The sequence below is a fragment of the Serratia sp. CY52157 genome (assembly GCF_052168495.1).
GTDB classification, from domain to species: domain Bacteria; phylum Pseudomonadota; class Gammaproteobacteria; order Enterobacterales; family Enterobacteriaceae; genus Serratia; species Serratia ureilytica.
The window spans coordinates 56,719-114,389 of record NZ_JBJNMO010000009.1; the positions used below are offsets into that span (position 1 = coordinate 56,719).

Here is a 57,671-nt window from a genome sequence, read left to right on the forward strand (position 1 = left end):
CTGATCCGCAACCTGCAGTTTATGCCGCGGGTGCTGTTGCTCGATGAGATCACCAGCGCGTTGGACGAGGAAAATAAGCGCAACGTCAACGAAATCGTGCATCAGCTGGTGGCGGAACACCGGCTGGCGGTGCTGTGGGTGACGCACGATACCGAAGAGATAGCGCATGCGGACGAGGTGATCACCCTGCTCGCGCACGGCGCCGAGCCACAGGAGCAACAGCATGAATCAGCATAATATCACCAACGAATCCTTGGGCTTGTCGATGGTGCTGGTGGTGGTCGCCATCCTGATCAGCCACCGGGAAAAGCTGGCGCTGGAAAAGGACATCATCTGGAGCATCTGCCGCGCGGTGGTGCAGCTGATCATCGTCGGCTACGTGCTGAAGTATATTTTCGACCTGGATAACGCCGTTCTCACCGTGTTGATGGTGCTGTTCATCTGCTTTAACGCGGCCTACAACGCCAAGAAACGCAGCAAGTACGTCGAACACGCGTTCGTGACGTCGTTTATCGCCATCACCACAGGCGCGGTGCTGACGCTGGCGGTACTGGTGTTGACCGGCTCCATCGAATTTACGCCGATGCAGGTGATCCCCATCTCCGGGATGATCGCCGGCAACGCCATGGTGGCGGTGGGGCTGTGCTATACCAACCTCGGCCAGCGTTTCAAAAGCGAGCAGCAGAAGATTCAGGAGATGCTCAGCCTGGGGGCGACGCCCAAGTTCGCGTCGGCGGCGCTGATCCGCGACAGCATCCGCGCTTCGCTGATCCCGACCGTCGACTCGGCGAAAACCGTTGGGCTGGTCAGCCTGCCGGGCATGATGTCCGGGCTGATCTTCGCCGGCATCGATCCGGTGAAAGCGATCAAATATCAGATTATGGTGACCTTCATGCTGCTTTCCACCGCCAGCCTGTCGACCATCATCGCCTGCTATCTGGCCTACCGTAAGTTTTACAACGAGCGCCATCAGCTGGTGGTCGGCAACCTGAAGTAACGCCATGAAAAACGGCCTCCGCGGAGGCCGTTTTGTTTACCCTTGCAGCAGGGCGATGCTCTGGCGGATTTCCCGTTCGATATCCGCCTCGCTCCAGCGGTCCAGCTGTGAAGAGAACGGTTCGAAGGCATAGACGCCGGTGTAGCCCAGGCGTTCCAGGTTCTGCACCTGGCGGCGGCTCTCCAGCCGATCGCCCTCGCTCAGCATGATGCGCTCTTCGTCGCTCAGCGCGCTTTTATCCCGCCCGTCCTCCACGCCGGACAGATGCACCAGGCCGATCTGCGCCACCTGGATCTGCGCGTCGAAGTCGGCCTGCGCCACATCGCTCAGATAGTGGTGGAACGTATCGAGCACGATGCGGTACGGCGCGCCCGAGTCGCGGATAAGCGCCTGGGTCAGCAGCGACGATCGCAGCGAGCTGATGCCGAAGCCCAGCGGTTCGACGTATCCCTGTACGCCATAGCGGGCAAACAGCGGCGCCAGCAGCCGCAACGCCGCGAGGGTGTCGTCCCGTTTTTGCTGCTCGCTGCGCGTGTCGTCGGCGCTGCAGTGCGGGCACAGCACCAACGCCCGGCTGCGGATGGCCTGCGCCTGCGCCAGCATCGCTTCGGCGCGCTGCTGCAGCGCCGCCGGGTCATCCATCAGATTGAACCTGCCGAGGGCGTTGATCGTGACGATCTCGATGCCGTATTGCGCGGCGAGCGCGTTGAGCTGCGCGTCGCTCAGATCGTCGGTCACCTTGCCGCTGGGCATGTCGTTGCGCAGCTCAACTTTGCTGAGCCCGCAGCGTTTCACCAGGCGGAAAAAACGGTCCAGATCGAGATTCGGCGCGATCTTGCGGTTAATGCAGAAGCGGTCCAGCGCAATGTTCATGGGCATGACTCCAGCGGTCAGGGTTGAGAGATCAGGATTTGCCGTTTTCCAGCGGCAGCGGCTTGCCTTCGGGCTGGGATTGGCGGTGGCGTTTGGCCAACACCACCTGCTCCATTTTTTCCAGCGAGACGCCTTTGGTTTCCGGGATATAGCGGCCGATAAACCAGTAGCTGAACAGGCAGCAGGCGGCGAAGATCCACATCGGGAAGGCGCCGTGGAAATGCGAGAACAGGTAAGGGTGATCGTTGATCATCGGGAACGACTGCGACACCGCGAAGTTGGCGACCCACATGCAGCCGACGGCGATGCTCATCCCCTGTGCGCGCATGCGGTTCGGGAAGATCTCCGACACCAGCACCCAGGCGCCGACGCCCCAGGAGAGCGCATAAAACACCATGAAGAACAGCATGCCGAACAGCGCGAAATAGCCGGTGGCCTGGGTGTAGAGCGCGTACGAGGTGAGCAGCAGGCCCGCGATGGTGCCCAGCGTGCCGTAACGCATCAACGGAATGCGGCCCATGCGATCCATCAGCATGGCGCCGATGACCGAACCGACCAGCTGCAGCACGCCGATCCAGATGGTCTGGAACAGCGCTTCCTGCGCGTTTTCGGTGACGGTTTTCAGCACCACCGGCGCGTAGTACATCATCACGTTAACGCCGGTGACCTGTTGCAGCATGGCGATCATACAGCCGACGAACAGGATGAAACGCACCCGCACATCGCCGTAGTTCAGCTTCCGGTGCTGCTGCTGTTGATCCTGCTGCAGCGAGTCTTTGATTTCTTTCAGCAGATTCTGCGCGTGGGCGGCGTTGGAGACCTTGGTCAACATCGCCAGCGCCTGATCGTCGCGGCCCATCATCACGTTCCAGCGCGGCGATTCAGGAATGACGAACACCAGGATGCAGAACAGAATGCAGGGGATCACGCCCGAGGCGAACATCCAGCGCCAGCCCATTTCCACCAGCCAGGCTTCGCTGGCGAGGCTGGCGATTTTGAAGTTGACGTAGAAAATCACGATCTGACCGAAGACGATGGCGAACTGCTGCATGCTGAGCGCCCGCCCGCGCATGTCTTTCGGCGACACTTCCGACATGTACATCGGCGACACGGTGGCGGCGATGCCGACCGCCAGCCCGCCGATGATGCGGTAGATGACGAACCAGGTGAAGGTCGGGGCCAATGCGGCGCCGACGGCGGAAACGGTGAACAGCAGCGCCGCCAGCATCAGCGCTTTTTTACGGCCCCAGCGCGCCGCCAGCGGCCCGGCGGCGAAGGCGCCGACCACGCAGCCGATCACCACGTTGGAGACGGCCCAGCCGGTTTCGGCCGGGCTGAGATTGAAATAAGTTTTCAACGCTTCGATCGCGCCGGAGATCACGGCGGTGTCGTAGCCGAACAGAATGCCGCCCAGGGCGGCGATGCCGCAAATTCGCAATATGTAACCGGTATTGTGCTTACGCTGATATGACATGTGTTGCTCCGATTTTTATCCTGGCTTCCGTCCGCACGGTTGGGGTGTCGGGAAGAGGGCGAGCGGAAGGGTGTGAACCGTGCCTGTCATCAAGGCGATGTCGTTGATAAATGCTGGAACAAACAAGAACATTTATTTCATAATTAGTGAATAATGGAATATTGATTTTTAGATCCAGTTCAAAAAAAACCGTCGCGAGCGATCCGGGCGCCTTGGGCGCTCGGAGGGAGGCGGTAACGGCCGCAGGTCAGGCGCAGTGCGGATTTTCTGTAGCAAAGTCAGTGTGCATTAGCGATGGACTCTCCTGCGAAACCGCGCCTTGATTGGCGCGGAAATGAAAGCGCCAACCCGATCGACACCGCAAAATTGCGACCTCACGCACTAAAAACAAATTTTTCAAAACAATTTATTTGAAACTTTTTTTTCAATGAAATAGAGTTTGCTGCATCCGGTCAGGATGTAGCCGGCTTGCCGACGGGGTTTGGCGAGCGGGACGATTAACGCCGCGCCGCCTGCGTGTGGCCAGGCGACAGCGGACTTGAAAAGAGGGCGTGACATGAAAACCGTGGGTAACTTTATTGACGGGCAGGTGTGCCTGAGCAGCAGCAATCAGACCGTCGACGTGCACAACCCGGCCAGCGGGCAGGTTGAGCGGCGCGTCACGCAGAGCACCGCCGCCGAAGTCAAACAGGCCATCGACGTGGCCCATCGGGCGTTCGCCGACTGGTCGCGCACCACGCCGCTGCGCCGCGCGCGCATCATGTTCAATTTCAAGGCGCTGCTGGAACAGCACCGCGACGAGCTGGCCGAGCTTATCGTCAGCGAGCATGGCAAAGTGTATTCGGATGCGCTGGGCGAACTGACGCGCGGCATGGAAGTGGTCGAATTCGCCTGCGGCATCCCGCATCTGATCAAAGGCGAGTACTCGCCGGACGTCGGCAGCGGCGTCGACAGCTTCTCGCTGATGCAGCCGCTGGGCGTGGTGGCGGGCATTACCCCGTTCAACTTCCCGGCGATGGTGCCGATGTGGATGTTCCCCATCGCGCTGGCCTGCGGCAACACCTTCGTCCTCAAGCCGCCGGCGCTGGTGCCTTCGGCCTCGGTGCGCCTGGCGGAACTGTTGAAGGAAGCCGGTTTGCCGGACGGCGTGTTCAACGTGGTGCACTGCGCCAATGAAGACGCGGCGCAGCTGTGTACCGATCCGCGCATTCAGGCGGTGAGCTTCGTCGGCTCCTCCACCGTGGCGGAACATATCTATACCACCGCCAGCGCGCACGGCAAGCGGGTGCAGGCCTTCGGCGCGGCGAAGAACCAGGCGATCGTCATGCCGGACGCCGATCTGGACGCCACGGTCAACGCGCTGATGGGCGGCGCGTTCGGCTCTGCCGGCGAGCGCTGCATGGCGTTGCCGATCGCCGTGGTGGTTGGTGACGACACTGCCGATAAACTGATCGCCAAACTGAAGCCGCTGATCGCGCAGCTGCGCGTCGGGCCGGGCTTGCAGCAGGGCGGCGAAGAGAATGAAATGGGGCCGCTGGTGTCGTCCGCTCACCAGAAAAAGGTGCTGGGCTACATCGATTTGGGCGTGGAAGAAGGCGCCACCCTGGTGGCCGACGGCCGCAACTATCAGGTGCCGGGCTATCCTGAAGGCTACTACGTCGGCGGCACGCTGTTCGACCATGTGACGCCGAACATGCGCATCTACCGCGAAGAGATTTTCGGGCCGGTGCTGGGCATCGTACGGGTGCCGGACTACCGCACCGCCATCGACACGGTGAACGGCCATGAATTCGGCAACGGCAGCGCCATCTTCACCGGCAGCGGCCACTATGCGCGCCAGTTCGTGCAAGACGTGCAGGCCGGAATGGTCGGCGTCAACGTGCCGGTGCCGGTGCCGATGGCGTTCCACAGCTTCGGCGGCTGGAAGCGCTCGGTGTTCGGCGCGTTGAACGTGCACGGCACCGACGGCGTGCGCTTCTACACGCGCATGAAGACCGCCACCGCGCGCTGGCCGGCCGGGCAGCAGACGGTGTCCGAATTCAGCATGCCGACGCTGGGCTAAGCGCTTTCACACTCAGGCCAGGCCGTTGCTCCTTCGGGGCAACGGCCTTTGCACTGCGAGTTAACAGGAGAATCGAAATGTCTTCACTGCTTGCCAAATGTCAGACGCCGAACGCCGAGGGGCGTATCCAGCACGTGACGCCGGAAAATGCCGGTTGGCGCTATGTCGGCTTTGACGTTTACCGCCTGGCCGCCGGGCAGTCGCTGCAGCTGGAAAGCGGCGACAAGGAACTGTGTCTGGTGCTGGTGGCCGGTATCGCCTCCGTCGCCACGCGGCGCGCCGAATACCCGCATATCGGCAAACGCATGAGCCCGTTCGAACGTACGCCGCCTTACGCGGTGTATGTGCCGCACCACGATCGCATCGACGTGCGGGCAGAAACCGATCTGGAGCTGGCGGTGTGCAGCGCGCCCGGCGGCGGCCACCTGCCTTCACGGCTGATTACGCCGGCAGATATCGGCGTGGAGCGGCGCGGCAAGGGGCGCAACCAGCGGCTGGTGCACAACATTCTGCCGGACAGCGAGCCGGCCGACAGTCTGCTGGTGGTGGAGGTTTACACCGACGAGGGCAACACCAGCTCCTACCCGAGCCACAAGCACGATCAAGAAGACTCGCCGGACGAAACCTACCTGGAAGAGACGTACTATCACCGCATTCAGCCGGAGCAAGGGTTCTGCATGCAGCGCGTCTATACCGACGACCGCACGCTCGACGAGTGCATGCCGGTCTACAATCGCGACGTGGTGAAAGTGCCGCGCGGTTATCACCCGGTGGCGACCCTGGCGGGTTACGACAACTATTACCTCAACGTGATGGCCGGGCCGGTGCGGCAGTGGAAGTTCACCTGGGAAAAAGACCACGCCTGGATTAACGGCGACGGCTACCCCGCCGCGCAATAGGCGCTTGAGGCCCGGCTTGCCGGGCTTTTTTGTCAGCCTTACTCGTCCCGGGCGTTATTCAGCGCCAGCGAGACCGCCAGCGTCTGCGCCAGGCACATCGAAGCCACCTGCGAGCGGAACCCGTCCACCTGCGCTTCGCGCACCACGAAACAGACGTCGCTGAAGGCGGCCAGCGGGCTGACCTGGCTGTCGGTGATGGCGATCTGCTGCGCGCCGCGCTTGGCGCCCAATTCCACCAGTTCCACCGCCTCGCGGGCGTAAGGCGAATAGCTGATGGCGATCACCACGTCCTTCGGTTTCACCATGCTCAGCTGTTCGGTAAACATGCCGCCCAGGCCGTCGATCAGAAACGCGCGGCGCTCCAGATGGCGCAGCGCATAGGTGAGGTAGGAAGCGACGCTGAACGAGCGGCGCAGGCCGATCACGTAGATGTTTTCGGCGTTGTTGAGCAGCTCGACGGCGCGATCCAGCTGCTCGGGGGCGATTTGCATCGCCAGTTGCTGCAGCGCCTGCGCGTTGACCATGGTGAATACGTTGAGAATCTCCGCCGGTTTCTCCGGCGCGACGTTGTCGTCGGTGGAGGTTTGGCGGAACAGACGCGCGCGCTCGGTATAGTTCACCGTCTCTTCCATCAGATGCTGACGGAACACCTGCTTCATTTCGTTGAAGCCGCTGAAGCCGAAGGCGTTGGCGAAACGGATCAGCGTGGAGGGCGGCACGCTGGCCTGTGCGGCGATGGAGGCAACGGTATCGAAAGCGATGCTGTTACTGTTATCCAAAATGTAGCGCGCCACCTGCTTCAAACGCTTGCTCAGCGTTTCATAACGGTGGCGGATCTCGTCCTGTAACAGCGAAAGTTGAGTTGGGTTGTTCATCCATTCGGCTCGCAGTGGGGTGAAGGCGCATTGGCCTGACGCCTGAAATATTGACAGGGTATTTTAACAGACGGAGCGGAAATTTCATTTCCTCAAAAAGCGATTTATTCGATCGCACATTGCGCGACTTCACAGAAAATGGGCAAAAAAATCCCCTTAAAGCGGCGAAATGGCCTTAAGGGGACGTGAACCTGCTGTCGCTGTCAGTGCGCGCCGCCCGCCTGCGGACGGTACTGGCGCCAGAAACCGATCAGCGTCAGGTATTTTTGTTTCACCTGCTCGATCAGGGCCGCGTCGTCGATTTCCCCCTGTAGCCAGCGGCGCGAAGGTTGGCCGAAAATGGTGCGGCCGACGGCGAAGCCTTTCACCCAGCGGGCATCCGCGGCGGCGGCAAAGCCCGCCTTCAGCACCGCCTCCGGGGAGTCGAGCCCCAGGATCAGCACGCCGCGGCAGTCGGGATCGCAGGCGTCGATCAGCGCGCCGACCCGCTGCCAGTTTTCCGCGCTCAGCGGCGGCAGTTTCCACCAGTCCGGCTGAATGCCCATGTGGTAGAAGTGTTCAATCATCTCCAGGTAATAGCGCTCGTCCTTGTCGGCGTTGCTGTCCGGCAGGATCACCTCCAGCAGCAGTTCGTGACCGGATTTGCAGCAGCCGCGGTAGACGTCGGCGATCAGCGCATCCTGTTCGCGGCGCAGTTCCGCCGCGTCGTGCGGGTGATAAAACACCAGGCACTTCACCACGTGCTCCTGCGGCCAGTCGATCAATTGCGAGCCGATATTGCCGTGCTCCAGGCGCAGCGGGCGCGAGCTGGGCAGCTCCACCGGCCGGCCGATCCACCATCCCTGGCCGGTGATCTCGTTCAGCGCCGCCTGCCCGTAGGTGGTGTCGGCCAGAATGCCGCTGTTGCCGTTGAGCCCGGCCTGCGCGGCAGCTTGTTGCGCCGCAGTGAGCAGCAGGGTCTTCAGACGCGGGATGCGTTCCTCGCCGACGCCGGCTTCGCGCGCCATGTCCGCCAGCTGCTTGCGGTGATCGAAGGCGAACACGCACAGTTCCGGCCACTGTTGCTTGCGGGTGGTGACCCGGTGCAGGTGGTTCAGGCGCGCGTCGCGGTCCGGGCGCGTGACCTGTTGTTCACGCTGCAGGTAGTCGTCCAGCTCCCGTTTGGTCGGCATGGCCGGCGCGCAGCCGTGGCGCGAGACCACCAATGCGCCGCAGGCGTTGGCGTAGCGGCAGGCCTGATCCCAACCCTCATCGTTCAGATAGCCGCGCAGCAGACCGGACATAAAGGCGTCGCCGGCCCCCAGCACGTTCAGCACCTCCACCCGCACGCCGGCGTGCAGCTTCACCTGCGCCCAGTCGTCGGCGATGTCATCTTCGAACACCGAGCAGCCCTGCGCGCCGCGCTTGCACACCAGCGTGGCCGCGGTCGTCCGGCGCACGTTTTTCAGCGCCGTCAGCGTATCGGTGCTGCCGCCGGCGATATGAAATTCCTCTTCGGTGCCGACGATCAGATCGAATTGGTGCAGCACTTCCTGCAGCTCGCGGGTCACCTGTGCCGATTCCACAAAGCGGGTTTCGCCGTCGCCCAGCGACGTCAGCCCCCACAGCACCGGGCGATAATCGATGTCGAGCGCGGTGCGCAAACCGTGGCGGCGCGCGTATTCCAGCGCCTTCAACACGGCGGCGCGGGTGTTCGGGTGCGACAGGTGCGTGCCGGTGATGGCCAGCGCGCGCGCGCTGGCGATGTAGGTTTCGTCGATGTCGTCCGGCGTCAGCGCCATGTCCGCGCAGTTTTCGCGGTAGAAGATCAGCGGGAAGGTTTCCTGATCCTTGATGCCGAGGATCACCAGGCCGGTTAACCGATGTTTGTCGGTGATCAGACAGCGGGTATCGGCCCCGACGCGCTGCAGCTCTTCACGCAGAAAGCGGCCCATGTGTTCATCGCCGACGCGGGCCAGCATGCCGGATTTCAACCCCTGAATGGCGGTGCCGTAGGCCACGTTGCCGGAAGAGCCGCCGAGGTATTTGGCGAATGTGCCGGCGTCTTCCAGACGCGCGCCGATCTGCTGAGCATAGAAATCGACGGCGATGCGCCCGAGACAAATGACATCAAGCTGTTTTTCTTGTGTAGCCATACCCGTTTCCTTCTGTTTAAGCAAAACTCCGGCGGCGGCCCGAGCGTGGCGCCTTGCAGGAAGCATGGGAACAGTATGGGGAATGAAAATTTCAATTTCAATATGGAATGAAATTTACACCCCAAAAATGTGATGCGTTTAAAACATCGACGGAGGAGCGGAAAAAGCGGATTAAGTCGCCATGAGAGGGTGGCGGAGGGCGTGCGGCAAAGAGGCGCCGGGGCAGGATGAAAGACGGTCGCCCTGCGTGCTGATGGCATTCCCCGGCCGGTGCGCGGCGCTAAGCCGGTAAAGGCCAAACCACGAGATGAAACGGGCTTTTCATCTAATATGCGATCTTTATCGCAAAATGAAATGTTTCTTCTGTAATTTGATTTTATGAAAAATATATTTGTTTATAATCGCTTCACGTTTCAGGTTGTCGACTTCGTGAGCAGCGGGCATCGCCTGCTCAAGATAATAGCTGCCGCCGCGTAACACAAACACGGGATTGTCGGCTCGGCGCGAGCCCTTTCCGGGGCGGCCCTCAATCTAAAGGGTGAGTAAATGGGCAAGATCAGGCTAACCATGGCGCAGGCGCTCGTCAGATTTCTCGATAACCAGTATCTGCTGGTCGACGGGGTGGAAACCAAATTCGTCGCGGGCATTTTCGCGATTTTCGGCCACGGCAACGTACTGGGGCTGGGGCAAGCGCTGGAACAGGATAGTGGCGATCTGCGGGTGCACCAGGGCCGTAACGAACAGGGGATGGCCCACGCGGCGATCGGCTTCGCCAAGCAGAAATTGCGCCGGCAGATTTACGCCTGCACCTCCTCGGTCGGCCCCGGCGCCGCCAATATGATCACCGCCGCGGCTACCGCCACCGCCAACCGCATCCCTTTATTGCTGCTGCCGGGCGACGTTTACGCTTCCCGCCAGCCGGATCCGGTGCTGCAGCAAATCGAACAGTCTTACGATCTCAGCATCAGCACCAACGACGCGTTCCGCGCGGTGAGCAAGTACTGGGACCGCATCGTGCGGCCGGAACAGCTGATGAGCGCCTGCATCAACGCGATGCGCGTGCTGACCGATCCGGCGGAAACCGGCGCGGTGACGCTGTGTCTGCCGCAGGACGTGCAGGGGGAAGCCTACGACTACCCCGACTATTTCTTCCAAAAACGCGTGCACCGGCTCGATCGCCGCCCGGCGACCGATGGCGTGTTGGCGGACGCCTTGGCGCTGCTGACGGCCAAACGCAAACCGCTGCTGGTGTGCGGCGGCGGCGTGAAGTACTCGCAGGCCGGGCGGGCGCTGCGCGAATTCGCCGAGCGCTTCGGCATTCCGTTCGCCGAAACCCAGGCCGGCAAAGGCGCGGTGCCGAGCGATCATGAATTCAACCTCGGCGGCATCGGCGAAACCGGCTGTCTGGCGGCCAACACGCTGGCCCGACAGGCCGATCTGGTGATTGGCGTCGGCACCCGTTACACCGATTTCACCACCTCGTCCAAATGGCTGTTCCAACATCCGGACGTCAGCTTCCTCAATATCAATGTCAGCGCCTTTGACGCCGGCAAGCTCGACGGCGTGCAGGTGCTGGCGGACGCCCGCGAGGGCCTGAGCGAACTGGGCGCGCTGCTGGCGCAGGCTGATTATCGCGCCGGCTGGGGCGACGCCATCGCCGCGGCGCGCGGCGCCCAGCGTGAAGAGACCGAGCGGGTTTACGCGGTGGAATACAGCGGCGCAGGCTTTGTGCCGGAAATAGACGATCACCTCGATCGCGAACGGGTGTTCGCCGAATTTATCGCTCAGACCGACTCGGCGATGACGCAAAGCCGGGTGCTGGGGGTGCTGAACCGCGAGCTGCCGCCGGACAGCGTGATTGTCGCCGCCGCCGGCAGCCTGCCGGGCGACCTGCAACGGGTGTGGCACAACCATGGCGAGCACGGTTACCACGTGGAATACGGCTACTCCTGCATGGGGTACGAGGTGAACGCCGCATTGGGGGTCAAGCTGGCCGAGCCGCAGCGCGAGGTGTACGCGATGGTGGGCGACGGCGCCTTCATGATGCTCCATTCCGAGCTGGTCACTTCGATTCAGGAAGGCTGCAAGATCAACGTGGTGCTGTTTGACAACATGACCAACGGCTGCATCAACAACCTGCAGATGGAACACGGCATGGACAGTTACACCACCGAATTCCGCTTCCGTAATCCAGAGGGCGGCAAGCTCGACGGCAAACTGGTGCCGGTCGATTTCGCCATGCTGGCGGCGGCTTACGGCTGCAAAACCTATCGCGTCACCACCGAGCAGCAGCTGCTCGACGCGCTGGCCGACGCCCGCAGGCAAACCGTGTCCACGCTGCTCGACATCAAAGTGCTGCCGAAGACCATGGTGCACAAGTACCTCAGCTGGTGGCGCGTGGGCGGCGCTCAGGTGGCCGACAGCGAGAAAATCGTCGCAGTGGCGCGCAAGCTGCAGGAAAACATCGATAAGGCGCGCGATTACTGATTCGTTTTCGAACACAACACACTTTCCAGAGGGTAGCGAAAATGACTTTGAACATTGGGGTTATCGGCACCGGTGCCATCGGCCGCGATCATATCCGTCGCTGCAGCAAAGTTTTGCAGGGCGCCCGCGTCGTGGCGGTGAACGACATCAATCGCGACAACGCCGCCAAGGCGGTGAACGATCTGCAGCTGGATGCGCGGGTGTATGACAGCGGCCACGATCTGATCAAGGCCGCCGACGTGCAGGCGGTGCTGGTCACCTCCTGGGGGCCGAGCCACGAAGAATTCGTGCTGGCGGCCATCGCCGCCGGCAAACCGGTGTTCTGCGAGAAACCGCTGGCGGTGACCGCGCAGGGCTGCAAAAACATCGTCGATGCCGAAGCGAAGTACGGCAAGCGGCTGGTGCAGGTCGGTTTTATGCGCCCCTATGACCAGGGCTATCGCGCGCTGAAACAGGTGCTGACCAGCGGCCAGATCGGCGAACCGCTGATGTTGCACTGTGCGCACCGCAACCCGACGGTCGGCGAGGCTTACACCACCGATATGGCGATCACCGACACCCTGATCCACGAAATCGACGTGCTGCGCTGGCTGCTCGACGACGACTATGTGTCGGTGCAGGTGGTGTTCCCGCGCAAGAGCCCGAAGGCGTTCCCGCATCTGAAAGATCCGCAGATTGTGCTGTTCGAAACCGCCAAAGGCACGCGCATCGACGTCGAGATTTTCGTCAACTGTCAGTACGGCTACGACATTCAGTGTGAAGTGGTGGGGGAAACCGGCATCGCCAAACTGCCGGAGCCGTCCTCGGTGCAGCTGCGTAGCGGCGCCCGCCTGTCGACCGAAATCCTGATCGACTGGAAGGATCGCTTTATCGACGCCTATGACGTCGAGCTGCAGGGGTTCATCAACGACGTGGCCGCGGGCCAACTGACCGGGCCTTCTGCCTGGGACGGCTACGCCGCCGCCGTGACCGCCGACGCCTGCGTGGCGGCCCAGCTCAGCGGCGAGATCGTACCGGTGACCCTGCCGGCGCGCCCGGCGTTTTACAACAAGCCATCGGCTTGAACCCCGTACCCACGATTGCAGAGGAGTGACCATGAAGATCGCTTTTGATGTCGACGTTATCCGGGATTTGGGCGTGACCAAAATGGTTCAGCAGGTGGCGGACTGGGGCTATAAGTACATCGAGCAGTCGCCGCACCCGCAGATCAACCCGTTTTACAAGCATCCGAAGGCCAGCCGCGAAATCATGGCGGAGTATAAAAACGCCCTGAAAGCGACCGGCGTGGAAATATCCTCATTTATCGTGGTGTATCGCTGGTCCGGGCCGGGGGAAGATCGCCGCCAGGCGGCGGTCAAAAACTGGCGACGGATGATCGAAATCGCGGTGGAGATGGGCGTGCAGGTGATCAACACCGAGTTGGCCGGTAACCCCAACGAGCCGGAGATCTGCGAGGAGCTGTGGTATCGCTCGATGGAGGAGCTGCTGCCGATCGTCGAGCGTGAGGGCATCCGTATGGAGATCCAGTCGCATCCGTGGGACTTCTGTGAGCTGAGCAACGAAACCGCCGATCTGGTGAAATCGCTGCGCAGCGACCACGTCAAATACCTCTACAGCGTGCCGCACACCTTCTACTACGACAAGGGTCAGGGCGACGTGGCCGGCATGCTGAAGTACGCCGGGGACGATCTTTCCCACGTGCTGATCGCCGACACCATGAATCACACCAAGCACTGCCGCTATATCGTCAACCCGCCGGGCGTTGACGCCGCGGTGCACCAGCATGTCGGCATCGGCGAAGGCGAGGTGAATTTCGATGCCCTGTTCCAGACGCTGCGCGACATGGAATTCGCCAACCGCAGCTTCAAGGTCGGCGGCGAATCGATCATCTGCACCTCGCTGTTCGGCTATCCGGAAAAGATGCCGAGCCAGGCGGTGGCGACCAGAGAGCGCATCGAAAGAGAGCTGTTGGGCAACTAATCTTATTCGGCTCGCCGGCGGCGTTTGCACCGGCGGCCCTCCAAGGACCGAGGCAGACCATGAATAAAGACAACGTGAAATTGGCCATTGCGCCGATCGGCTGGACCAACGACGACATGCCCGATCTGGGCAAGGAAAACACCTTTCAGCAGTGCGTCAGCGAAATGGCGCTGGCCGGTTTCACCGGCAGCGAAGTGGGCAGCAAATATCCGCGCGATCCGGCGGTGCTGAAGCCGATGCTGGATATTCGCGGCATCCAGATCTGCAACGCCTGGTTCAGCACCTTTTTCGCCGATGGTCAGAAAGACAAAACCATCGATGAATTTATCAACCACATGAATTTCCTGCATGCCATGGGCGCCAGGGTGATCGGCTGTTCCGAACAGAGCAAGAGCATTCAGGGCACCACCAAAGGGGTGTTCGAAGAGAAGCCGTACTTCAGCGATGAAGAGTGGCGGCGGGTGGCCGACGGTTACAACGAGCTGGCGAAGATCGCCGCCGGCAAAGGCATGCAGGTGTGTCTGCACCACCACATGGGCACCGGCATTCAGACCACCGCCGAAATCGATCGCTACATGAGCATGGTCAACGACGACGTCTACCTGCTGTTCGATACCGGCCACGCCTACTATTCGGAAGGCAGCCAGCAGGCGATGATGGCGATCCTGGAGAAGTATCTGCCGCGCATCAACCACGTCCATCTGAAGGACGTGCGCGATGAGGTGGTGGCGGAAGTGAAGGCCAACAAGCTGAGCTTCCTCGACGGCGTGAAGAAGGGCACCTTTACCGTGCCGGGTGATGGCGTGATCGACTTCAGGCCGGTGTTCAAGCTGCTGGACGAGCGCGGTTACAAGGGATGGATGGTGGTGGAGGCCGAGCAGGATCCGGCGCTGGCCAACCCGTTCGAGTATGCGGTGAAAGCGCGCCGCTATATTCGGGAAACCGCCGGCATTTAAGCGGTAAGGGGCAATAAAACTCGAGGGGCGCCGCCAGCGCCCCTTTTTGATGGCGGCGCGTTAGCCGCCGAGCGTTCGCCAGGTGGCAACCTGGCTGCCCGGCCACGGCGTGGCGGCATACACGCCCCGGGCGATCGCCCGAGCCAGGGTGTCCGCCGCCAGCGCGCCGATCTGCAGCACCGCCAGTTCGCGGCTGCCCTGTACCTCGCGCCGCCCGGTGGACAGGGCGAACACCACGTCGCCGTCAAACGGGCTGTGCAGCGGGCGAATAGCGCGCGCCATGCCGTCTTGCGCCATGATGGCCACCCGTTTCAACTCCACGCGCGTCAGCGCCAGATCGGTGGCGATGCAGGCCAGGGTGGTGTTCTTTCTGCCGCCCTGCGGCTCTTGCACCATCCAGTCTTCGCCCTGAGCGTGCAGTTGCGCCAGCGCCGCCGCGCCGCCGTTGCCGAATTCACCGTCAATTTCATAGGGCGTCGCCCAGAAGGCGCGGGTGCCGGGCGCTACCACCGCACCCAGGCTGTTGACCGCCACCAGCGCGCCGACGGTAGCGCCGTTGGCGGCGACGATAGACGCCGAACCGAGGCCGCCTTTCAGCTTGCCCATGCCGGTCATGGCGCCGTAGCCGGCGCCGACGGTGCCCAGCGGAAAGTCCAATCCAGCCTTGCCGACCGCGTCGATGCCCAACTGGCGATACGGCGGCGTGAGCTGCCAGTTTTTGTCACCGCCGTTGGCCAGATCGTACAGGCAGGCGGTGGGCACGATCGGGGAGACCGGCACGCCGGGCGCTGGGCGCAGCGCGTAGCCTCGGCCCTGTTGCCCCAGCCAGGCCGCGACGCCGTCCGCCGCCGCCAGGCCGTAAACTGAACCGCCGCTGAACGTCAGCGCATCGATGGTTTGCACCAGATTGTCTTCGCCCAAGGCGTCGGTTTCCCGGGTGGCGGGGCCGCCGCCGCGCACGTCCACGGCGGCCATCGCCGGGCTGTCCGGCAGGATCACCGTCGCGCCGGTGCGCACCCGGCTGTCTTGCGCCACGCCGACCTTCAGGCCCGGCACATCGGTAATCAGGTTGCGGGCGCCAGGGCGCCCGGTGGCGGAAGTTGGCATAGCGGCACCTAATGGGGTGAGGGGAGAGAACATGCCGGCGGCGGCGGTCAGGCCGGCCAGCGCTTGTAAAAAGGTTCGGCGGTTGATGTTAAGGGGCCGGCGCAGCGGCCCCTGCGGGGGGATGAGATCACGCATCTGCGCGTGGCTGCCCGGAGCGCAGACGCGCCATATGGTAGGCATCGACCAGCACGCCGTCGCGCATGGCATAGGCGCGGCTGGTGCCCTCTATCTCAAAGCCGAATTTGCGGTACAGCGCGATGGCCGCCGGGTTATCGGTGAACACCGTCAGTTCGATGCGCTCGATGGCCGCCCAGTTGTCGCACAGGTCGAGCATCGCCTGCATCAGGCGGCTGCCGACGCCTTTACCGTGGTAGCGCGGATCGACGCCGATGCCGAAGGTGGCGACGTGGCGGCGGCGAACGCGCTGATTCAGCATCACAACCAACTGGCCGGCAAGCTGCCCGTCGATGATGGCGGCCAGGTTATGCGTGCCCGGTTCGGGATTGGCGAGGCGCTTCTGCCAGGACTCGACGGACGGTAGCGGGAGCTGCAGCGTATCGCGGTAGACGGGCGTCTGAGAATAAAGATGATGCAGGGCCTGCGCATCCGTTGTTTCCACGTGGCGTATCACGATCTCGCTCATCTCGCTGCTCCTGTCGCTTACCGGTTGAATAACCTCTGAATTTATCCGTTTACTGCCTTGAGTCAATATTATTTAAACGGGTCAAAAAAAACGCTTTACAGGTGCGAATGATAATGATTATTATTGCGATGCGTTCCGGGGAGGGCATCAACCCTTGATACTCTCGCTGCGAAGGCACGACATTGCTCACATTGCTTCCAGTGTTTACTTAGCCAGCTCGGGTGCTGGCTTTTTTTTTGCCATTTTTCAGTCGTTCCCGCTTTCAACAAATCCGCTGCCCATCCGCCGTTTCATTTCATCGAAATTTTTGAACAGAGGCATGAGTTTTTTACGCTTTCTTATTCTGCTGGCAGGACTAGACTGTAAAAAAACATTGAGGAGAGTTGAATATGATTTATGTACGTAAAGCGGAAGACCGCGGCCACGCCAATCATGGCTGGCTGGATAGCTGGCACACCTTCTCATTTGCCGATTACTACGATCCGAACTTTATGGGGTTCTCGGCGCTGCGGGTGATCAACGAAGATGTGATCGACGCAGGGCAGGGTTTCGGTACCCACCCGCATAAAGACATGGAAATCCTGACCTACGTGCTGAGCGGCACGGTGGAACACCAGGACAGCATGGGCAACAAGGAGCAGATCCAGGCCGGCGAATTCCAGATCATGAGTGCGGGCACCGGCGTGCGTCACTCCGAGTACAACGCCAATCAGGATCGTCCGTTGCACCTGTACCAGATTTGGATCATCCCGGATCAGGTCGGGCTGGAGCCGCGCTACGAACAGCGCATGTTCGACGCGCCGCAGGGCCGTCAGCTGGTGCTGTCGCCGGATGCGCGTGACGGCTCGCTGAAGGTGTTCCAGGACATGACGCTGTCGCGTTGGGCGCTGAATAAAGGTGAGCAGGCGGAATACGCGATCGACGCCGGACGCCGCATTTGGATCCAGGTGGTGCGCGGCAAGGTCTCGGTCAATGGCCAGGCCGCCGGCATCAGCGACGCGTTTGCGGTGTGGGATGAATCGGCGCTGACGATTCAGGCCGACGAAGAGAGCGAAATCCTGCTGTTCGATCTGCCGCCGGTGTGATTAAGCGGTAAATATCAAGGGCTCACGGTGTGAGCCCTTGAAGTGAGTGATTCGCCTGCCGACGTTGCCTGACTTAACGCCGGCAAAACATATAAAAACAAGGAAAATCAATTTATTGATTTTCGGCTGCTCGTCACAAAGGGGGAGAAACCACGCTTTTTCCCCCTTTGTCTGCGTATGAAGGGCTCACGGTGTGAGCCCTTTTTGCGTTGGCCGTCGCATAACCGACAATATCGGCGCGCCGTTTTTTTTGCTAAAATGACTGCCCATTCACGGTTAGTCAGTTCATTGATAATGAAGAAAAAACGGCCGGTACTCCAGGATGTGGCGGACAAGGTGGGCGTGACCAAGATGACGGTGAGCCGTTATCTGCGCAATCCCGACCAGGTTTCCGCCGCCCTGCAGCAAAAAATCGCCGTCGCGCTGGATGAGCTGGGCTACATCCCCAACCGCGCGCCGGACATTCTCTCCAACGCCACCAGCCGGGCGATTGGCGTGCTGTTGCCGTCGCTGACCAACCAGGTGTTCGCCGAAGTGCTGCGCGGCATCGAAAGCGTGACCGACGCGCACAACTACCAGACCATGCTGGCGCACTACGGCTATCTGCCGGAGCGCGAAGAAGAGCGTCTGACCTCGCTGCTGTCTTACAATATCGACGGTTTGATCCTGTCCGAGCGCCACCACACGCCGCGCACCCTGAAGATGATCGAGGTGGCGGGCATTCCGGTGGTAGAGCTGATGGACTGCGTCTCGCCGTGCATCGATCTGGCGGTGGGCTTCAACAACTTCGAGGCGGCGCGCCAGATGACGCAGCAAATCATCGCGCACGGCCACCGTCACGTGGTCTACTTCGGCGCCCGTCAGGATGAACGTACTATCATCAAACAACAGGGGTATGAGCAGGCGATGCGTGAATCCGGCCTGGAGCCGTACAGCATCATGACCGCGCGTTCTTCCTCCTATTCCGCCGGCGGCGAGCTGCTGCGCCAGGCGCAGCGCGATTATCCGCAGATCGACAGTATCTTCTGCACCAACGATGACCTGGCGATCGGCGCGGCCTTCGAGTGCCAGCGACAGGGGCTGTCGATCCCGCAGGACATGGCGATCGCCGGTTTCCACGGCCATGACATCGGTCAGGTGATGGTGCCGAAGCTGGCCAGCGTGCTGACCCCGCGCGAGCGCATGGGGCAGATCGGCGCCGAGCGCCTGCTGGCCCGGCTGCGCGGGGAAACGGTGTGTCCGCGCATGGTGGACGTCGGTTTCACCGTGATCCCCGGCGGCAGCATCTGAGCCATTTTAACGTTCTGTTTTAACACCCTTTCTTTTTGCAGCGCGCCCTGAGGCGCGCTGGTTATCCCGCCTGTAAGCCCGCCGCTCGTTGCCGACATAAGTTTGATCTCTGTCCCAGAACGCGAATTTTAGCCGCTTACCCGGTTCCGAGGCTTATGTTGTTACCGGTATCATGATACCGGTAACAACGAGTGGGCGGTCATCTTGCTGCAAGACTGAACCTCTGAATCAACAACACCTACAGCTCTTCTTAAACACCGGGAAAGAGCCTAAAAATAAAACAACCGCACGCTTTACGCCTATCGTAAAGAGAGTCGCGATAAAAGGTTGGAGAAAAACTATGCCATTAGTGATTGTTGCAGGCGGCGTAGCGCTGCTGCTGCTGCTGATGATCCGCTTCAAGCTGAACGGCTTTATCTCTCTGGTTCTGGTTGCTCTGGCGGTCGGGATTGCACAGGGGATGCCGGTCGATAAGGTCATCGGCTCCATCAAGGCCGGCGTGGGCGGCACGCTGGGCAGCCTGGCGCTGATCATGGGCTTCGGCGCCATGCTCGGCAAGCTGCTGGCGGACTGCGGCGGCGCACAGCGCATCGCCACCACGCTGATCGACAAGTTCGGCAGAAAACACATTCAATGGGCGGTGGTGCTGACCGGTTTCACCGTCGGCTTCGCGCTGTTCTACGAAGTGGGCTTCGTGCTGTTGCTGCCGCTGGTGTTCACCATCGCCGCCTCCGCGCGCATTCCGCTGCTGTACGTCGGCGTGCCGATGGCCGCCGCGCTGTCGGTGACTCACGGCTTCCTGCCGCCGCACCCGGGCCCGACCGCCATCGCCACCATCTTCCATGCCGACATGGGTAAAACCCTGTTGTACGGCACGCTGCTGGCGATCCCGACGGTGATCCTGGCCGGCCCGGTCTATGCCCGCTTCCTGAAAGGCATCGACAAGCCGGTGCCGGAAGGCCTGTACAACCCGAAAACCTTTACCGACGCGGAGATGCCGAGCTTTGGCGTCAGCGTCGCCACGTCGCTGGTGCCGGTGATCCTGATGGCGCTGCGCGCGGTCGCTGAAATGGTGCTGCCGAAGGGCCACAGCCTGCTGCGCTTCGCCGAGTTCTTCGGCGACCCGGTGATGGCGACCCTGATCGCCGTGCTGATCGCTATCTTCACCTTCGGCCTGAACCGCGGCCGCACCATGGATGAAGTGATGGGCACCATCACCGATTCGATTAAAATCATCGCCATGATGCTGTTGATCATCGGCGGCGGCGGCGCCTTCAAGCAGGTGCTGGTGGACAGCGGCGTTGAGAAGTACATCGCCGGTCTGATGGAAGGCAGCAACGTTTCGCCGATCCTGATGGCCTGGTCGATCGCCGCCGCGCTGCGTCTGGCGCTGGGTTCCGCCACCGTGGCGGCAATCACCGCCGGCGGCATCGTGGCGCCGCTGATCGCCACTACCGGCGTCAGCCCTGAGCTGATGGTGATTGCGGTCGGTTCCGGCAGCGTTATCTTCTCGCACGTCAACGATCCGGGTTTCTGGCTGTTCAAGGAGTACTTCAACCTGAGCATCATGGAAACCATCAAATCCTGGTCGGTGCTGGAAACCATCATCTCGGTGTGCGGCCTGGTGGGCTGCCTGCTGCTGGCGACGGTCGTATAATCTTTATCCGGCGCCCTGCGGGGCGTCGGCGTTCCAAAGTATCTTTATCAGTCGGGACGCATTTGGCGCGTTTGCGCCAGTTCCCATAAGGGCATGACACAATGAGCAATCCGCAGAATCACGTATTTATCCTGATGGGCGTGTCCGGCAGCGGCAAATCCGCCGTAGCCAGCGCCGTCGCCCGCGAGGCCGATGCCGCCATGCTGGACGGCGATTATCTGCATCCGCGCGCCAACATCAACAAGATGGCTGCCGGGCATGCGCTGGACGACAACGATCGTGCCCCGTGGCTGGCGGCCTTGAACGACGCCATCTTCGCCATGCAACGCACCAATCCCGTGTCGCTGCTGGTCTGCTCGGCGCTGAAGAAAAGCTATCGCGACCGCCTGCGCGAAGGGAATAGCAACCTGCATTTCCTCTACCTGAAAGGCGACAAGGCGGTGATCGAGGAGCGCCTGAAGCAGCGCAAAGGTCACTTCTTCAAACCGCAGATGCTGGTTTCGCAGTTCGCCACGTTGGAAGAGCCGGGCGAGCAGGAGCCGGATGTGCAAGCGATCGACATCAACCAGCCGCTGGACGGCGTGGTCGCCGATACGCTCGCCTATATTCGCCGCGTTACCGCCCGCTGAGCGCGGGCCGTTGTCGGCGCCGCCAGGCGCCTACAGCTTCATGTAAGCCCGCACGCCGTCCAGGAACATCTGGGTCGACAGCATCACCAGAATCAGCCCCATCAACCGCTCCAGCGCGCTGACGCCTTTGCTGCCCAGCAGGCGCAGGAACAGGTTCGACATCAGCAAAATGGCCGCAGAGAGGCCCCAGGCGATCAACAGCGCCGCCACCAGATGGGGCAGCTGATGCGGATACTGGTGCGACAGCAGCATCAATGCAGCCAGAATCGACGGCCCGGCCACCAGCGGGATCGCCAGCGGCACCAGGAACGGCTCCTCGCCGGCGGACAGCCCGGAGCTGTTTCCTTCCTGCGAGGGGAAAATCATCTTGATGGCGATCAGAAACAGGATGATGCCGCCGGAAATGGAGACGGTTTCGGTGCGCAGGTTGAGGAACGCCAGAATTTTCTCGCCGGCGAACAGGAAGATCAGCATCAGCAGCAGGGCGATCAGCAGCTCGCGAATCAACACCACGCGGCGGCGGCGCGGTTCCAGGTGTTTGAGCACCGACATGAAAATCGGCAGGTTGCCCAGCGGATCCATAATTAAAAACAGCAATACCGTAGCGGAAATCATCTCTGTCATGGTGACCTCGTGATCGGGAAAACGCCTCGGCCTTTTCGGCCGCGTCCTTGCCTATACCCTATGGATTTCAAATTGCAGCTAGGCGCCCAGCGATCGCATCCCCAGGAGCTTACTCAAGTAAGTGACTGGGGTATGACAAATCTGCCGGGAGCAGATTTGAACGCTGCTCGCAGCGGCCCCTTGGGGCGTGGCCCACGGATGGGCCACGTAACTACGTGCAGGCAACAACGCTGCAGTTTGAAAGACGACGGCTATATAAGAAGGATTGCTGAGAAATCCCCAGCCATCGAATAAATTCACTTTGCGCCCGCGCCGACATTTTGTAAGGTGAGGAGATATTGCACACAACTCGTTATCACCTAATAAGCCCTTATCCGGGCGGGACACAGATATTATGAAAAACGTTGGTTTCATCGGTTGGCGCGGAATGGTCGGCTCGGTTCTCATGCAACGCATGACGGAAGAGCGCGATTTCGACGCCATTCGCCCGGTCTTTTTCTCCACCTCGCAGCACGGTTCTGCCGCGCCGGCCTTCGGTGGCCAGCAGGGCACGCTGCAGGATGCCTATGACATCGACGCCCTGAGCGCGCTCGATATCATTATTACCTGTCAGGGCGGCGATTATACCAACGAAGTTTATCCTAAGCTGCGCGCCAGCGGTTGGCAGGGTTACTGGATCGACGCAGCCTCGTCGCTGCGCATGCAGGATGACGCCATCATCATTCTGGATCCGGTCAACCACGCGGTGATTCAGCAGGGCCTGGACAAAGGCATCAAAACCTTCGTCGGCGGCAACTGCACCGTCAGCCTGATGCTGATGTCCCTCGGCGGCCTGTTCGCCAACGATCTGGTTGAGTGGGCGTCGGTTGCCACCTACCAGGCGGCCTCCGGCGGCGGCGCGCGCCACATGCGCGAACTGCTGACCCAAATGGGCATGCTGCACGCCGATGTGGCGAAAGAGCTGCAGGATCCGGCCTCCGCCATTCTGGATATCGAACGCAAGGTGACCGAGGCCACCCGCAGCGGCAAACTGCCGACCGACAACTTCGGCGTGCCGCTGGCCGGCAGCCTGATCCCGTGGATCGACAAGCAGCTCGACAACGGCCAGAGCCGCGAAGAGTGGAAAGGCCAGGCGGAGACCAACAAGATCCTCAACACCGGCAGCGTGATCCCGGTCGATGGCCTGTGCGTGCGCGTGGGCGCGCTGCGCTGCCACAGCCAGGCGTTCACCCTGAAGCTGAAAAAAGACGTGTCGCTGCCGGAAATCGAGCAGATGCTGGCGACGCACAACGACTGGGTGCGCGTGATCCCGAACGACCGCGAGCTGACCATGCGCGAACTGACGCCTGCGGCGGTGACCGGCACGCTGAATACGCCGGTCGGCCGTCTGCGCAAGCTGAATATGGGGCCGGAGTACCTGTCGGCGTTCACCGTTGGCGACCAACTGCTGTGGGGCGCGGCCGAGCCGCTGCGCCGCATGCTGCGCATCCTGCTGTAAACCCGCACTTCCTGGGGGCTGAGCGCTTTCAGCCCCCTAACGCCTTATTTTCCGCTTTTTTGTTCGCTGCGCGCCGCGTCGGACAGCGTTATCGCAAGTCTCGTTTCATTGGGCTGTACCCCGCATCTCTTCTCGTCGGCCGCCGCATGCAGATGCCGTCAGGCTGGCAGTTTTCTTAATGAAGAATTTTCCTCACCAATGCCGAGCAGTTTTTAACAGACATTGGCTATGCTTAACGCAGGGGTGAACACTTTTTCACCATGACTGAAATATTTCAAAAAATAAGCATAAAGAGCGAAATTCAGGTCGGCAGAGTAAAGATTGGTCAATAACCGACCGCAATCACGCTTTAGAGTCCGAATGCATTGCATGATGACCAAAACGGCCAAGGAATAACCAACAAGCCGTGCTTAGATCATGCTGTTAATCTAAGGAAGAAGACTATGCCTGTACTTCCCGATCGTGACGTGATTGATCAGATCATCTCCGGCCATTACGCCGATCCCTTTGCTCTGCTTGGCATGCATGCGACCGATAACGGTCTGCAAGTGCGCGCGCTGCTGCCGGACGCCGGCGCAGTCTGGCTGGTGGAACAGCAAACCGGCCGGCGACTGGTGCAGCTGAACTGCGACGATCCGCGCGGTTTCTTCAGCGCCGTGGTGCCGCGGCGAAAAAATCCTTTCCGCTATCAGCTGCAGGTCAGCTGGCGCGATCATCAACAGATCGTCGACGATCCCTACCGGTTCGGCCCGCTGCTGCAGGACATCGACAGCTGGTTATTGGCCGAAGGCACGCACCTGCGCCCCTATGAACGGCTGGGCGCTCACCTCGTCACGCTGGATGGCGTCGACGGCGTCAGCTTTGCGGTCTGGGCGCCCAACGCGCAGCGCGTCTCGGTGGTGGGGGAATTCAACTTCTGGGACGGCCGCCGCCACCCGATGCGTCTGCGGCGTGAGAACGGCATCTGGGAGTTGTTCTTGCCCGGCGTGCGGGCCGGGCAGCTGTACAAATATGAAATCGTCGATTGCTATGGCAATACCCAACTGAAAGCCGATCCTTACGCCTTTGAGGCGCAGATGCGCCCGGATACCGCCTCGCTGGTGGCGCCGCTGCCGGAGGTGGTGCCGTCGACGCCGGCGCGCCGCCGCGCCAACGATTTTGACCAGCCGATCGCCATTTACGAGGTGCATCTCGGCTCATGGCGCCGCCACACCGATAACCACTTTTGGCTCAGCTACGGTGAACTGGCGGTGCAGCTGATCGACTATGTGAAGGACATGGGATTCACCCATATCGAGCTGCTGCCGGTCAACGAGCACCCGTTCGACGGCAGCTGGGGCTACCAGCCGCTGGGGCTGTATGCGCCGACCCGGCGCTTCGGCACGCCGGCCGACTTCAGGGCGTTTGTGGCGGCGGCGCATGAGGCGGGCATCAACGTGATCCTCGACTGGGTGCCGGGGCACTTCCCCAGCGACGCCTACGGCCTGGCGAATTTCGATGGCACTGCGCTGTACGAATACGCCGATCCGCGCGAGGGCTACCATCAGGACTGGAATACGCTGATTTACAACTACGGTCGCCACGAGGTGCGCAACTACCTGGCGGGCAACGCGCTGTATTGGCTGGAGCGCTTCGGCATCGACGCGCTGCGGGTGGATGCGGTGGCGTCGATGATCTATCGCGACTACAGCCGCGCCGACGGCGAGTGGGTGCCGAATTACTACGGCGGCAACGAGAATCTGGAGGCCATCGCCTTCCTGCGTTATACCAACCAGACTATCGGCCAGGCGCAGCCGGGCGCGGTGACGCTGGCGGAGGAATCTACCGACTATCCCGGCGTCACCCTGCCGCCGGACGCCAACGGCCTTGGGTTCCACTACAAATGGAACCTCGGCTGGATGCACGACACGCTCAATTACATGAAGTGCGATCCGGTGCACCGCAAGTATCACCACAACCAGATGACCTTCGGCATGCTGTACGCCTATACCGAGAACTTCGTGCTGCCTATCTCGCACGATGAAGTGGTGCACGGCAAAAAATCGGTCCTCGACCGTATGCCGGGCGACGCCTGGCAGAAATTCGCCAACCTGCGCGCCTATTACGGCTTTATGTGGGCGCATCCGGGCAAGAAGCTGCTGTTTATGGGCTGCGAATTCGCACAGGGGCGCGAGTGGAATTTCGATACCAGCCTCGACTGGCATTTATTGGAAGGGTTGGATAACTGGCATAACGGCGTGCAGCGGCTGGTGCGCGATCTGAACCACTGCTACCGGCAGCAGGCGCCGCTGTACGAGCGCGACTACCGGCCGGACGGCTTCGAGTGGCTGGTGGTCGATGATCACGACAACTCGGTGTTCGCGTTCGCGCGCTACGATTCGCAGGGCAATGAGCTGATCGCCATCAGCAACTTTACCCCGGTGCCGCGCTACCGCTACCGCATCGGCCTCTCGCGCGCCGGTGACTACCGCGAGATCCTCAATACCGATTCGCACCACTATCACGGCAGCAACGCCGGCAATCAGGGGCGGGTCTCTTCCGAAGCGGTCGGCAGCCACGGCCGCGACTTCTCCATCTGCGTAACGCTGCCGCCGCTGGCGACCATTTATCTGCTGCGGGAGGCGCCATGACGGAGCTGACGGCCGGCCTCGCCGCGCCGCTGGGCGCGCATTACGACGGCGAAGGCATCAACTTTACCCTGTACTCGGCGCACGCGGAGCGGGTGGAGCTGTGCCTGTTCGACGGCCAGCAGCGCGAAGTGCGCCTGCCGCTGCCGGCGCGCAGCGGCGATATCTGGCATGGCTACTTACCGGGCGGCAGGCCGGGGCAACGTTACGGTTACCGGGTCTACGGCCCGTTTGACCCGGCGAACGGACAGCGTTTTAACCCCAACAAACTGGCGCTCGATCCGGCCGCGCGCGCGGTGGAAGGGCCGGTGGCGGATCACCCGCACCTGCACGGCGGTTACGAGCAGCCGGACCCGCACGACAGCGCGGAGCTGATGCCGAAGTGCGTGGTGGTGGACGAACAGTATGACTGGCAGGACGATCGCCCGCCTGCCACGCCCTGGGGACAGACGGTGATTTACGAAGCGCACGTGCGCGGCCTGACGCTGCTGCACCCGCAGATCCCGCCGGCGCTGCGCGGCAGCTTCGCCGCATTGGGGCACCCGGCGATGATCGCCCACTTCAAACGCCTCGGCATCACCGCGCTGGAACTGCTGCCGGTGCAGCAACATACCTCCGAACCGCGCCTGCAGCGGTTGGGGCTGATCAACTATTGGGGCTATAACGTGCTGGCGCCCTATGCGCCGGACAACCGCTACGCCAGCCTGAGCACCGATGCCACGCCGCTGAACGAATTCCGCGATGCGGTCAAGGCGCTGCACAAAGCCGGCATCGAGGTGATCCTCGACGTGGTGTTCAACCACAGCGCCGAGCTGGATATGGACGGGCCGATGCTGTCGCTGAGCGGCATCGATAACCTGAGCTACTACTGGCTGACGCCCGAAGGGGACTATGTCAACGACACCGGTTGCGGCAACACGCTGCGGTTGGATCAGCCGCAGGGCGTGGCCTGGGTGATGGATTGCCTGCGTTTTTGGGTGCGGGAGTGCCACGTCGACGGCTTCCGTTTCGATCTGGGCAGCGTGCTCGGCCGCACGCCGGGGTTCGATCGCGATGCGCCGCTGTTCCAGGCGATGCTGGCGGACGATGTGCTGTCGCGCTGCAAGCTGATCGCCGAACCCTGGGACATTGGCCCCGGCGGCTATCAGGTGGGGGCGTTTCCCGGCCGCTTCGCCGAATGGAACGATCATTACCGCGATGACATGCGTCGTTTCTGGCTGCAGAGCGGCGTGTCGCTCGGCCAGTTCGCCCGGCGTTTTGCCGCTTCCAGCGATCTGTATAACCAGCGCGGGCGAGCGCCTTACGCCACCGTCAACATGCTGACCGCCCATGACGGTTTTACCCTGCAGGACGTGGTCAGCTTCAATGAGAAACACAATCAGCCCAACGGCGAGGGCAACCGCGACGGCAGCGATCGCAATTTCAGCAACAACCACGGCGTCGAAGGCCTGGTCGCCGACGACGCCATTGTGCAACGCCGCAGGGCCAGCCAGCGGGCGATGCTCGCCACGCTGTTGCTGTCCCAGGGAACGCCGATGCTGCTGGCCGGCGATGAACAGGGACACAGCCAGCAGGGGAACAACAATGCCTATTGTCAGGACAACGCCACCACCTGGCTCGATTGGGCCACGGCGGACGACGCGCTGACCGATTACGTCGCGGCGCTGATCGCGCTGCGCCGCCAGATCCCCGCGCTGCAGCAGGACCGCTGGTGGCAGCAGGACGACGGCAGCGTGCAGTGGCTGAACGCGCAAGGGCAGGCGCTCGACGCGCAGCAGTGGGAGCAGGGCGAGCCGCTCATGCAGATCCTGCTGTCGCAGCGCTGGCTGCTGCTGATCAACGCCACGCCGCAAACGACGGAGATGAGGTTGCCGGAAGGCGATTGGCAGGTTGTCGCCCCGTTCACTCAGGAAGACTCACGGGCGGTATTGCCCGCCTGGCACCAGGCCGCGCGCTCGCTTTGCGTACTGGTACGGAAATAATAAAAGGAGTCCGCTATGGTTAGGTTTGAAAATAAAGACCCCCTGATGTTGGCGCGCCAGCTGCCGATTAAATCCGTAGCGCTGATCCTGGCCGGTGGCCGCGGTTCACGTCTGAAAGATTTGACCTCCACCCGCGCCAAGCCCGCCGTCCACTTTGGCGGCAAATTCCGCATCATCGACTTCGCCTTGTCGAACTGCCTGAACTCCGGCATCCGCCGCATCGGCGTGATCACCCAATACCAGTCGCACACGCTGGTGCAGCACATTCAGCGCGGCTGGTCGTTCCTCAACGAGGAGATGAATGAGTTCGTCGATCTGCTGCCGGCCCAGCAGCGCCTCAGCACCGAGCATTGGTACAAGGGCACCGCCGACGCGGTGTACCAGAACCTGGATATCATCCGCCGCTACGAGGCCGAATACGTGGTGATCCTGGCGGGCGATCACATCTACAAGATGGATTATTCGCGCATGCTGATCGACCACGTCGAGAAGGGCGCTCAGTGCACCGTGGCTTGCCTGCCGGTGCCGCGCAGCGAAGCCGGCGAATTCGGCGTGATGAAGGTGGATGAAAGCGACCGCATCATCGAGTTTCTGGAAAAGCCCGCCGATCCGCCGGCGATGCCGGGCAACCCGGATATGTCGCTGGCCAGCATGGGCATCTATATTTTTAATGCCGCCTACCTGTTCCAACTGCTGGAAGAGGATATGTCGACCCCCGGCTCCAGCCACGATTTCGGCAAGGATCTGATCCCGAAAATCACCGCACAGCAGGCGGCGTGGGCGCATCCGTTTACCTTGTCCTGCGTGACGTCCAACCCCGACTTGCCGCCTTACTGGCGCGACGTGGGCACGCTGGACGCTTACTGGCGCGCCAATCTCGATCTGGCGTCGGTGACGCCGGAGCTGGACATGTACGACCGCGCCTGGCCGATCCGCACCCACATGGAACCGCTGCCGCCGGCCAAGTTCGTGCAGGATCGCTCCGGTAGCCATGGCATGACCATGAATTCGCTGGTGTCCGGCGGTTGCATCGTCTCGGGCTCGGTGGTGGTGCATTCGGTGCTGTTCCCGCGCGTGCGAGTGAACTCGTTTTGCACCATCGACTCTACCGTATTGTTGCCGGACGTGAACGTCGGCCGTTCCTGCCGCCTGCGGCGCTGCATCATCGACCGCGCCTGCCATATTCCGGAGGGCATGGTGATCGGGGAAAACGCCGATGAGGACAGCAAGCGTTTCTATCGCTCGGAAGGCGGCATCGTGCTGGTGACGCGCGAAATGTTGTCAAAATTGTGAGTTAACGTGGGGGGCAGAACGATAGCCTGCCGCCCGATGAACGGTTCGATGGCTTGCGCAACGCGGCACACATAACAGCGGCAAGCCTGCTTTATTTCTTATCCAGAGGCCTTCGGCCGACTTTCAGGAGTGATAATGCAGGTCTTACACGTATGTTCTGAAATGTTCCCCCTGCTGAAAACGGGCGGACTCGCAGACGTGGTTGGCGCGCTGCCGGCGGCGCAAATCGCCGAAGGCGCCGATGTTCGGGTGCTATTGCCCGCTTTCCCTGACGTACGCAACGGCATACCCGACACCGTGCTGGTGGCGGAGATAGACTCGTTCGCCGGCCGTGTCGGCCTGCGTTACGGCACCTACCATGGCGTGGGCATTTACCTGATCGATGCGCCCTGGCTGTATGACCGGCCGGGCAGCCCATACCACGATCAGTCCATGTACGCCTACCCCGACAACCACCGGCGCTTTGCGCTGCTGGGCTGGATGGCCTGCGAGCTGGCCAAGGGGCTGGATCGCTACTGGCGTCCGCAGCTGGTGCACGCCCACGACTGGCATGCCGGCCTGAGCTGCGCCTATCTGGCCGCCAACGGCCACCCGGCGCGTTCGGTGTTCACCGTGCACAACCTGGCCTATCAGGGCCTGTTCTCCGCCCATCATGTGACCGAGCTGTGGCTGCCGGCGTCGTTTTACGATGTCTATGGCCTGGAGTTCTACGGCCAGATGTCGTTCCTCAAGGCCGGGCTGTTTTATGCCGACCACGTGACCGCCGTCAGCCCGACCTATGCGCGCGAGATCACCCGGCCGGAGTTTGGCTACGGCATGGAGGGGCTGCTGCAGGAGCGGCAGCGGCAAGGCAGGTTGAGCGGCATCCTCAACGGCGTGGACGACAAGATTTGGGATCCGGCCCACGACCCGCGGCTGAGCGCCCGCTACGACGCCGACGATCTGAAAAGCAAGGTCAAAAACAAGCTGCATCTGCAAAAGGCCATGGGGCTGAAGGTGGACGAATCGCTGCCGGTGTTCGCGGTGGTGAGCCGATTGACCAGCCAGAAAGGCCTCGATCTGGTGCTGCAGGCGCTGCCCGAATTGCTGGCGCAGGGCGGGCAGTTGGCGCTGCTGGGCGCCGGCGACGCGGTGCTGCAGCAGGCGTTTCTGGCCGCCGCCGCCGACTACCCTGAGCAGGTCGGCGTGCAGATCGGTTATCACGAATCCTTCTCCCACCGCATCATCGGCGGCGCCGACGTCATTCTGGTGCCGAGCCGCTTCGAGCCCTGCGGCCTGACGCAGCTCTACGGCCTGAAATACGGCACGCTGCCGCTGGTGCGCCGCACCGGCGGACTGGCGGACACGGTCGTGGACTGCGCGCTGGAGAACCTGGCCGACGGCACCGCCAGCGGATTCGTGTTCGACGATTGCGACGCTGTCGCGCTGGGCAACGCCATCCGCCGCGCCATGGTGCTGTGGAGCCGGCCGAAACACTGGCGCCACGTTCAGCGCCACGCCATGAGCGTGGACTTCGGCTGGCCGGTGGCGGCGAAAGAGTATTTATCGCTTTATCAACGCTTGTAGCCCGCGATTCGCGTCGCGGGTTGACGCGCGGCGGGCAACCGTAAGGGTAGATTGTCGGGGCGCAGCGTACCGCGCCCATGTTCAGCGGGGCCAGCTATTCCGCGGCGGATGGCTGGGCTCCCCATTAGGGATTAAAAGCCATGACTTCACCGTTTAGTTACACCTCACCTACGGTCAGTGTGGAAGCGCTGAAACATTCCATTGCCTATAAGCTGATGTTTATCGTCGGCAAGGATCCGGCGATCGCCAACCGCCACGACTGGCTCAACGCCGTCCTGTTCGCGGTGCGCGATCGCATGGTGGAGCGCTGGCTGCGCTCCAACCGCGCCCAGCTGTCTCAAGACGTGCGGCAGGTGTATTACCTGTCGATGGAGTTTCTGATCGGCCGCACGTTGTCGAACGCGCTGCTGTCGATGGGCATTTATCAGGACATCGACAACGCGTTGAACGAGATGGGGCTGAACCTGGCGGAGTTGCTGGAGGAAGAGAACGACCCCGGGCTCGGCAACGGCGGTCTGGGCCGGCTGGCGGCCTGCTTCCTCGACTCGCTGGCGACGCTGGCGCTGCCGGGGCGCGGCTACGGCATTCGCTATGAGTACGGCATGTTCAAGCAGAACATCGTCAACGGCCAACAGATGGAATCGCCGGATTACTGGCTGGAGTACGGCAATCCGTGGGAGTTTCCGCGCCATAACACCCGCTACAAGGTGCGCTTCGGTGGCCGCGTGCAGCAGGAGGGGGCCAAGGCCCGCTGGCTGGAGACCGAAGAGATCGTGGCCATCGCCTACGATCAGGTGATCCCCGGTTTCGACACCGACGCCACCAACACGCTGCGGTTGTGGGGCGCGCAGGCCAGTAACGAGATCAACCTCGGCAAGTTCAATCAGGGCGATTACTTCGCGGCGGTGGAAGATAAAAACCATTCGGAGAACGTGTCGCGCGTGCTCTATCCGGACGATTCGACCTCCTCCGGGCGTGAATTGCGCTTGCGACAAGAGTATTTCCTGGTGTCGGCCACGGTGCAGGATATTCTCAATCGCCATTGGCTGATGCACAAAACCTTCGACAACCTGGCGGACAAGATCGCCATTCACCTCAACGACACTCACCCGGTGTTGTCGATTCCGGAGCTGATGCACCGGCTGATCGACGAGCACAAGTTCAAGTGGCTCGACGCCTGGGAAGTGGTGGAGCAGGTATTCTCCTACACTAACCACACGCTGATGAGTGAGGCGCTGGAGACCTGGCCGGTGGACATGCTCGGCCGCATCCTGCCGCGCCATCTGCAGCTGATTTTCGAGATCAACGATCACTTCCTCAAAATGGTGCAGGAGGTGGCGCCGGGCGACAACGATCTGCTGGCGCGGGTCTCGATCATCGACGAAACCAACGGCCGTCGGGTGCGCATGGCGTGGCTGGCGGTGGTGGCCAGCCACAAGGTCAACGGCGTTTCCGCCCTGCATTCCGAACTGATGGTGCAGTCGCTGTTCGCCGACTTCGCCCGGCTGTTCCCGACTCGTTTCTGCAACAAAACCAACGGGGTGACGCCGCGTCGTTGGCTGGCGCTGGCCAACCCGCCGTTGGCGGCGGTGCTGGACGACTGCATCGGCCAAACCTGGCGCACCGATCTCAGCCAGCTGAGCGAGATCAAGGCCAACATCGATTACCCGAGCTTCCTGCAGGCGGTGCAGCGCGCCAAGCGGCAGAACAAGGAGCGGCTGGCGCTGTACATCGCCAAAACGCTCAACGTGGTGGTTAACCCGGATGCGCTGTTCGACGTGCAGATCAAACGCATCCACGAGTACAAACGGCAGTTGCTCAACGTGTTGCACGTCATCACGCTGTATAACCGTTTACTGGCCGACCCTGATATCGAGCGCGTGCCGCGAGTGGTGATCTTCGCCGGCAAGGCGGCCTCGGCCTACTATGCTGCCAAGCAGATCATCCGCCTGATCAACGACGTGGCCAAAGTGATCAACAACGATCCGCGCGTGCATACCCAGTTGAAGGTGGTGTTCATTCCGAACTACGGCGTCAGCCTGGCGCAGATCATCATCCCGGCTGCGGATCTGTCGGAACAGATCTCGCTGGCGGGCACCGAAGCCTCGGGCACCAGTAATATGAAGTTCGCGCTGAACGGCGCGCTGACCATCGGCACGCTGGACGGCGCCAACGTCGAGATGCGCGAGCACGTGGGGGAGGAGAACATCTTTATTTTCGGCAATACCGCCGAGCAGGTCGAGGAACTGCGCCGCAACGGTTACAACCCGCGCCAGTACTACGAGCAAGACCCAGAACTGCATCAGGCGCTGACGCAGATCGCCACCGGCATGTTCAGCCCTGAGGAGCCGAAGCGCTATGGCAATTTGTTCGACTCGCTGGTGAACCTCGGCGACCACTATCAGCTGTTGGCGGATTACCGCAGCTATGTGGACACGCAGGACAAGGTGGACGAGGTGTATCTCAATCAGGACGAGTGGACGCGGCGCGCGGTGCTGAATATCGCCAATATGGGTTACTTCTCATCCGATCGCACTATTCAGGAATATGCGGATGAAATTTGGCACATTAAGCCGGTGAAGCTGTAAAGCGGGACAGGAAAAAAGCAAAGGGCCGGATAACCGGCCCTTTTTCGTTACGCTGCGGCTCAGGAAGCCAGCGACAGCGCTTTCGTTTTCGCGTGTTCCGCCAGCCAGGCTTTCACGCGCGCCTGCTGCGCTTCGTCCAGCCACATGCCCAGCTTGGTGCGGCGCCAGATAGCGTCGTCCAGCTCCACGACCCACTCTTTCTCGGTCAGGTAGCGCAGTTCGGCTTCATACAGACCGTGGCCGAAATCTTCGCCCAGATCGGCGAGGCCGTTGGCGCCGGCCAGGATCAGCTCGCTCTGGCTACCGTAGGTGCGGGCATAGCGGCGCGCCAGGGCTTCCGGCAACCAGCCGTGCGCACGGCGCAGTTTGGCCGCGTAACCGTCGCGGTCGCCGTCGATGTCACCGCCCGGCAGCGTGGCGTTTTTGGTCCACGCCGGGCCGCAGCCTGGGTAGTAGTGGGCCAGTTTTTCCATCGCATGTTCGGCCAGCTTGCGGTAGGTGGTCAGCTTGCCGCCGAAGACCGACAGCAGCGGCGCCTTGCCTTGCTCGTCGTGCACGTCCAGCGTGTAATCGCGGGTGATCGCCTGCGGTGAATCGGACTCGTCGTCGCACAGCGGACGCACGCCGGAGTAAGTCCAGACGATGTCGTCGCGGCCCAGCTGCTTCTTGAAGTGATCGTTGTACACTTTCAGCAGATAAGCGATTTCGTTCTCGTCGATCTTCACGTCTTTCGGATCGCCTTTGTACTCCACGTCGGTGGTGCCGATGATGGAGAACTCGTCATTCCACGGGATCACGAACACGATGCGGTGGTCTTCGTTCTGCAGAATGTAAGACTGCGGCTGATCGTGCACGCGCGGCACCACGATGTGGCTGCCTTTGATCAGACGGATGCCGTAAGGCGATTTCAGCTTCAGGCCGTCGTCGAAGAAGTTTTTCACCCATGGGCCGGTGGCGTTCACCAGGCCTTTGGCGCGCCAGGTGAAGGTTTTGCCGCTGTCGATATCGACCGCTTCCACCATCCACAGGCCGTTTTCGCGCCATGCGCGGGTCACTTTGGTGCGGGTGCGCACTTCGCCGCCGCGTTTTTCCACTTCCTGCGCGTTCAGCACTACCAGGCGAGCATCGTCGACCCAGCAGTCGGAATATTCGAAACCGCGCTTCAGCTCAGGCTTCAGCACCGATTCTGGTCCAAAGCGCAACCCCTTGCTGCCCGGCAGGCTGGTGCGTTTGCCCAGGTGATCGTACAGGAACAGGCCGATACGGATCATCCAGGCCGGACGCAGATGCGGCTGGTGCGGCAGGCGGAAACGCATCGGGAACGCGATGTGCGGCGCCAGTTTCAGCAGCACTTCACGTTCGGCCAGCGCTTCGCTCACCAGCCGGAATTCGTAGTGTTCCAGGTAGCGCAGGCCACCGTGGATCAGTTTGGAACTGGCGGAAGACGTAGCACAGGCCAAGTCTTGCGCTTCCAGTAGCAGTACCGACAGCCCGCGCCCGGCAGCATCCGCCGCGATGCCGGCACCGTTGATGCCGCCACCGATAACGATCAAGTCTTTGGTTTCCACGTCATCTTCCTCCAGATGTTCGAAATAGCTCTTTCATGTTCGTTTTCGCTCATGATTGTAATCAAAAACCAACAAGCAAGCCAAGACTTAACCAAACAAAAACATTTAGGCGTGATAGAGGTAACAGTTTGGTGATGATAGTCACACAAGTAGCATGGATATGGCGCGGGCGCGCAAACGGCTGTCGGTGAGGGGGGTTAAAGGGATGAAACGGGGCGGCGGCGCGCCCCGAAGGTTAAGGCCGAATCAGCACAGCTCCAGCTGCACGTCGTACTGTTCGATGATTTTCATCACGCTCGGCGGCGGCAGCTGGTCGGTAAACAGGTAGTCGATCAGGTTCATGTTGCCCAGGTTGACCATGGCGTTGCGGCCGAATTTGGAGTGGTCGGTCACCAGCATCACGCAGCGGGAATTTTCGATAATCGCGCGTTTGGTGCGCACTTCGTGATAGTCGAATTCGAGCAGCGAGCCGTCCATATCGATGCCGCTGATGCCGAGAATGCCGTAATCGAGACGGAATTGGGAGATGAAGTCCAGGGTGGCTTCGCCCATGATGCCGCCGTCGCGGGTGCGCACTTCGCCGCCGGCCAGGATCAGGCGGAAGTCTTCCTTGGCGGTCAGCAGGGTGGCGACGTTAAGGTTGTTGGTGACCACGCGCAGGTTCTTGTGGTTCATCAGCGCATGGGCCACCGCCTCCGGCGTGGTGCCGATATCGATGAACAGCGTGGCACCGTCCGGGATCTGGCTGGCGACGCGCTGCGCGATGCGGGCTTTCTCTTCCGACCACATCACCTTGCGATCGTTATAGGCAGCGTTGACCGAGCTGGAAGGCAGCGCCGCGCCGCCGTGGTGACGCTGGATCTTGTTCTGGTCGGCCAGGTCATTCAAATCGCGGCGAATCGTTTGCGGGCTGACGTCAAAATGCTCGACCAGCTCTTCCGTGCTGACGTAACCCTGCAGGCGCACCAGCTCGATAATTGCGTCATGACGCTGTGTTTGCTTCACGATAATCCCCTAAAACGCCCGCTATGCCCGCTGGGCATAGCTCCCGGCTGTTATTGTTCGTTGTGTGCGCGATGACGCGTATCCCAAAATGCCATCAATAACCCTAACACTAAACCGGCTACGTGTGCCGCGTTGGCGATCGACATTCCTAAAATATCGAAATATCCGGCCACCAGCCACAGCACCGAGAACACCATCAGGCCGCGCGGCAGCATCAGGCCGCGCTCCGGCGCCCGTTCGCCCGACAGCCAGACATAGCCCATCAGCGCATAGACCACGCCGGACAGCCCGCCGAATAGCGCGCCGCTGAACAGCGATTGTGCCCAGCCGCTGAAGAACGCCGACACCACCGCCAGCACGAACAGCTTGCCGGCGCCGAGGCGTTTTTCCATCTGGCCGCCGAGATACCACCACCACATCAGGTTAAACAGGATATGCAGCAGAGAGAAATGCAGGAACGCATGGCTGATCCAGCGCCACAGCTGGGTGTATTGGCTGCTGTCCTGCGGCCAGGAGAGCCAGTACATCACGGTATCGTCGCCGAGCGCCTGCATCAGAATATAGACCGCGATGCACAGCACCATCACGCCGAGCGTCAGCGGCCCGGCCTTGCTGCGCAGGGTGTGCAGGTAGGACTCGCTCTGATAGTGCAGGCCGGCGTCGGTATGGCCGGTCTGCCAGCTGGCGGCCTGATAACGGCGGTTGAGCGGATCGACCAGAAACTGCTGCAGCTCGCGTTGCACCTGCTCGAGATGGCCTTCGTCGGCCAGCCAGATTTCCGCCACCTCGCCGCTGTTGCGCAGCTCAAGCCGGATGCCCTGGGTCGCCATATAGTCGACAAAGGCCAGCGCCAGGCGCGGGTTGGATACGGCGATTACTCTAACCATTGCTCTTCCGTCGTAAGTGAATGATTTTGGCCGCCGCTTGCGCGCCGGCGACCCTGACGGCCGATTATAACGTCGAAATCCTGAGCGCTGGCAAACGGATCTGCGAAAAACCCGCGAAAACGCGCATAAAAACGAAGGGGAAGCCCGCCGACGCACGGCGGGCGGCGGGGATCAGGCTGAGGTTTCCACGTCTTGCGGATACTGACGGGCCCAGGCCTCGAAGCCGCCGTCGATGCTGTAGACCGCGTCGAACCCCTGGTGCAGCAGGTATTGCGCCGCGCTGCGGCTGCTGTTGCCGTGGTAGCACATCACCATCACCGGCCGCTCGAAGTCGTTTTGTTGCATAAAGGCCGACAGGGTGGCGTTGGTGAGGTGAAAGGCGCCCGGCGTATGCCCGGCTTCAAAACTTTGCGGATCGCGGATGTCGACCAGGGCGGCGCTGCCCTCTTTCCAGCGGGTGTAAGCCTGTTCAACGTTGATCGCTTCGAACTGTTCCATACTGCTGACTGCCTCATTATTGGGGGACGCCGCTATTGTAACCAACTCTGCGGCGTTTAAGACCAGAGCAAGCTTGTGGTTTTCTCACACCAGCAGCACTTCTACCCCTTGTTGACGCAGTTGCTCAACGATCGCCGAATCGGCGGCGCGGCCGGTGATCACCATGGCGATTTGCTCGGTACGGCTGAACAGCATGCCGGCGCGTTGGCCGACTTTGCTGCTGTCAACCAGCACTACCAGTTTACCGACGTAGTTGAGCATCTTCTGTTCCGCCATCGCGGTCAGCATATCGGTTTTATACAGGCCGTCAGCGGTGAGGCCGATACCGCTGGTGAACATCCAGTGCCCGGCGTACAGGGTGGCGTCGCCGTCCTGGGGCGCCAGAGTAATCGACTGGGTTTTGTTGTACTGGCCTCCCATGATCACCACGCTGTCATGTTCCTGCTCGATCAGGTAATTGGCCAGCGGCAGATAATTGGTGATCACCTGAACCGGCTTGCCGCAAATTTCACGGCCCAACAGAAATGCGGTGGAGCCGCAATTGATCACCACGCTTTCACCCGGCTGACAGAGCTGTGCCGCGGCCGCCGCAATACGCATTTTTTCGTCCAGGTGCTGAGTTTGGTGGATATTGAGCGGCGTCCAGGCCGGGCGCGGAGTTTGTGTGGCTTCGGCGCCGTTGCGCACTTTGCGCAATTTGCCGATTTCATTCAGTTTGTTGATGTCCCGGCGCGCGGTGGCTGGAGAGATGTCAAACGCCGCGATGACGTCCGCCACGGAGATTTGCCCCTTGCGCTGCAAGAGATCGAGAATGGCGTTGTGGCGTTGGGACTCTGTCATGCGGGCTCCGTCGGAGAGAGAAAACGTCGTTGCCTATGATTATATGCGCGCCGTTTGACGATTTGAATCATTCCCGTTCAAAAGCGCGCATCCGTATGCAACACCGGTTGATTACAAGAAAGACTTGAAGGGCAGATCGGGTTCGAGGGTGAAGCAATCATCGAAACCGCGCGGGTAGTGGTACTCCAGATTGTCTTTATCCTGCGGCCAGATGAACTTGCCGCCAACCTGCCAGATAAACGGTTTAAAACCGTATTTGAGCCGGTCTTTCTTCATTTCCCACAGCACGCGAATTTCCTGCGGATCCGCCTGGAAATTCGACCATATGTCATGGTGGAAGGGGATCACGACCTTGGCGTTCAGCGATTCCGCCATGCGCAAGATATCGGCGCTGGTCATCTTGTCGGTAATGCCGCGCGGGTTCTCGCCGTAGGAACCGAGGGCGACATCGATCTGATGATCGTTGCCGTGCTTGGCGTAATAGTTGGAGTAGTGGGAATCGCCGCTGTGATAAAGGTTGCCGCCCGGCGTTTTGAACAGGTAGTTGACCGCCCGCAGGTCCATGCCGTCCGGCAGAACGCCCGCCGCTTTTTGTTCCACCGGCAGTGTGATGAGCGCCGTGCGATCGAAGGCGTCCAGCGCATGAATTTCAATGTCTTTGATTTTTATCACGTCGCCAGGTTTGACGGTGATGCAACGCTCAGGCGGCACACCCCAGCCAATCCAGATATCCACGCAGCTTTGCGGCCCGATAAACGGAACGGTGGCGGCGCAATTTTGCAACACCGCCGCGGCGACGTTCACATCGATGTGATCGTTGTGGTCGTGCGTGGCCAAGACGGCGTCGAGCTGGGTAATCGCGAAGGGATCCAGTACGAATGGGGTCGTGCGCAGGTTAGGCTGCAGCTTGCGCACCCCCGCCATTCGCTGCATTTGGTGGCCGGTTTTCATCAGTGGGTTGCCGTGGCTTTGCTTGCCGGTACCGCACCAAAAGTCGACGCACAGATTGGCGCTTTCTTCGGATTTGAGCCAGATACCGGTACAGCCCAGCCACCACATGGCGAAGGTGCCGGGCGCAACTTTCTCCTGCTCTATCTCTTCGTTCAGCCAGGTGCCCCATTCGGGAAAGGTGTTCAATATCCAGGATTCGCGGGTGATGTCGTTGACTTTACTCATGGGTCGTTCCTCGTTGGCTGTGATAATGCAATCACAAATAATCATTTTAAGATTTTATGTGATTTGTTTTGATCGAATCTAGCACCGTTTTTTTCAACTGACAACGATCGAAATACACGTTAACACCGCCGGATTTACGTGCTGCGCCGTCCTTTCATCTCCTTTTTGTTTGATTAACTGCTATTAAATTCAATGAGTAATAAAATGTAAGCGGTCTAATTCATTGAATGTTAGTGGAATTGATTTTTAACTTGCGAGGTTGTTCACAAATAATCATTTATGATCTTTTTGTGATTTCTTGTGATTGGTATGGTGAAGGCGTTACCTGCATGCCAACCTTTTCGGGAGAGCCGTATGGAAACTCTTTACACCATCTTCACCGTCTTTTTTAACCAGGTGATGACCAATGCGCCGCTGCTGTTGGGGCTGGTTACGCTGCTGGGTTACACGTTGCTGCGCAAAAGCGCGGCGGTCATTATCAAAGGCACGATCAAAACCATTATCGGTTTCATGTTGCTGCAAGCCGGTTCCGGCATCCTGACCGGCACGTTCAAACCGGTGGTGGCGAAGCTGTCCGAGGTGTACGGCATCAACGGGGCGATTTCAGATACCTATGCCTCGATGATGGCCACCATCGATCGGATGGGGGAGGCCTATAGCTGGGTCGGCTACGCGGTCTTGCTGGCGCTGGCGCTGAACATACTCTACGTGTTGTTGAGGCGCATTACCGGCATCCGCACCATCATGCTTACCGGCCATATCATGTTTCAGCAGGTGGGGTTGATCGCGGTATTTTTCTACATTCTGGGCTACGGCATGTGGACAACGGTATTGTGCAGCGCGCTGTTGGCTTCACTGTATTGGGGCATCACGTCCAACATGATGTTCAAACCGACGCAGGCGGTGACGGAAAACAGCGGTTTCTCCATTGGGCACCAACAGCAGTTCGCTTCGTGGCTGGCGTATAAGGCAGCGCCGTATCTCGGTAAAAAAGAGGACAGCGTGGAAGATCTGAAGCTGCCTGGGTGGCTGAACATTTTCCATGACAACATCGTTTCCACCGCCATCGTGATGACGCTGTTCTTCGGCATCATTCTTTGCTCGTTCGGCTTGGATACCCTGCAGGCGATGGCCGGTAAAACCCACTGGAGCATCTATATCCTGCAAACCGGGCTGATGTTCGCGGTGGCGATTTTCATCATCGTGCAGGGCGTGCGCATGTTCGTCGCCGAATTGACCGAGGCCTTCAATGGGATTTCCCAACGCCTGATCCCCGGTGCGGTACTGGCCATCGACTGCGCCGCCATCTATAGCTTCGCGCCCAACGCCGTGGTGTGGGGCTTTATGTGGGGCACCATCGGCCAATTGATCGCCGTCGGCATCCTCCTGGCGTGCGGCGCTTCCATCATGATCATCCCCGGTTTCATTCCCATGTTCTTCTCTAACGCCACCATCGGCGTGTTCGCTAACCACTTTGGCGGCTGGCGCGCGGCGATGAAGATCTGCCTGGTGATGGGGATGATAGAGATCTTGGGCTGCGTGTGGGCCATCAAGCTGACCGGGCTGAGCGCCTGGATGGGAATGGCGGACTGGTCGATTCTGGCGCCGCCGCTGATGCAAGGGCTGAGCTTCGGCCTGTGGTTTATGGGCGTGGTGATCGCCATCGCGCTGCTGTACATGTTCTTCGCCGGGCGCACCCTGCGCGCGGAGGAAGATGCTGAAAAACAATCGGTTGAACCAGCGTCACGTTAATAGGAGTGCAGATTATGACGGTACGAATCCTGGCGGTGTGCGGTTGCGGACAAGGCAGTTCCATGATCATGAAAATGAAAGTCGACCAATTTTTAACGCAGCAAGGCGTGGATCATTCGGTCAACAGCTGTGCGGTGGGGGAATACAAATCCGAGTTGAGCGGGGCTGACATCATCATCGCTTCCACCCATGTCGCGGATGAGATCGTCGTCAGCGGCAACAAATACGTGGTCGGGGTGCGCAATATGCTCTCGGCGGCCGACTTTGGTCCGAAGCTGATGGAAGTCATCGGCGCGCATTTTCCGCAAGATTTGAAGCAGTGAGGAGCGAGTCATGAAGCTGAGCGATTCGTTGGCGCAGAACAACGCTATTCACCTGCAGGCGGAGGCTGCCGACTGGCGTCAGGCGGTGCGGCTGGGGGTCGATCTGCTGGTGGCCGCCGGCGTGGTGGAGCCTCGCTATTTCGACGCCATTCTGGCCGGCGTCGAACGGCACGGCCCTTACTTCGTGTTGGCGCCCGGCCTGGCGATGCCGCATGGTCGGCCGGAGGAAGGGGTGCTGAAAACCGGCTTCGCCTTGGTCACCTTGAAAACGCCGGTGTGCTTCGGCGATGAGGACAACGATCCGATAGATATCTTGATCACCATGGCGGCGGTGGACGCCAAAACGCATCAGGAGGTGGGCATCATGCAAGTGGTTAACCTGTTCGAAGATGAGGCGAACTTCGATCGCTTGCGGGCCTGTCGCCGGGCGAGCGAGGTACTGGCGTTAATCGACAAAACGTCCGCGGCGGCGGCGAATTGAAGGAGACATGCAATGAAAACGCATTTACCGATGCTGCAAGTGGCGCTGGATAACCTGTCCATGGCCGCGGCTTACAATACGACGCGCCTGATCGCGGCCGAAGTCGACATCATTGAGGTCGGCACTATTTTGTGCGTGGCGGAAGGCGTACGGGCCGTGCGCGATCTGAAAGCGCTGTATCCGGATCGCATCGTGTTGGCGGACGCGAAAATCGCCGATGCGGGGCAAATTTTGGCGCGGATGTGCTTCGAGGCACACGCCGACTGGATCACGGTGATCTGCTGCGCTGACATCAATACGGCCAAGGGCGCGCTGCAGGTGGCGCATGAGTTCGGTGGCGACGTGCAGATCGAACTGACGGGGTTTTGGACCTGGGAACAGGCGCAGGCGTGGCGTGAGGCGGGTATTGGTCAGGTGGTGTATCACCGCAGCCGTGACGCGCAGGCGGCGGGCGTCGCCTGGAGCGATGACGATATCCGCGCGGTTCATCGCCTGAGCGAGATGGGTTTCAAGGTGACGGTTACCGGCGGATTGTCATTGGCGGATTTGCCTCTGTTCCGGGGCATTCCCATCCATGTTTTTATCGCCGGGCGTAGCATTCGCGATGCCGCCGATCCGGTCGCGGCGGCGCGGGAATTTAAACGCGTCATCGCCCAACTGTGGGGCTGAGGAGCGGTTATGTTGCAAAAATCCGTACCGTTGGGCATCTACGAGAAGGCGTTGCCGCCGGGCGAGGACTGGCTGGCGCGCTTGCAACTGGCGGGGGAGTTGGGATTCGATTTCGTTGAAATGTCGATCGATGAAAGCGACGACCGTCTGGCGCGGCTGGATTGGAACAGCGAGCAGCGACTGGCGCTGATCGGCGCCGTTGCGGCCAGCGGTGTGCGCGTCCCTTCTTTGTGCCTTAGCGCCCATCGGCGTTTTCCGTTGGGCAGTGAAGACGACAGGACGCGCGAGCGGGGGCTGGAGATCATGCGCAAGGCCATCCGGCTGGCGCAGGATACCGGCATACGGGTGATCCAACTGGCCGGATATGACGTTTATTACCAACAGGCTACTGCGCAGACCCGCGCCCGGTTCCGCGCCGGCTTGGCGCAGGCGGTGGAGATGGCCAGCCGCGCGCAGGTCATGCTGGCGATGGAAATCATGGATTATGCGCTGATGAATTCGATCAGCAAGGCGCTGGGTTATGTCCACTACCTGAATAACCCATGGTTTCAGCTGTACCCGGACATCGGCAATTTGTCTGCCTGGGACAACGATGTGCAGATGGAGCTCGTAGCCGGACGCGGGCATATCGTAGCGGTGCACGTTAAGGATACGCGGCCGGGAGAGTTTAAGAACGTGCCGTTCGGCGAGGGCGTGGTCGATTTCACCCGCTGCTTCGAAACGCTGCTTGCGAGCGGCTATCGCGGCCCCTATCTGCTCGAAATGTGGAGCGAGAAGGCGCCCGACCCGCTGCAGGCGGTGCGGGAGGCGCGTGCCTGGGTGGTTGAACGCATGGCAGAGGCCGGGTTGGAAATAGGGAGCTAACATGCTGGAACAACTGAAATGGCAGGTCTACAAAGCCAATATGGCGCTGCCTGAGCACGGGCTGGTGACCTATACCTGGGGCAATGTCAGCGGCATCGATCGGGCCAGCGATCTGATGGTGATAAAACCCAGCGGCGTGCCTTATGAAACGATGCGGGCGGAAGATATGGTGGTGGTGAATGCGCGAGGGGAGGTTGTTGAGGGGCAACTGCGGCCTTCATCCGATACGCCGACGCATCTGGCGCTGTACCGGGCATTCCCACAACTCGGCGGCGTCGTGCATACGCACTCCACTCACGCCACCGCCTGGGCCCAGGCGGGTGAGGCGATACCGGCGTTTGGCACCACCCATGCCGACTATTTTTCCGGCGACATTCCTTGCACCCGCGCGCTGACGGCGGAAGAGGTGGCGGGGGAATATGAATTGAACACCGGGCAGGTGATTATCGAAACCCTGTGCGGGCGCGAGCCGTTGCACATTCCCGGCATTCTGGCGTATCAGCATGGCCCGTTTAGTTGGGGCTGCTCGCCGGATGAGGCGGTGCATAACGCGGTGGTGCTCGAGGAGGTGGCTAAGATGGCGTGGATCAGCCTGGGCATTAACCCCGGCCTGCGCCGGATCGATGAACACCTGTCGGCGAAACATTTCAGCCGCAAACATGGCGCCGGCGCTTATTACGGCCAGCGCTGACTATCAGGCGCCGTACCCCATCATCTTCAGCAGCTGCTGCGCTTGCTGCACCGCTTCCTGGCGATGGGCCACGCCCAGCTTCTGGTACAGATTGCGGATATGGGTCTTGATGGTGGTGGCCGCCACATCCAACTCACCGGCGATCTGGTCGTTGCTGTAACCGGAATAGATCAGCCCCAGCACCTGCCATTCGCGTTGGGTCAACGGACTGGTGCGGATCAGTTCCGGCACCTGCGGATGGGTCAGCAGCTTATCGACGAAGTTCTCGTCGAAATGCGCGAACTTGTGCCGATGATGCTGGTTGATGTCGCGCAGGATGCGCTGGGCGCGATGCTGTTCCAGCTCCGGCAGCGTGTTGAGCTGGATCAGCTGGCGCAGCTGCTGCGCCATCGCTTCGCCTTCGATGACGAAGTGGCTGATAAAGCCGGTGCGGTTGGCCAGCGACAGCGCTTCGATCAGCGCCTGCTGCGCTTCGCCCTTGCGCTCTTGCAGCCAGTAGAGCTGGTTGCTGAGCAGCAGATTGCGGTTGAGATCGCTCACCAGCCGCAGGCGGCGGGCATTTTCGTTCAGTTCATCCAGCACCACGCCGGCCTCTTCATACTGGCCGAGCAGGATCTGCACTCGCGCGATGTTGCGCCATTGGCCCTGCGTGAAGTGGTTGTCCGCCATGCCGGGCTTTTCGGTGTGGCGCAGCCACTGGGCGGCGGCGGCGGTATCGCCGGTCATCTGCCAGTGGATCACCCGCGACTTGTCGGTGTTGGTCAGCCAGTCGCGATGATAGTGGGCGCCGTGCAGCAGGGTTTCGCAGCGCTGCAGATGGGTATTGGCGTTGTCCAGATCGCCGCGCGCCAGCGAGCATTTGGCCAACATGGCGATGCACTGCAGCTGCTGCTGCGGTTGGTAGTTGGCCAGAATTTTCAGCCCGGCGCGCGCCGCGTCTTCCGCTTCGTCCAACCGCGACCACGACCACAGGATCTGGGCGCGGATGCGCAGCAGGAATTCGTGCATCGGCAGCTGTTCCAGGTGCTGCTCGCGGATCAGTTCGAACGCCTTATCCTGGGTTTCGTAAGCGGCCTGCAGGAAGCCTTGGGCGATAAGGATTTCGCTCTGCTGCAGCAGCGCCCAGAGCGCGTAATGGTTGGCCTGATGACGACGCGCCATCTGCTCGGTCTGCTGCATCATCGGCAGCGCGCGCGCCAGTTCACCCTTGCAGTGGTGCACTTCGCCGGTCACCGAGGTGGCGACGATGCGGCTGTAGTAGCTGGACAGCGGCAGGAATTTCAACGCTTCGGTCGCCAGCCGCTCGGCTTCTTCCGGTTTGCCGGCGTTGATCGCCACCTGGGCGCGCAAGGCGTCGAACTCGGCGTGCAGCGTTTGGTCTATCTCGATTTTCTGTTCGCGCATGGTGCGCTCGGCGCGCTCCAGCAGGGTGTTGACCTCGCTGTAGCGGTGCTGGCTCTGCGCCAGCCAGGCCTGCAGCAGCGCCAGCTTGGGGTTTTGGATCAGGCGCTCATACGGCAGCGCGTTGAGGCACTCCTCCAGCAAGGCCAGTTCGCTGTGGTGGAACAGCGACCAGGCGTGTTGCAGCAGGATATCGCGCAGCATGCTGACGTCGCTGGCCGCCAGCGCGTGGTGAATGGCCTCCGCCGGATACCCCAGCGCCAGCCAGCCTTCGGCGGCGGCGCGGTGCAACCCCGGCAGCTCCAGCGCCAGTTCCCACTGGCAACGCTGGCGCAGGAAAGAGGCGAACAGCGGGTGGAAGTTGAACCATTCGCCGGTGTCGTCCATGCGGTGGATAAACAGCCCCTGGCGCTCCAGCTCCTCCAGCCGCTGCTGGCCGTTGTCTTCGCCGGTCAGCCGCACGATCAGCGCATCGTTCATTGAGCGCAGCACCGAACAACGCAGCAGGAAGGCGCGCGCATCGGCATCGACGTGATCCAGCACTTCGTCCACCAGATAGTCGGACAGGTGGCTGGCGTTCAGCCCCGCCAGCCGCTTGGCCGACAGTTGGGCCGAGGAGGCGGATTGGCGGGCCGACAGCGCGATCAGCTGCAGCGCGGTGGCCCAGCCTTCGACTTCGTCGCACAGGCGGCTGCTGTCCTGCTGTTCCATCGGCGCCGCCAGGCGGCAATCGAAGAACTGTTTGGCTTCCTGATGGGTGAACGCCAGCTGCTGCGTGCCCATTTCCAGCAGCTGATCGCGCACCCGCAGGTTGGCGATGCCGAGCGGCGGCAGGGTGCGCGAGAGCAGGATCAGCGTCAGGTTTTCCGGCTGATGGCGCAGGAAAAAGCGCATGGCTTCGTGAATGGCGTCGTTGGTGATCAGGTGATAGTCGTCGATCACCAGGTACAGCGGCTGATGCCAGTCGGCCAGCTCGATAAACAGCTGGGCGAACAGCGCCGACAGGCTGGCGTACTGGTGCTTCTGGCTCAGCGCCTCGCTCTTGACGCAGCGGCCGCCGCTGGCCTGCTGCAGCGCCGCGATCAGGTAGCTGGCGAAACGCTCCGGCTGATTGTCGCTCTCATCCAGGGAATACCAGCCCAGATCGGCCTTGCCGGCCGCCCATTGGGCGATCAGCGTGGTTTTCCCGTATCCCGCCGGGCAATTGACCAGTGTCAGACGATAGTTGCCCGCGCTGGCCAGTTTGGCCAGCAGGCGATCGCGGATCACGGTATTTTGCAGCCGTACCGGGCGGCTCAGTTTTGATGGGATCAGCATAGTATTCCAGGATATAAATCGCGGTTCCCGCCGGGATTGGAGTGGCGCTAATTATTTTATGGTTCGTAATTAATAGCTCCCCCTAACTTCTGCCAACCCTAAACGTATTGCAACAAGCTTCCGCATCGGCTTGGAGTTAAGTTGCTATCGATCACACTTTTTTACGTTTGGCGTCGGAGTACGGCGATGCGGTTGCGGATCGCATTTCCGGCCATGGACAAAACTTCAGCAGCGCGAATACTTGTGCTAACGTCATGGTTAACGTTCTCAGTGCTCGCCGCACGCGTTGGCGGGCTTTTTTGCATCGTTGCAAGGGAGTCAAAAAGTGCCTGAGATCACAATTCCAGCTACGCCCCAATCCTCCTCCCCAGCTAATCCCCAGGCGGGATGATGCCGTCAGGCTTTCTCACCGGCACGATAGCGGCAATTTGACCCACTTACTGGATAGAGAGTTTTCCTTATGTCACAGCCTACGCTCAAGAAGGATGCTTTTCTGGCGGCGCTCGCCCGTCAGTGGCAACGGTTCGGCCTCAGTTCCGCGCAGCAAATGACGCAACATCAATGGTGGGAAGCCGTCAGTGCGGCGCTGGCCGAGCAACTGGCCGCACAGCCGGCGCCGCGCAAAAGCGCCAAACCGCTGCGTCACGTGAACTACATCTCGATGGAGTTTTTGATTGGCCGGTTGACGGCGAACAACCTGATCAACCTGGGCTGGTACGACACCGTCGAGCAGGCGCTGGCCGAGCAGAACGTCAAGCTGGCGGATCTGCTCGAGCAGGAAACCGATCCGGCGTTGGGCAACGGCGGGCTGGGGCGTTTGGCGGCCTGTTTCCTCGACTCGATGGCGACGGTGGAACAACCGGCCACCGGCTATGGGCTGAACTACCAGTACGGGCTGTTCCGCCAGTCGTTCCAGGGTGGGCAACAGCAAGAGGCGCCGGATAACTGGCAACGCGAGAGCTATCCGTGGTTTCGCCACAACGCCGCGTTGGCGGTGGACGTGGGCATCGGCGGCAAGCTGGAAAAGCAGGCCGACGGCCGCGAACTGTGGCGCCCGGCCTTCACCCTGCGCGGCGAAGCCTGGGATCTGCCGGTGCTGGGGTATCGCAACGGCGTGGCGCAGCCGCTGCGTCTGTGGCAGGCGACCCATCAGCATCCGTTCAACCTGGGCGATTTCAACGACGGCAAATTCCTGCAGGCTGAGAAGCAGGGCGTAGAAGCCGATAAGCTGACCAAGGTGCTTTACCCGAACGACAACCATCAGGCCGGCAAACGCCTGCGCCTGATGCAGCAGTATTTCCAGTGCGCCTGCTCGGTGGCGGACATTTTGCGCAAGCACCATCAGGCCGGCCGCAAGATTGAAGAACTGCCGAAGTATGAAGTGATCCAGCTGAACGACACCCACCCGACCATCGCCATTCCGGAAATGCTGCGCATTCTGCTGGACGAGCATCAGCTGGAGTGGGAGGCGGCCTGGGCGATCACCAGCAACACCTTCGCCTACACCAACCACACTTTGATGCCGGAAGCGCTGGAGCGCTGGGATGAAAAATTGGTGCGCAGCCTGCTGCCGCGCCATTTCTCCATCATCAAACAGATCAACGCCAGGTTTAAAAAATTGGTGGATAAGCACTGGCCGGGCGACGAGGCGGTGTGGGCCAAGCTGGCGGTGCACCACGACAAGCAGGTGCGCATGGCCAACCTGTGCGTGGTCAGCGGCTTTGCGGTTAACGGCGTGGCGCAGCTGCATTCGGATCTGGTGGTGAAGGATCTGTTCCCGGAATATCACCAGCTGTGGCCGAACAAATTCCATAACGTCACCAACGGCATCACGCCGCGCCGCTGGCTGAAACAGTGCAATCCGGCGCTGTCGGGCCTGATCGACGAGACGCTGAAGGTGGAGTGGGCGAGCGATCTCGACGCGCTGCGCGGGCTGGAGAAATTCGCCGACGACGCGGCGTTCCGCCAGCGTTATCAGCAGATCAAACGCGACAACAAGGTGGCGCTGGCTCATTACGTGCACGGCGTGATGGGGCTGACGCTCGATCCGGACGCGATCTTCGACGTGCAGATCAAACGCCTGCACGAGTACAAACGCCAGCACCTGAATCTGCTGCACATCCTGTCGCTGTATCGCCAGCTGCGCGACAACCCGAACCTGGACATCGTGCCGCGCGTGTTCCTGTTCGGCGCCAAGGCGGCGCCGGGCTACTACCTGGCGAAGAACATCATCTACGCCATCAATCAGGCGGCCGAGAAGATCAATCACGATCCGCTGGTGAAAGATCGCCTGAAAGTGGCGTTTATTCCGGACTACCGCGTCTCGGTGGCCGAACTGATGATCCCGGCGGCGGATATCTCCGAGCAGATCTCCACCGCCGGTAAAGAGGCCTCCGGCACCGGCAACATGAAACTGGCGCTGAACGGCGCGCTGACGGTCGGCACGCTGGACGGCGCCAACGTCGAAATCGCCGAGCAGGTGGGCGAAGACAACATCTTTATCTTCGGCAATACCGTGGAGCAGGTGAAGGCGATAGTGGCGAAGGGCTACGATCCGCTCAGCTACCGCAAGAAGGACAAGCACCTGAAGGCGATTTTGGATGAACTGGCGAGCGGCGCGTTCAGCCACGGCGACAAGCACGCGTTCGACATGATGCTGCACAGCCTGCTGGAAGGCGGCGATCCCTATCTGGTGCTGGCGGACTTTGCCTCGTACTGCCAGGCGCAGCGCCGGGTCGATGAGCTGTATCGCGATCGGGACGAGTGGACGCGGCGGACTATCCTTAACACCGCGCGCGTCGGCATGTTCAGCTCGGATCGCTCGATCCGCGATTACCAGCAGCGCATCTGGCAAGCCAAACGTTAAGGAGAGCGAATGGATCGCAAGCGTATCGATCAGGCGGCAGCGCAGGCGGGGATCGCTGCCGATTTCATCAATGCTCACGGCAAACGGCAGGCGATTGAGCCGCAGACCAAGCGCAAGCTGCTGGCGGCCATGAAGTGGGCCGATGATGCGGTGCAGGATACCGCGCCGCCGCCGTTACCGGCGGTCAAGGTGTTCTATCAGGGCGCGCCGTTGGCGCTGACGCCGACGGGCGAAGGCGAATACCTGTGGGCGCTGCAGTGTGAAGACGGCGAATGCCTGCAGGGGCGCGTCGGCGCGCGCAAGACCCTGACGCTGCCCGGCGAGCTGCCGGCGGGTTACCACCAATTGACGTTGAGACAGGGCGCACGGCAGTGGTCATGCCGAGTGATCGTCGCGCCGAGGCGCTGCTTCGAGCCGGACGCCTTGTTGACCGGCAAAAAGCTGTGGGGCGCCTGCGTTCAGCTGTACACGCTGCGCTCCGATCGCAACTGGGGCATCGGCGATTTCGGCGATCTGCGCCTGATGGTGGAAGAGGTGGGGGAACGCGGCGGCGCTTTCGTCGGCCTCAACCCGATCCATGCGCTGTACCCCGCCAACCCGGAGAGCGCCAGCCCTTACAGCCCCTCGTCACGCCGCTGGCTGAACCTGGCGTATATCGACGTCAACGCGGTGGAGGATTTCCAGCGCAGCGACGCGGCGCAGCGCTGGTGGCAGAAGCCGGCGACGCAGAAACAGCTCGCCAAAGCGCGCGCTGCGGAGTGGGTGGATTACACCGCCGTGATGCAGCTGAAACTGGCGGCGCTGAAGCTGGCGTTTCCGGTATTTCAGGCGCGCAAGCCAAACGACGCGCAGCGTCAGGCGTTCGAGCAATTCGTGACGGACGGCGGCGACAGCCTGTATCGGCAAGCGGCCTTCGACGCGCTGCATGCCCATTTGGCGGCGGATGACATCAGCCAGTGGGGCTGGCCGGCCTGGCCCGAACGTTATCGGCAGGGGGATAGCGAAGCGGTGCGGCAGTTCTGCACTGAACACCAGGAAACGGTTCGTTTTTACCTGTGGCTGCAGTGGCTGGCGGCCACCCAGTTCGCGCAGTGTTTTGACCAGAGCAGGCAGCAGCAGATGCCGATCGGCCTGTATCGCGATCTGGCGGTCGGGGTGGCGGAAGGCGGGGCGGAAACCTGGTGTGACCGCGAGCTGTACTGCCTGAAAGCGTCGGTCGGGGCGCCGCCGGATATTCTGGGCCCGCTGGGGCAAAACTGGGGCCTGCCGCCGATGGATCCGCACGTGATGGCGGCGCGCGGGTATCAGCCGTTCATTGATCTTTTGCGCGCCAACATGACCAGCTGCGGCGCGCTGCGTATCGATCACGTCATGGCGCTGCTGCGGCTGTGGTGGATCCCGTATGGCGAAACCGCCGATCGCGGCGCCTACGTCAAATATCCGGTGGACGATCTGCTGGCGGTGCTGGCGCTGGAAAGCCAGCGCCATCGCTGCATGGTGATCGGCGAGGATCTCGGTACGGTGCCGGTGGAAATCGTCGGCAAGCTGCGCGACAGCGGCGTCTATTCCTACAAAGTGCTCTATTTCGAAAGCGACGGCGAACACCATTTCCGCGCGCCGCAGGCCTATCCGGTGCAGGCGATGGCGACCATCACTACCCACGATCTGCCGACGCTGCGCGGCTACTGGCAAAGCGACGATCTGACGCTCGGCAACCGGTTGGGTCTCTACCCGGACGCGGAAATCCTGCGGGCGCTGTTCGCCGATCGAGAACGCGCCAAGCAGGGGCTGCTGGATGGATTGCATCGTTATGGCTGCGTGCCGCAGAAGGTGGGCAAGAAGGCGGCGCTGCTCGGCATGAGCCCGCTGCTCAACCGCGGCCTGCAGCGTTATGTCGCTGACAGCGCCAGCGCCTTGCTTGGCCTGCAGCCGGAAGACTGGCTGGACATGGCCGAGCCGGTCAATATTCCCGGCACCAGTGACCAGTACCCTAACTGGCGGCGCAAGCTGACCCGGACGTTGGAGGAGATGTTCGCCGACCCGCGGATAAACCGGCTGCTGAAGGATTTGGACAAGCGCCGACGCAAGGTGTCGGTGGGGTGACGATGAGGTGTCGTTGTATTAGGTCAAAGGACGAGAACTTTAGTCCCATCCAAATGACGGATACCCGAATTAATTGGCGTTGCAGCTAGGCGGCAAGTGCGTAAAACCCCAGGAGCTTACTTAAGTAAGTGACTGGGGTGCGCGCATGCGGCCAACAACGCTGCAACTTCAAGTAAGAAGGGTATCAGTAGTAGGAGTGCTCGCCGCGCTGGTGCTCGGTCAAATCACGCACGCCCTTCAGCTCCGGGAACTTCTGCAGCAGCTCTTTCTCGATGCCTTCTTTCAGCGTGACGTCGACCATCGAACAGCCGTTGCAACCGCCGCCGAACTGCAGAATAGCCATGTTGTCGTCGGTGATCTCCATCAGCGTTACGCGGCCGCCGTGGCCCGCCAGCTGTGGGTTGATCTGCGACTGCAGCACGTATTCCACGCGTTCCATCAGCGGCGCGTCGTCATCGACCTTGCGCATCTTGGCGTTCGGCGCCTTCAGCGTCAGCTGAGAACCCAACTGGTCGGTCACGAAGTCGATTTCGGCGTCTTCCAGATACGGCGCGCTCAGCTCATCGACATAGGCGGACAGTTTGTCGAACTTCAGTTCGGTATCCGTCGCTTCTACCGCGTCCGGCGGGCAATAAGAGACACCGCATTCGGCCGTCGGCGTGCCCGGGTTGATCACGAATACGCGGATTTGGGTGCCTTCTTCTTGATTTGCCAGCAGTTTGGCAAAGTGTTCCTGTGCAGCATCTGTTATACGGATCATAGCATTAGCTCAATAGTTGACTTCTATAGTCGGTTATAATACGCCCATTGCCGTGGCACTACAACGTGCGGCAAACGCACCATATCTGCACCGAGGCGGCGCCTTGCCGCCGCAGCAGCGCCGCGATCTCCGAGACGGTGCTGCCGGTGGTCACCACGTCATCCACCAGGGCGATATGCCGGCCGGCGACCGGCACGGTACAGGCGAACGCGCGCTGCAGATTGCGTCTGCGGGCAGAGGCGCTCAGCCGCTGTTGCAGAGCGGTTTTGCGCACCCGGCGCAAGGCGGCGGGCCGGTAGGCGCAGCCCAGCCAGCGCGCCAGCGGCCGGGCCAGCAGATCGCTCTGGTTATAGCCACGGCGCCAGCAGCGTGTTGCATGCAAGGGTACCGCCAAAATCAGGTCAGGTCTGTTCAGATACTGCTCTCTGCGCGCCTGCTGCCAGCGCAACAGCATCAGGCGCGCCAGCGCCGGCGCCAGCTCGGGCGCGCGGTGGAACTTGAACCTTTTTACCAAGCCGCTGAGCGGCGTCACGTAGTCGCCGACGAACACCAGCCGTTGCCAGGGCGGTGGCCGTTGCAGGCAGCGGCCGCAGGGCGTGCGCGTCTCCCCGGCGGGCAGCCCGCAGCGCGGGCAACACGGCGGTCTGGCCGGCAGGTGACGCAGGCAGCAGCTGCAGAGGCCATGACGCATCAGGCTCAATGGCTGTCGGCATAGCCAACAGCGGCTGCGGATTGATAGCATAGTGTCTCCGAGACGGGTAAGCATGAAAGGACAATAACCAATGACAGCGCTGTACTGGCAAACAATAGGTGAAGGTGAACGCGATCTTGTGCTGCTGCACGGCTGGGGATTGAACGCCGAAGTGTGGAGTTGCATTCAGGCGCGGCTGACGCCGCATTTTCGTCTGCACCTGGTCGATCTGCCGGGGTACGGCCGCAGCCAGGGGTTCGGCCCCCTGTCGCTGGCGCAGATGACGGAAATCGTGCTGGCGGCCGCCCCGTCGCAGGCCTGGTGGCTCGGCTGGTCGCTCGGCGGGCTGGTGGCCAGCCAGGCGGCGCTGATGCAGCCGCAGCGGGTCAGCGGGCTTATCACCGTGGCCTCCTCGCCGTGCTTTGCCGCCCGCGATGAGTGGCCGGGGATCCGTCCGGACGTGCTGAGCGGTTTCCAGCACCAGCTAAGCCTGGATTTCCAGCGCACCGTCGAGCGTTTTCTGGCGCTGCAGACGCTGGGCACCGAGAGCGCGCGTCAGGATGCGCGCCAGCTGAAAGCGGTGGTGCTCAACCAACCGACGCCGAGCGTCGAAGTACTGAACGGCGGGTTGGAGATCCTGCGCACCGCCGATCTGCGCGCGCCGCTGGCGGAGCTGCCGCTGCCGTTGCTGCGGATCTACGGCTATCTGGACGGGCTGGTGCCGCGCAAGGTCGCCGAGCTGCTCGACGCCGCCTGGCCGAACTCCACGTCGCAGATCGTGGCTAAAGCCGCCCATGCGCCGTTTATCTCTCATCCCGATGAATTTGTGACGATGATCGAAGCGTTTATTGCAGCACATTGAATGCAGCGTGAAAACGCACGATAGAGCGCGAAAAAAAACGCTGCCGGGTGGATAAAAGACAAAGCTGTTCAATACTTAGTGAGTCAATGCGTTGGCTGCAAAATGAAAAGACCGCGTGCGGCGATTTTCATTTTGGCGTTTCGTCTCTGGGAAACAGGCCCCGTCAGGGAAAGCAACGAGGCCTGAGGATGTCGCGGCAGCCTGCAGTACTACGCATGGATCCTGGACGGCTTTCATAACAGATAAATTATCCATTGAGAGGTTAGTGTCATGAAATCATTGAAGATGATTATTGCAGCGGCAGTGCTGGGTTCGGTGTCTTTCGGCTCCATGGCGGCAACCCTGCTGACCAAGGAAGATCTGGATAAGAATCCGGGTAAATACGAGAAGATCGGCACCGTGACCACCACGGCGGAAACCACGTCGCCGATGGATGCCAAGGAAGAGCTGTCCAAACTGGCGGACGAAAAGGGCGGTCAATACTACGTGATCCTGGCGGGCCGCGAACACGGTAAATTCAGCGCCATCGCCGAAGTTTACAAAGACAAGCAATAAGCCTTGAACGGCAAAGGGGCGCCCGCAGCGGCGCCCCTGAACGTCAGGCCTTCAGCCGGTAGAACACCGTGCTGCACCCCTGGCCCTGCGGGCAGCTTTTGCAGCCGCCGCTCAGACAGGCGCCGTCATCCTGTTCGATGCGTTCCACTTTCCCCATCGCCGTCAAACGGTCCAGCATCGCCTGCACCAGCGGCAGCGGCGTCGCCAGCGATTGGCTGAGCTGCTGCGCCTGAGCGCTGCCGCGCAGCGCCAACGCATCGCGCACCTGCAGCAGCCCGGCCATCAGTGGCAGCTCCCTTTGGCGCCCTGACAGCAGGCCGCCGGCGTGGCGTTGCCCAGGCGAACCGTGACGCGGCTGCGCGCCCGGCGCAGGCCGAACAGCACCAGCAGGTTTACCAGCACCACCGCCAGGATCGCCGTCAGGCTGTACTGCGGATGTTGGTTGAAGGTGGCCGCCTGATAGAACAGCGTCGCCAGCGAGTAGGCGACGTTCAGCCCCCACAGGATTGAGAAGGTCATCCAGCCGCGGCTCGATTCACGGGCGATGGCGCCCATCACCGAGACGCAAGGCACGTACAGCAACACGAAGATCAGGTAGCTGTAGGCGGAAATGCCGGAGCCGAATTTGCTGCTCATCACGCCCATCGAGCCGACGCCCATCTCGCCGTCGCCCTTGCTGGCTTCGATCGGGTTGGAGAGCACGCTCAGGCTGAAGGTGTTTTTCAGCCCGTCCCAGGTTTCCTGCAGCGCCCCGCCCAGTTCATCGAGCAAGTTGAAGTTGGCGGCGTCGAACGCCTCTTTGTTGATGTGCTCGGCGGTATACAGCGTGTTCAGCGTGCCGACCACCACTTCTTTCGCCATCGCGCCGGTCACCAGCCCGACGGTGGCCTGCCAGTTATCGCTGTGGACGCCCATCGGCTGCAGCAGCGGCGTCAGCACCTTGGAGACCGAGGCCAGCGCGGAGTCGTTGATGTTGTCGACCGTTTTGCCGCTGAACGAGAAGCTGTTCAGGCCGCCGATGAACATGCTGGCGACCACGATCACCTTACCGGCGCGCAACACGAAGCCTTTCAATCGCTGCCAGGTTTGCAGCAGCAGGCTTTTCAGGTGCGGCACGTGGTAAACCGGCAGTTCCATGACGAACGGTGAGGCTTCGCCGCGCATGAGGGTGTATTTCAGCACCAGGCCGGTCAGGATCGCCACCGCGATGCCGAGCATGTACAGCGAGAACACTACCCCAGCGCCGTCCTGGCCGAAGAAGGCGGCGGCGAACACCGCGAAGATCGCCAGACGGGCGCCGCAGGACATGAACGGCGCCATCATGATGGTGATCAGGCGCTCGCGCTGGGCGTCCAGCGTACGGGCGCCCATGATGGACGGCACGTTGCAGCCGAAGCCGACGATCAGCGGCACGAAGGATTTGCCCGGCAGCCCGAGCGCCTGCATCAGGCGGTCCATCACGAACGCCGCGCGCGCCATGTAGCCGGAGTCTTCCAGGAACGACAGGAACAGGTACATCATGCCGATCTGCGGCACCAGCGGCAGCACGGTGTTGATGCCGCCGCCGACGCCCTGCGCCAGGAAGACGGTCAGCCAGTCGGGGAAGTGCAGGGTGTAACCCAGCCACTGAATGCCCTGAATGAAGATCGCCGCCGAGCCGATATCGAAGATCGGCTGCAGCGCGCCGCCGATATTGATCGCCAGCAGGAACATCAGGTACATCACCAGCAGGAAGATCGGTACGCCCAGCCAGCGGTTGAGGATCACTTTATCCAGTATGTCGGTCAGGCGGTTGGGCATCGCCTGCTGCGAGTTGCTGACCGCGTCGCACAGGGCGGCGATGGACTGGTAGCGCGCGTCGGCGATCACCAGCGCCGGGTCCTCCTGCTGCTGCTGTTGCAGCGCCTGAATGGCCGCTGGCAGCCGCGCCACGGCGGGGCCGGCCAGGCGATGGCTGTAGATGTCGCCCTCCAGCATCTGCAGCGCCAGCCAGCGGCGCTGCGCCGCCGGCAGCGTTTGCGGCATGGCGTCGCTCAGCGTGGCGACCTCTTTCAGCAGCAGCGGCGGGTAGTTCACCAGCGCCTGCTGTTCGTTGATGCGATGATTGTCGATCATTTGTTTCAGCACGCCGATGCCGTCGGCGCGGGTGGAGACCATCGGCACTACCGGGCAACCGAGGCGCGCCGACAGCGCGGCGACGTCGATATCGATATGCTGGCTTTTGGCGATGTCGAGCATGTTGAGCGCCACGATGCAGGGAATGCCCAGCTCCAGCAGCTGCAGCGTCAGGTAGAGGTTGCGTTCCAGGTTGGAGGCATCCACCACGTTGATCAGCAGATCGGCGTCGCCGCTCAAAATGTAGTGGCAGGCGATCTGCTCATCGAGCGACGTCTGCTCCGAAATGGTGGTCAGGGAGTAGGTGCCGGGCAAATCGACCAGCCGCACGTCGGACTGCGGGGTGGTGAAATGGCCTTCCTTGCGTTCGACCGTCACGCCCGCCCAGTTGCCGACCCGCTGGCGCGCGCCGGTCAGTTGGTTGAACAGCGTGGTTTTGCCGGAGTTCGGGTTGCCGATTAAGCCGATGGTGAGTTTTTTCATAGTTCTGCGTGTCGTCTTCAAGGAGAACAGCGCCGGCGCAAAGGCGCACCGGCAAACGGAGGGCGCGCCGGCTCAGGGCTGGCCGTCGAGCTGCAGCAGCGCCAAATCCTTCCTGCGCAGCACCAGGCTGACGCGGCGGGTTTTAATTTCTATCGGATCGCCCAGCGGCGCGACGCGCACCACGTCGAACGAAGAGCCGGGCAGCATGCCGAGCGATAACAATTTTTGGCGGTAGGCCGGCGCAATCTCGCTGGAAAAGCCGACAATCTTATATGTGCGTTTAGGTTGAAGCTGCATGTCATTAACCTTCCGGGGGCCGATGAGCATCGGGCTGATGATAATTGGACGTTGCCGGCGAAAATGCCACGCCGTCGGCGGTATTCATCCATAAGGTCATGCAATAAAGTGAGCGAAAATAATAGTAATTATCATTATCG

At 61.3% G+C, this 57,671-nt stretch carries 48 protein-coding genes (2 of these 48 only partly in view); 28 read left to right on the top strand and 20 right to left on the bottom strand.

The window, feature by feature from the left end; translation table 11 throughout:
* Together fetA and fetB are read left to right on the top strand one after the other, a co-directional pair.
* Positions 1–237: the 3' end of an iron efflux ABC transporter ATP-binding subunit FetA gene (fetA, locus tag ACJ8IP_RS22465; RefSeq protein ID WP_198793392.1), read on the top strand. The gene continues 441 nt to the left of window position 1, outside the view; only the last 237 of its 678 coding nucleotides appear in the window; its start codon lies beyond the left edge, outside the window; it ends in the stop codon at positions 235–237.
* Positions 224–997 carry an iron efflux ABC transporter permease subunit FetB gene (gene fetB / locus ACJ8IP_RS22470; RefSeq protein WP_033645324.1) on the top strand — a complete coding sequence of 258 codons (774 nt, stop codon included), beginning with the start codon at positions 224–226 and terminating at the stop codon, positions 995–997. Before fetA ends, fetB begins: the two co-directional genes overlap by 14 nt.
* 36 nt (positions 998–1,033) lie before the next feature.
* Here the strand turns inward: fetB and ACJ8IP_RS22475 are convergent, their stop codons facing one another.
* Together ACJ8IP_RS22475 and ACJ8IP_RS22480 are read right to left on the bottom strand one after the other, a co-directional pair.
* Positions 1,034–1,870, bottom strand: coding sequence for a TIM barrel protein (locus ACJ8IP_RS22475; protein ID WP_198793391.1), 837 nt, complete (start codon positions 1,868–1,870; stop codon positions 1,034–1,036).
* A 31-nt stretch (positions 1,871–1,901) separates the two neighbouring features.
* A complete protein-coding gene (locus tag ACJ8IP_RS22480; protein WP_198793390.1) occupies positions 1,902–3,344 on the bottom strand; it encodes a sugar porter family MFS transporter in 1,443 nt (480 codons plus the stop codon).
* A 556-nt stretch (positions 3,345–3,900) separates the two neighbouring features.
* Between ACJ8IP_RS22480 and ACJ8IP_RS22485 the strand changes: the two genes are divergently transcribed.
* Positions 3,901–5,406, top strand: a complete 1,506-nt coding sequence (locus tag ACJ8IP_RS22485; RefSeq protein WP_046687940.1) for a CoA-acylating methylmalonate-semialdehyde dehydrogenase — start codon at positions 3,901–3,903, stop codon at positions 5,404–5,406.
* A gap of 77 nt (positions 5,407–5,483) precedes the next feature.
* Positions 5,484–6,305, top strand: a complete 822-nt coding sequence (gene iolB, locus ACJ8IP_RS22490; RefSeq protein ID WP_197752566.1) for a 5-deoxy-glucuronate isomerase — start codon at positions 5,484–5,486, stop codon at positions 6,303–6,305.
* A gap of 38 nt (positions 6,306–6,343) precedes the next feature.
* On the opposite strand, the gene ACJ8IP_RS22495 is transcribed toward iolB, so the two are convergent.
* Positions 6,344–7,180: a MurR/RpiR family transcriptional regulator gene (locus ACJ8IP_RS22495; protein ID WP_004930856.1), complete on the bottom strand. Its 837-nt coding sequence runs from the start codon at positions 7,178–7,180 to the stop codon at positions 6,344–6,346.
* A gap of 203 nt (positions 7,181–7,383) precedes the next feature.
* Complete coding sequence (locus ACJ8IP_RS22500) at positions 7,384–9,315, bottom strand: bifunctional 5-dehydro-2-deoxygluconokinase/5-dehydro-2-deoxyphosphogluconate aldolase (protein ID WP_197750114.1); 1,932 nt, start codon at positions 9,313–9,315, stop codon at positions 7,384–7,386.
* Between the two features lie 546 nt (positions 9,316–9,861).
* On the opposite strand from ACJ8IP_RS22500, the gene iolD reads away from it, so the two are divergent.
* From iolD to iolE, 4 genes are read left to right on the top strand one after another with little or no spacing between them, the layout of a single operon-like run.
* Positions 9,862–11,802 carry a 3D-(3,5/4)-trihydroxycyclohexane-1,2-dione acylhydrolase (decyclizing) gene (gene iolD / locus ACJ8IP_RS22505; RefSeq protein WP_240290101.1) on the top strand — a complete coding sequence of 647 codons (1,941 nt, stop codon included), beginning with the start codon at positions 9,862–9,864 and terminating at the stop codon, positions 11,800–11,802.
* Positions 11,803–11,843: 41 nt separating this feature from the next.
* Positions 11,844–12,866, top strand: coding sequence for a Gfo/Idh/MocA family protein (locus ACJ8IP_RS22510; RefSeq protein WP_240290100.1), 1,023 nt, complete (start codon positions 11,844–11,846; stop codon positions 12,864–12,866).
* A gap of 31 nt (positions 12,867–12,897) precedes the next feature.
* Positions 12,898–13,782: a sugar phosphate isomerase/epimerase family protein gene (locus ACJ8IP_RS22515; protein WP_033645316.1), complete on the top strand. Its 885-nt coding sequence runs from the start codon at positions 12,898–12,900 to the stop codon at positions 13,780–13,782.
* A gap of 59 nt (positions 13,783–13,841) precedes the next feature.
* The gene (gene iolE, locus ACJ8IP_RS22520) at positions 13,842–14,738 is read left to right on the top strand and encodes a myo-inosose-2 dehydratase (RefSeq protein ID WP_033645315.1); all 897 of its coding nucleotides are present in this window, start codon (positions 13,842–13,844) and stop codon (positions 14,736–14,738) included.
* Positions 14,739–14,798: 60 nt separating this feature from the next.
* On the opposite strand, the gene ACJ8IP_RS22525 is transcribed toward iolE, so the two are convergent.
* Positions 14,799–15,980, bottom strand: a complete 1,182-nt coding sequence (locus ACJ8IP_RS22525; RefSeq protein WP_047026503.1) for a P1 family peptidase — start codon at positions 15,978–15,980, stop codon at positions 14,799–14,801.
* On the bottom strand, positions 15,973–16,488 hold the full coding sequence (locus tag ACJ8IP_RS22530) for a GNAT family N-acetyltransferase (RefSeq protein WP_033651759.1): 516 nt from the start codon (positions 16,486–16,488) through the stop codon (positions 15,973–15,975). The genes ACJ8IP_RS22525 and ACJ8IP_RS22530 overlap by 8 nt, the downstream gene beginning before the upstream one ends.
* Before the next feature lie 389 nt (positions 16,489–16,877).
* Between ACJ8IP_RS22530 and ACJ8IP_RS22535 the strand changes: the two genes are divergently transcribed.
* From ACJ8IP_RS22535 to gntK, 4 genes are all read left to right on the top strand, one after another.
* Positions 16,878–17,573: a pirin family protein gene (locus ACJ8IP_RS22535; RefSeq protein WP_033651758.1), complete on the top strand. Its 696-nt coding sequence runs from the start codon at positions 16,878–16,880 to the stop codon at positions 17,571–17,573.
* Positions 17,574–17,867: 294 nt separating this feature from the next.
* A complete protein-coding gene (gene gntR, locus ACJ8IP_RS22540; protein WP_004930833.1) occupies positions 17,868–18,863 on the top strand; it encodes a gluconate operon transcriptional repressor GntR in 996 nt (331 codons plus the stop codon).
* Positions 18,864–19,203: 340 nt separating this feature from the next.
* The gene (gene gntT, locus ACJ8IP_RS22545; protein WP_004930830.1) at positions 19,204–20,520 is read left to right on the top strand and encodes a gluconate transporter; all 1,317 of its coding nucleotides are present in this window, start codon (positions 19,204–19,206) and stop codon (positions 20,518–20,520) included.
* 101 nt (positions 20,521–20,621) lie between these two features.
* The gene (gene gntK / locus ACJ8IP_RS22550; protein ID WP_046687937.1) at positions 20,622–21,149 is read left to right on the top strand and encodes a gluconokinase; all 528 of its coding nucleotides are present in this window, start codon (positions 20,622–20,624) and stop codon (positions 21,147–21,149) included.
* Positions 21,150–21,179: 30 nt separating this feature from the next.
* Here gntK and ACJ8IP_RS22555 read toward each other — a convergent pair whose 3' ends face one another.
* A complete protein-coding gene (locus ACJ8IP_RS22555) occupies positions 21,180–21,773 on the bottom strand; it encodes a YhgN family NAAT transporter (RefSeq protein ID WP_025159894.1) in 594 nt (197 codons plus the stop codon).
* 394 nt (positions 21,774–22,167) lie between these two features.
* On the opposite strand from ACJ8IP_RS22555, the gene asd reads away from it, so the two are divergent.
* The 6 genes from asd to glgP all read left to right on the top strand — a co-directional run bounded on the left by asd (position 22,168) and on the right by glgP (position 33,327).
* Positions 22,168–23,271 carry an aspartate-semialdehyde dehydrogenase gene (gene asd, locus ACJ8IP_RS22560; protein ID WP_016930397.1) on the top strand — a complete coding sequence of 368 codons (1,104 nt, stop codon included), beginning with the start codon at positions 22,168–22,170 and terminating at the stop codon, positions 23,269–23,271.
* 443 nt (positions 23,272–23,714) lie between these two features.
* Complete coding sequence (glgB, locus tag ACJ8IP_RS22565) at positions 23,715–25,901, top strand: 1,4-alpha-glucan branching enzyme (RefSeq protein ID WP_033645310.1); 2,187 nt, start codon at positions 23,715–23,717, stop codon at positions 25,899–25,901.
* Entirely contained in the window at positions 25,898–27,880 is a 1,983-nt protein-coding gene (glgX, locus tag ACJ8IP_RS22570; protein ID WP_033645309.1) for a glycogen debranching protein GlgX, read from the top strand. The genes glgB and glgX overlap by 4 nt, the downstream gene beginning before the upstream one ends.
* 15 nt (positions 27,881–27,895) lie before the next feature.
* The gene (glgC, locus tag ACJ8IP_RS22575) at positions 27,896–29,173 is read left to right on the top strand and encodes a glucose-1-phosphate adenylyltransferase (protein WP_004930810.1); all 1,278 of its coding nucleotides are present in this window, start codon (positions 27,896–27,898) and stop codon (positions 29,171–29,173) included.
* Between the two features lie 135 nt (positions 29,174–29,308).
* Positions 29,309–30,739, top strand: coding sequence for a glycogen synthase GlgA (gene glgA, locus ACJ8IP_RS22580; RefSeq protein WP_033645308.1), 1,431 nt, complete (start codon positions 29,309–29,311; stop codon positions 30,737–30,739).
* A 140-nt stretch (positions 30,740–30,879) separates the two neighbouring features.
* On the top strand, positions 30,880–33,327 hold the full coding sequence (glgP, locus tag ACJ8IP_RS22585) for a glycogen phosphorylase (protein WP_033645307.1): 2,448 nt from the start codon (positions 30,880–30,882) through the stop codon (positions 33,325–33,327).
* Between the two features lie 59 nt (positions 33,328–33,386).
* Here the strand turns inward: glgP and glpD are convergent, their stop codons facing one another.
* The 6 genes from glpD to ulaG all read right to left on the bottom strand — a co-directional run bounded on the left by glpD (position 33,387) and on the right by ulaG (position 39,301).
* Positions 33,387–34,895, bottom strand: a complete 1,509-nt coding sequence (gene glpD, locus ACJ8IP_RS22590; protein ID WP_004930801.1) for a glycerol-3-phosphate dehydrogenase — start codon at positions 34,893–34,895, stop codon at positions 33,387–33,389.
* A gap of 246 nt (positions 34,896–35,141) precedes the next feature.
* On the bottom strand, positions 35,142–35,900 hold the full coding sequence (locus ACJ8IP_RS22595) for a DeoR/GlpR family transcriptional regulator (protein WP_004930797.1): 759 nt from the start codon (positions 35,898–35,900) through the stop codon (positions 35,142–35,144).
* Positions 35,901–35,950: 50 nt separating this feature from the next.
* Positions 35,951–36,787 carry a rhomboid family intramembrane serine protease GlpG gene (gene glpG / locus ACJ8IP_RS22600; protein WP_198793389.1) on the bottom strand — a complete coding sequence of 279 codons (837 nt, stop codon included), beginning with the start codon at positions 36,785–36,787 and terminating at the stop codon, positions 35,951–35,953.
* A 171-nt stretch (positions 36,788–36,958) separates the two neighbouring features.
* Positions 36,959–37,285, bottom strand: coding sequence for a thiosulfate sulfurtransferase GlpE (gene glpE / locus ACJ8IP_RS22605; protein WP_004930790.1), 327 nt, complete (start codon positions 37,283–37,285; stop codon positions 36,959–36,961).
* A gap of 84 nt (positions 37,286–37,369) precedes the next feature.
* Positions 37,370–38,125 carry an HTH-type transcriptional regulator UlaR gene (gene ulaR, locus ACJ8IP_RS22610; protein WP_033651753.1) on the bottom strand — a complete coding sequence of 252 codons (756 nt, stop codon included), beginning with the start codon at positions 38,123–38,125 and terminating at the stop codon, positions 37,370–37,372.
* Between the two features lie 111 nt (positions 38,126–38,236).
* Positions 38,237–39,301, bottom strand: coding sequence for an L-ascorbate 6-phosphate lactonase (gene ulaG, locus ACJ8IP_RS22615; RefSeq protein ID WP_033645303.1), 1,065 nt, complete (start codon positions 39,299–39,301; stop codon positions 38,237–38,239).
* A 354-nt stretch (positions 39,302–39,655) separates the two neighbouring features.
* Here ulaG and ulaA point away from each other — a divergent pair, with 354 nt between their 5' ends.
* Genes ulaA through ACJ8IP_RS22645 form a run of 6 tightly spaced genes read left to right on the top strand, consistent with a single transcriptional unit; the run spans position 39,656 to position 44,081 of the window.
* Entirely contained in the window at positions 39,656–41,053 is a 1,398-nt protein-coding gene (gene ulaA / locus ACJ8IP_RS22620; RefSeq protein ID WP_033645302.1) for a PTS ascorbate transporter subunit IIC, read from the top strand.
* 14 nt (positions 41,054–41,067) lie between these two features.
* A complete protein-coding gene (gene ulaB / locus ACJ8IP_RS22625) occupies positions 41,068–41,376 on the top strand; it encodes a PTS ascorbate transporter subunit IIB (protein ID WP_033645301.1) in 309 nt (102 codons plus the stop codon).
* Positions 41,377–41,386: 10 nt separating this feature from the next.
* Positions 41,387–41,857: a PTS ascorbate transporter subunit IIA gene (gene ulaC, locus ACJ8IP_RS22630; protein ID WP_033645300.1), complete on the top strand. Its 471-nt coding sequence runs from the start codon at positions 41,387–41,389 to the stop codon at positions 41,855–41,857.
* A gap of 12 nt (positions 41,858–41,869) precedes the next feature.
* Positions 41,870–42,526: a 3-keto-L-gulonate-6-phosphate decarboxylase UlaD gene (locus ACJ8IP_RS22635; protein WP_033645299.1), complete on the top strand. Its 657-nt coding sequence runs from the start codon at positions 41,870–41,872 to the stop codon at positions 42,524–42,526.
* Positions 42,527–42,535: 9 nt separating this feature from the next.
* Positions 42,536–43,390: an L-ribulose-5-phosphate 3-epimerase gene (locus ACJ8IP_RS22640; protein WP_198793388.1), complete on the top strand. Its 855-nt coding sequence runs from the start codon at positions 42,536–42,538 to the stop codon at positions 43,388–43,390.
* Between the two features lie 4 nt (positions 43,391–43,394).
* Positions 43,395–44,081 carry an L-ribulose-5-phosphate 4-epimerase gene (locus tag ACJ8IP_RS22645; RefSeq protein WP_198793398.1) on the top strand — a complete coding sequence of 229 codons (687 nt, stop codon included), beginning with the start codon at positions 43,395–43,397 and terminating at the stop codon, positions 44,079–44,081.
* A 3-nt stretch (positions 44,082–44,084) separates the two neighbouring features.
* Here the strand turns inward: ACJ8IP_RS22645 and malT are convergent, their stop codons facing one another.
* Positions 44,085–46,799, bottom strand: a complete 2,715-nt coding sequence (gene malT, locus ACJ8IP_RS22650; RefSeq protein ID WP_033651750.1) for an HTH-type transcriptional regulator MalT — start codon at positions 46,797–46,799, stop codon at positions 44,085–44,087.
* Positions 46,800–47,259: 460 nt separating this feature from the next.
* Between malT and malP the strand changes: the two genes are divergently transcribed.
* Both malP and malQ read left to right on the top strand, forming a co-directional pair.
* On the top strand, positions 47,260–49,665 hold the full coding sequence (gene malP / locus ACJ8IP_RS22655; RefSeq protein WP_103101828.1) for a maltodextrin phosphorylase: 2,406 nt from the start codon (positions 47,260–47,262) through the stop codon (positions 49,663–49,665).
* A gap of 9 nt (positions 49,666–49,674) precedes the next feature.
* The gene (gene malQ / locus ACJ8IP_RS22660) at positions 49,675–51,768 is read left to right on the top strand and encodes a 4-alpha-glucanotransferase (RefSeq protein WP_262825511.1); all 2,094 of its coding nucleotides are present in this window, start codon (positions 49,675–49,677) and stop codon (positions 51,766–51,768) included.
* A 184-nt stretch (positions 51,769–51,952) separates the two neighbouring features.
* On the opposite strand, the gene nfuA is transcribed toward malQ, so the two are convergent.
* Both nfuA and gntX read right to left on the bottom strand, forming a co-directional pair.
* Positions 51,953–52,528 (bottom strand): Fe-S biogenesis protein NfuA, encoded by a 576-nt coding sequence (gene nfuA / locus ACJ8IP_RS22665; RefSeq protein WP_004930777.1) that lies wholly within the window; start codon positions 52,526–52,528, stop codon positions 51,953–51,955.
* 58 nt (positions 52,529–52,586) lie between these two features.
* A complete protein-coding gene (gene gntX, locus ACJ8IP_RS22670) occupies positions 52,587–53,270 on the bottom strand; it encodes a DNA utilization protein GntX (RefSeq protein ID WP_069100680.1) in 684 nt (227 codons plus the stop codon).
* 40 nt (positions 53,271–53,310) lie between these two features.
* Between gntX and bioH the strand changes: the two genes are divergently transcribed.
* Positions 53,311–54,081, top strand: a complete 771-nt coding sequence (bioH, locus tag ACJ8IP_RS22675; protein WP_164107055.1) for a pimeloyl-ACP methyl ester esterase BioH — start codon at positions 53,311–53,313, stop codon at positions 54,079–54,081.
* Between the two features lie 270 nt (positions 54,082–54,351).
* The gene (locus ACJ8IP_RS22680) at positions 54,352–54,636 is read left to right on the top strand and encodes a YdgH/BhsA/McbA-like domain containing protein (RefSeq protein ID WP_004930765.1); all 285 of its coding nucleotides are present in this window, start codon (positions 54,352–54,354) and stop codon (positions 54,634–54,636) included.
* A gap of 43 nt (positions 54,637–54,679) precedes the next feature.
* Here the strand turns inward: ACJ8IP_RS22680 and ACJ8IP_RS22685 are convergent, their stop codons facing one another.
* The 4 genes from ACJ8IP_RS22685 to ACJ8IP_RS22700 all read right to left on the bottom strand — a co-directional run.
* On the bottom strand, positions 54,680–54,919 hold the full coding sequence (locus ACJ8IP_RS22685) for a FeoC-like transcriptional regulator (protein ID WP_004930758.1): 240 nt from the start codon (positions 54,917–54,919) through the stop codon (positions 54,680–54,682).
* Positions 54,919–57,234, bottom strand: coding sequence for a Fe(2+) transporter permease subunit FeoB (gene feoB / locus ACJ8IP_RS22690; RefSeq protein WP_042785506.1), 2,316 nt, complete (start codon positions 57,232–57,234; stop codon positions 54,919–54,921). The genes ACJ8IP_RS22685 and feoB overlap by 1 nt, the downstream gene beginning before the upstream one ends.
* A gap of 72 nt (positions 57,235–57,306) precedes the next feature.
* Positions 57,307–57,531 (bottom strand): ferrous iron transporter A, encoded by a 225-nt coding sequence (gene feoA / locus ACJ8IP_RS22695; protein WP_033645291.1) that lies wholly within the window; start codon positions 57,529–57,531, stop codon positions 57,307–57,309.
* 4 nt (positions 57,532–57,535) lie between these two features.
* Positions 57,536–57,671: the final stretch of a hypothetical protein gene (locus tag ACJ8IP_RS22700; protein WP_342174348.1), read on the bottom strand. It continues 161 nt past the right edge of the window; 136 of the gene's 297 nt are visible here — the last part of the coding sequence; the start codon falls outside the window, past its right edge — the gene reads right to left on this strand; it ends in the stop codon at positions 57,536–57,538.

Bases quoted from the DNA above. Each gene is read 5' to 3' on its own strand.
- fetB (WP_033645324.1), top strand. From the start codon at position 224: ATGAATCAGCATAATATCACCAACGAATCCTTGGGCTTGTCGATGGTG.
- ACJ8IP_RS22475 (WP_198793391.1), bottom strand. From the start codon at position 1,870: ATGAACATTGCGCTGGACCGCTTCTGCATTAACCGCAAGATCGCGCCG.
- ACJ8IP_RS22480 (WP_198793390.1), bottom strand. From the start codon at position 3,344: ATGTCATATCAGCGTAAGCACAATACCGGTTACATATTGCGAATTTGC.
- ACJ8IP_RS22485 (WP_046687940.1), top strand. From the start codon at position 3,901: ATGAAAACCGTGGGTAACTTTATTGACGGGCAGGTGTGCCTGAGCAGC.
- iolB (WP_197752566.1), top strand. From the start codon at position 5,484: ATGTCTTCACTGCTTGCCAAATGTCAGACGCCGAACGCCGAGGGGCGT.
- ACJ8IP_RS22495 (WP_004930856.1), bottom strand. From the start codon at position 7,180: ATGAACAACCCAACTCAACTTTCGCTGTTACAGGACGAGATCCGCCAC.
- ACJ8IP_RS22500 (WP_197750114.1), bottom strand. From the start codon at position 9,315: ATGGCTACACAAGAAAAACAGCTTGATGTCATTTGTCTCGGGCGCATC.
- iolD (WP_240290101.1), top strand. From the start codon at position 9,862: ATGGGCAAGATCAGGCTAACCATGGCGCAGGCGCTCGTCAGATTTCTC.
- ACJ8IP_RS22510 (WP_240290100.1), top strand. From the start codon at position 11,844: ATGACTTTGAACATTGGGGTTATCGGCACCGGTGCCATCGGCCGCGAT.
- ACJ8IP_RS22515 (WP_033645316.1), top strand. From the start codon at position 12,898: ATGAAGATCGCTTTTGATGTCGACGTTATCCGGGATTTGGGCGTGACC.
- iolE (WP_033645315.1), top strand. From the start codon at position 13,842: ATGAATAAAGACAACGTGAAATTGGCCATTGCGCCGATCGGCTGGACC.
- ACJ8IP_RS22525 (WP_047026503.1), bottom strand. From the start codon at position 15,980: ATGCGTGATCTCATCCCCCCGCAGGGGCCGCTGCGCCGGCCCCTTAAC.
- ACJ8IP_RS22530 (WP_033651759.1), bottom strand. From the start codon at position 16,488: ATGAGCGAGATCGTGATACGCCACGTGGAAACAACGGATGCGCAGGCC.
- ACJ8IP_RS22535 (WP_033651758.1), top strand. From the start codon at position 16,878: ATGATTTATGTACGTAAAGCGGAAGACCGCGGCCACGCCAATCATGGC.
- gntR (WP_004930833.1), top strand. From the start codon at position 17,868: ATGAAGAAAAAACGGCCGGTACTCCAGGATGTGGCGGACAAGGTGGGC.
- gntT (WP_004930830.1), top strand. From the start codon at position 19,204: ATGCCATTAGTGATTGTTGCAGGCGGCGTAGCGCTGCTGCTGCTGCTG.
- gntK (WP_046687937.1), top strand. From the start codon at position 20,622: ATGAGCAATCCGCAGAATCACGTATTTATCCTGATGGGCGTGTCCGGC.
- ACJ8IP_RS22555 (WP_025159894.1), bottom strand. From the start codon at position 21,773: ATGACAGAGATGATTTCCGCTACGGTATTGCTGTTTTTAATTATGGAT.
- asd (WP_016930397.1), top strand. From the start codon at position 22,168: ATGAAAAACGTTGGTTTCATCGGTTGGCGCGGAATGGTCGGCTCGGTT.
- glgB (WP_033645310.1), top strand. From the start codon at position 23,715: ATGCCTGTACTTCCCGATCGTGACGTGATTGATCAGATCATCTCCGGC.
- glgX (WP_033645309.1), top strand. From the start codon at position 25,898: ATGACGGAGCTGACGGCCGGCCTCGCCGCGCCGCTGGGCGCGCATTAC.
- glgC (WP_004930810.1), top strand. From the start codon at position 27,896: ATGGTTAGGTTTGAAAATAAAGACCCCCTGATGTTGGCGCGCCAGCTG.
- glgA (WP_033645308.1), top strand. From the start codon at position 29,309: ATGCAGGTCTTACACGTATGTTCTGAAATGTTCCCCCTGCTGAAAACG.
- glgP (WP_033645307.1), top strand. From the start codon at position 30,880: ATGACTTCACCGTTTAGTTACACCTCACCTACGGTCAGTGTGGAAGCG.
- glpG (WP_198793389.1), bottom strand. From the start codon at position 36,787: ATGGTTAGAGTAATCGCCGTATCCAACCCGCGCCTGGCGCTGGCCTTT.
- glpE (WP_004930790.1), bottom strand. From the start codon at position 37,285: ATGGAACAGTTCGAAGCGATCAACGTTGAACAGGCTTACACCCGCTGG.
- ulaR (WP_033651753.1), bottom strand. From the start codon at position 38,125: ATGACAGAGTCCCAACGCCACAACGCCATTCTCGATCTCTTGCAGCGC.
- ulaG (WP_033645303.1), bottom strand. From the start codon at position 39,301: ATGAGTAAAGTCAACGACATCACCCGCGAATCCTGGATATTGAACACC.
- ulaA (WP_033645302.1), top strand. From the start codon at position 39,656: ATGGAAACTCTTTACACCATCTTCACCGTCTTTTTTAACCAGGTGATG.
- ulaB (WP_033645301.1), top strand. From the start codon at position 41,068: ATGACGGTACGAATCCTGGCGGTGTGCGGTTGCGGACAAGGCAGTTCC.
- ulaC (WP_033645300.1), top strand. From the start codon at position 41,387: ATGAAGCTGAGCGATTCGTTGGCGCAGAACAACGCTATTCACCTGCAG.
- ACJ8IP_RS22635 (WP_033645299.1), top strand. From the start codon at position 41,870: ATGAAAACGCATTTACCGATGCTGCAAGTGGCGCTGGATAACCTGTCC.
- ACJ8IP_RS22640 (WP_198793388.1), top strand. From the start codon at position 42,536: ATGTTGCAAAAATCCGTACCGTTGGGCATCTACGAGAAGGCGTTGCCG.
- malT (WP_033651750.1), bottom strand. From the start codon at position 46,799: ATGCTGATCCCATCAAAACTGAGCCGCCCGGTACGGCTGCAAAATACC.
- malP (WP_103101828.1), top strand. From the start codon at position 47,260: ATGTCACAGCCTACGCTCAAGAAGGATGCTTTTCTGGCGGCGCTCGCC.
- malQ (WP_262825511.1), top strand. From the start codon at position 49,675: ATGGATCGCAAGCGTATCGATCAGGCGGCAGCGCAGGCGGGGATCGCT.
- nfuA (WP_004930777.1), bottom strand. From the start codon at position 52,528: ATGATCCGTATAACAGATGCTGCACAGGAACACTTTGCCAAACTGCTG.
- gntX (WP_069100680.1), bottom strand. From the start codon at position 53,270: ATGCTATCAATCCGCAGCCGCTGTTGGCTATGCCGACAGCCATTGAGC.
- bioH (WP_164107055.1), top strand. From the start codon at position 53,311: ATGACAGCGCTGTACTGGCAAACAATAGGTGAAGGTGAACGCGATCTT.
- ACJ8IP_RS22680 (WP_004930765.1), top strand. From the start codon at position 54,352: ATGAAATCATTGAAGATGATTATTGCAGCGGCAGTGCTGGGTTCGGTG.
- ACJ8IP_RS22685 (WP_004930758.1), bottom strand. From the start codon at position 54,919: ATGGCCGGGCTGCTGCAGGTGCGCGATGCGTTGGCGCTGCGCGGCAGC.
- feoB (WP_042785506.1), bottom strand. From the start codon at position 57,234: ATGAAAAAACTCACCATCGGCTTAATCGGCAACCCGAACTCCGGCAAA.
- feoA (WP_033645291.1), bottom strand. From the start codon at position 57,531: ATGCAGCTTCAACCTAAACGCACATATAAGATTGTCGGCTTTTCCAGC.